At 70.8% G+C, this 56,590-nt stretch carries 51 protein-coding genes (1 of these 51 cut by a window edge); 23 read left to right on the top strand and 28 right to left on the bottom strand.

Annotated features, from left to right (window positions below):
- On the bottom strand, nucleotides 1-229 hold the beginning of the coding sequence (locus tag AB0J66_RS29335; RefSeq protein ID WP_364667229.1) for an ABC transporter permease. It extends 779 nt beyond the left edge of the window; 229 of the gene's 1,008 nt are visible here — the first part of the coding sequence; the start codon lies at nucleotides 227-229; its stop codon lies off the left edge, out of view.
- 60 nt (nucleotides 230-289) lie between these two features.
- Nucleotides 290-1,945: an ABC transporter substrate-binding protein gene (locus tag AB0J66_RS29330; protein ID WP_364667227.1), complete on the bottom strand. Its 1,656-nt coding sequence runs from the start codon at nucleotides 1,943-1,945 to the stop codon at nucleotides 290-292.
- Nucleotides 1,946-2,144: 199 nt separating this feature from the next.
- Between AB0J66_RS29330 and AB0J66_RS29325 the strand changes: the two genes are divergently transcribed.
- From AB0J66_RS29325 to AB0J66_RS29315, 3 genes are all read left to right on the top strand, one after another.
- Entirely contained in the window at nucleotides 2,145-2,609 is a 465-nt protein-coding gene (locus tag AB0J66_RS29325; protein WP_364667225.1) for an anthrone oxygenase family protein, read from the top strand.
- Nucleotides 2,610-2,731: 122 nt separating this feature from the next.
- Nucleotides 2,732-3,427, top strand: a complete 696-nt coding sequence (locus AB0J66_RS29320) for a type 1 glutamine amidotransferase domain-containing protein (protein WP_364667222.1) — start codon at nucleotides 2,732-2,734, stop codon at nucleotides 3,425-3,427.
- A 55-nt stretch (nucleotides 3,428-3,482) separates the two neighbouring features.
- Entirely contained in the window at nucleotides 3,483-4,685 is a 1,203-nt protein-coding gene (locus AB0J66_RS29315; RefSeq protein ID WP_364667221.1) for a hypothetical protein, read from the top strand.
- A gap of 88 nt (nucleotides 4,686-4,773) precedes the next feature.
- On the opposite strand, the gene AB0J66_RS29310 is transcribed toward AB0J66_RS29315, so the two are convergent.
- Nucleotides 4,774-5,274: an SUKH-4 family immunity protein gene (locus tag AB0J66_RS29310; protein ID WP_364667218.1), complete on the bottom strand. Its 501-nt coding sequence runs from the start codon at nucleotides 5,272-5,274 to the stop codon at nucleotides 4,774-4,776.
- A 24-nt stretch (nucleotides 5,275-5,298) separates the two neighbouring features.
- The gene (locus tag AB0J66_RS29305) at nucleotides 5,299-14,700 is read right to left on the bottom strand and encodes a LamG-like jellyroll fold domain-containing protein (protein ID WP_364667216.1); all 9,402 of its coding nucleotides are present in this window, start codon (nucleotides 14,698-14,700) and stop codon (nucleotides 5,299-5,301) included.
- A gap of 163 nt (nucleotides 14,701-14,863) precedes the next feature.
- On the opposite strand from AB0J66_RS29305, the gene AB0J66_RS29300 reads away from it, so the two are divergent.
- Nucleotides 14,864-15,817, top strand: a complete 954-nt coding sequence (locus AB0J66_RS29300) for a hypothetical protein (RefSeq protein ID WP_364667213.1) — start codon at nucleotides 14,864-14,866, stop codon at nucleotides 15,815-15,817.
- Here AB0J66_RS29300 and AB0J66_RS29295 read toward each other — a convergent pair whose 3' ends face one another.
- Entirely contained in the window at nucleotides 15,818-16,327 is a 510-nt protein-coding gene (locus AB0J66_RS29295) for a GNAT family N-acetyltransferase (RefSeq protein ID WP_364667211.1), read from the bottom strand.
- A 125-nt stretch (nucleotides 16,328-16,452) separates the two neighbouring features.
- On the opposite strand from AB0J66_RS29295, the gene AB0J66_RS29290 reads away from it, so the two are divergent.
- Nucleotides 16,453-17,775 (top strand): ricin-type beta-trefoil lectin domain protein, encoded by a 1,323-nt coding sequence (locus AB0J66_RS29290; protein WP_364667208.1) that lies wholly within the window; start codon nucleotides 16,453-16,455, stop codon nucleotides 17,773-17,775.
- Nucleotides 17,776-17,796: 21 nt separating this feature from the next.
- Here the strand turns inward: AB0J66_RS29290 and AB0J66_RS29285 are convergent, their stop codons facing one another.
- From AB0J66_RS29285 to AB0J66_RS29260, 6 genes are all read right to left on the bottom strand, one after another.
- Complete coding sequence (locus tag AB0J66_RS29285) at nucleotides 17,797-17,964, bottom strand: hypothetical protein (protein WP_364667205.1); 168 nt, start codon at nucleotides 17,962-17,964, stop codon at nucleotides 17,797-17,799.
- A gap of 90 nt (nucleotides 17,965-18,054) precedes the next feature.
- On the bottom strand, nucleotides 18,055-19,050 hold the full coding sequence (dhaK, locus tag AB0J66_RS29280) for a dihydroxyacetone kinase subunit DhaK (RefSeq protein WP_364667203.1): 996 nt from the start codon (nucleotides 19,048-19,050) through the stop codon (nucleotides 18,055-18,057).
- Nucleotides 19,047-19,658: a dihydroxyacetone kinase subunit DhaL gene (dhaL, locus tag AB0J66_RS29275; protein ID WP_364667201.1), complete on the bottom strand. Its 612-nt coding sequence runs from the start codon at nucleotides 19,656-19,658 to the stop codon at nucleotides 19,047-19,049. Before dhaL ends, dhaK begins: the two co-directional genes overlap by 4 nt.
- Nucleotides 19,655-20,431: an HAD-IA family hydrolase gene (locus tag AB0J66_RS29270; protein WP_364667198.1), complete on the bottom strand. Its 777-nt coding sequence runs from the start codon at nucleotides 20,429-20,431 to the stop codon at nucleotides 19,655-19,657. The genes dhaL and AB0J66_RS29270 overlap by 4 nt, the downstream gene beginning before the upstream one ends.
- On the bottom strand, nucleotides 20,428-21,288 hold the full coding sequence (locus tag AB0J66_RS29265) for a class II fructose-bisphosphate aldolase (RefSeq protein WP_364667196.1): 861 nt from the start codon (nucleotides 21,286-21,288) through the stop codon (nucleotides 20,428-20,430). The genes AB0J66_RS29270 and AB0J66_RS29265 overlap by 4 nt, the downstream gene beginning before the upstream one ends.
- Nucleotides 21,289-21,308: 20 nt before the next feature.
- Nucleotides 21,309-22,031 carry a LuxR C-terminal-related transcriptional regulator gene (locus tag AB0J66_RS29260; RefSeq protein ID WP_364667193.1) on the bottom strand — a complete coding sequence of 241 codons (723 nt, stop codon included), beginning with the start codon at nucleotides 22,029-22,031 and terminating at the stop codon, nucleotides 21,309-21,311.
- 157 nt (nucleotides 22,032-22,188) lie between these two features.
- Between AB0J66_RS29260 and AB0J66_RS29255 the strand changes: the two genes are divergently transcribed.
- Nucleotides 22,189-22,344, top strand: coding sequence for a hypothetical protein (locus tag AB0J66_RS29255; protein WP_364667190.1), 156 nt, complete (start codon nucleotides 22,189-22,191; stop codon nucleotides 22,342-22,344).
- A 15-nt stretch (nucleotides 22,345-22,359) separates the two neighbouring features.
- Here AB0J66_RS29255 and AB0J66_RS29250 read toward each other — a convergent pair whose 3' ends face one another.
- Together AB0J66_RS29250 and AB0J66_RS29245 are read right to left on the bottom strand one after the other, a co-directional pair.
- Nucleotides 22,360-23,607 (bottom strand): glycoside hydrolase family 6 protein, encoded by a 1,248-nt coding sequence (locus AB0J66_RS29250; protein WP_364667187.1) that lies wholly within the window; start codon nucleotides 23,605-23,607, stop codon nucleotides 22,360-22,362.
- A 110-nt stretch (nucleotides 23,608-23,717) separates the two neighbouring features.
- Nucleotides 23,718-25,955 carry an EAL domain-containing protein gene (locus AB0J66_RS29245; RefSeq protein ID WP_364667185.1) on the bottom strand — a complete coding sequence of 746 codons (2,238 nt, stop codon included), beginning with the start codon at nucleotides 25,953-25,955 and terminating at the stop codon, nucleotides 23,718-23,720.
- Between the two features lie 72 nt (nucleotides 25,956-26,027).
- Here AB0J66_RS29245 and AB0J66_RS29240 point away from each other — a divergent pair, with 72 nt between their 5' ends.
- Entirely contained in the window at nucleotides 26,028-27,230 is a 1,203-nt protein-coding gene (locus AB0J66_RS29240) for an NAD(P)/FAD-dependent oxidoreductase (RefSeq protein WP_364667182.1), read from the top strand.
- Here the strand turns inward: AB0J66_RS29240 and AB0J66_RS29235 are convergent.
- Nucleotides 27,217-27,648 carry a DoxX family protein gene (locus tag AB0J66_RS29235; protein ID WP_364667179.1) on the bottom strand — a complete coding sequence of 144 codons (432 nt, stop codon included), beginning with the start codon at nucleotides 27,646-27,648 and terminating at the stop codon, nucleotides 27,217-27,219. The genes AB0J66_RS29240 and AB0J66_RS29235 overlap by 14 nt on opposite strands.
- 190 nt (nucleotides 27,649-27,838) lie before the next feature.
- On the opposite strand from AB0J66_RS29235, the gene AB0J66_RS29230 reads away from it, so the two are divergent.
- The 5 genes from AB0J66_RS29230 (at nucleotide 27,839) to AB0J66_RS29210 (ending at nucleotide 31,802) form a co-directional block, all read left to right on the top strand.
- Nucleotides 27,839-28,243, top strand: coding sequence for a peptidase inhibitor family I36 protein (locus AB0J66_RS29230; RefSeq protein WP_364667177.1), 405 nt, complete (start codon nucleotides 27,839-27,841; stop codon nucleotides 28,241-28,243).
- A gap of 101 nt (nucleotides 28,244-28,344) precedes the next feature.
- The gene (locus AB0J66_RS29225) at nucleotides 28,345-29,487 is read left to right on the top strand and encodes an acyl-CoA dehydrogenase family protein (protein WP_364667174.1); all 1,143 of its coding nucleotides are present in this window, start codon (nucleotides 28,345-28,347) and stop codon (nucleotides 29,485-29,487) included.
- Between the two features lie 166 nt (nucleotides 29,488-29,653).
- A complete protein-coding gene (locus AB0J66_RS29220) occupies nucleotides 29,654-30,217 on the top strand; it encodes a nuclease (RefSeq protein ID WP_364667172.1) in 564 nt (187 codons plus the stop codon).
- 2 nt (nucleotides 30,218-30,219) lie between these two features.
- Nucleotides 30,220-30,768 (top strand): TetR/AcrR family transcriptional regulator, encoded by a 549-nt coding sequence (locus AB0J66_RS29215; RefSeq protein ID WP_364667170.1) that lies wholly within the window; start codon nucleotides 30,220-30,222, stop codon nucleotides 30,766-30,768.
- A 32-nt stretch (nucleotides 30,769-30,800) separates the two neighbouring features.
- The gene (locus AB0J66_RS29210) at nucleotides 30,801-31,802 is read left to right on the top strand and encodes an aldehyde reductase (RefSeq protein WP_364667167.1); all 1,002 of its coding nucleotides are present in this window, start codon (nucleotides 30,801-30,803) and stop codon (nucleotides 31,800-31,802) included.
- Nucleotides 31,803-32,141: 339 nt separating this feature from the next.
- On the opposite strand, the gene AB0J66_RS29205 is transcribed toward AB0J66_RS29210, so the two are convergent.
- Both AB0J66_RS29205 and AB0J66_RS29200 read right to left on the bottom strand, forming a co-directional pair.
- Entirely contained in the window at nucleotides 32,142-32,630 is a 489-nt protein-coding gene (locus tag AB0J66_RS29205; RefSeq protein WP_364667164.1) for a hypothetical protein, read from the bottom strand.
- 255 nt (nucleotides 32,631-32,885) lie between these two features.
- Nucleotides 32,886-34,055 carry a UDP-N-acetylglucosamine--N-acetylmuramyl-(pentapeptide) pyrophosphoryl-undecaprenol N-acetylglucosamine transferase gene (locus tag AB0J66_RS29200; protein WP_364667162.1) on the bottom strand — a complete coding sequence of 390 codons (1,170 nt, stop codon included), beginning with the start codon at nucleotides 34,053-34,055 and terminating at the stop codon, nucleotides 32,886-32,888.
- A 116-nt stretch (nucleotides 34,056-34,171) separates the two neighbouring features.
- Here AB0J66_RS29200 and argG point away from each other — a divergent pair, with 116 nt between their 5' ends.
- Complete coding sequence (gene argG / locus AB0J66_RS29195) at nucleotides 34,172-35,587, top strand: argininosuccinate synthase (protein ID WP_364667160.1); 1,416 nt, start codon at nucleotides 34,172-34,174, stop codon at nucleotides 35,585-35,587.
- A gap of 50 nt (nucleotides 35,588-35,637) precedes the next feature.
- Here the strand turns inward: argG and AB0J66_RS29190 are convergent, their stop codons facing one another.
- A complete protein-coding gene (locus AB0J66_RS29190) occupies nucleotides 35,638-36,066 on the bottom strand; it encodes an SMI1/KNR4 family protein (protein ID WP_364667158.1) in 429 nt (142 codons plus the stop codon).
- Nucleotides 36,067-36,180: 114 nt separating this feature from the next.
- On the opposite strand from AB0J66_RS29190, the gene AB0J66_RS29185 reads away from it, so the two are divergent.
- The gene (locus AB0J66_RS29185; protein WP_364667155.1) at nucleotides 36,181-36,759 is read left to right on the top strand and encodes a dihydrofolate reductase family protein; all 579 of its coding nucleotides are present in this window, start codon (nucleotides 36,181-36,183) and stop codon (nucleotides 36,757-36,759) included.
- Between the two features lie 47 nt (nucleotides 36,760-36,806).
- Nucleotides 36,807-37,718 carry an alpha/beta fold hydrolase gene (locus AB0J66_RS29180; RefSeq protein ID WP_364667152.1) on the top strand — a complete coding sequence of 304 codons (912 nt, stop codon included), beginning with the start codon at nucleotides 36,807-36,809 and terminating at the stop codon, nucleotides 37,716-37,718.
- Between the two features lie 81 nt (nucleotides 37,719-37,799).
- Here the strand turns inward: AB0J66_RS29180 and AB0J66_RS29175 are convergent, their stop codons facing one another.
- On the bottom strand, nucleotides 37,800-38,999 hold the full coding sequence (locus AB0J66_RS29175) for an MsnO8 family LLM class oxidoreductase (RefSeq protein WP_364667151.1): 1,200 nt from the start codon (nucleotides 38,997-38,999) through the stop codon (nucleotides 37,800-37,802).
- 81 nt (nucleotides 39,000-39,080) lie between these two features.
- Between AB0J66_RS29175 and AB0J66_RS29170 the strand changes: the two genes are divergently transcribed.
- Complete coding sequence (locus AB0J66_RS29170; protein WP_364667148.1) at nucleotides 39,081-39,995, top strand: SDR family oxidoreductase; 915 nt, start codon at nucleotides 39,081-39,083, stop codon at nucleotides 39,993-39,995.
- On the opposite strand, the gene AB0J66_RS29165 is transcribed toward AB0J66_RS29170, so the two are convergent.
- Entirely contained in the window at nucleotides 39,986-40,948 is a 963-nt protein-coding gene (locus AB0J66_RS29165) for a YafY family protein (protein ID WP_364667145.1), read from the bottom strand. The genes AB0J66_RS29170 and AB0J66_RS29165 overlap by 10 nt on opposite strands.
- Before the next feature lie 27 nt (nucleotides 40,949-40,975).
- On the opposite strand from AB0J66_RS29165, the gene AB0J66_RS29160 reads away from it, so the two are divergent.
- On the top strand, nucleotides 40,976-42,799 hold the full coding sequence (locus AB0J66_RS29160) for a hypothetical protein (RefSeq protein WP_364667142.1): 1,824 nt from the start codon (nucleotides 40,976-40,978) through the stop codon (nucleotides 42,797-42,799).
- 28 nt (nucleotides 42,800-42,827) lie between these two features.
- On the opposite strand, the gene AB0J66_RS29155 is transcribed toward AB0J66_RS29160, so the two are convergent.
- Entirely contained in the window at nucleotides 42,828-43,115 is a 288-nt protein-coding gene (locus AB0J66_RS29155) for a hypothetical protein (protein WP_364667140.1), read from the bottom strand.
- Complete coding sequence (locus tag AB0J66_RS29150; protein ID WP_364667137.1) at nucleotides 43,112-43,504, bottom strand: hypothetical protein; 393 nt, start codon at nucleotides 43,502-43,504, stop codon at nucleotides 43,112-43,114. The genes AB0J66_RS29155 and AB0J66_RS29150 overlap by 4 nt, the downstream gene beginning before the upstream one ends.
- 290 nt (nucleotides 43,505-43,794) lie before the next feature.
- Between AB0J66_RS29150 and AB0J66_RS29145 the strand changes: the two genes are divergently transcribed.
- Nucleotides 43,795-45,033: a hypothetical protein gene (locus AB0J66_RS29145; RefSeq protein WP_364667134.1), complete on the top strand. Its 1,239-nt coding sequence runs from the start codon at nucleotides 43,795-43,797 to the stop codon at nucleotides 45,031-45,033.
- A 16-nt stretch (nucleotides 45,034-45,049) separates the two neighbouring features.
- Nucleotides 45,050-45,862 (top strand): DNA-formamidopyrimidine glycosylase family protein, encoded by an 813-nt coding sequence (locus AB0J66_RS29140; RefSeq protein ID WP_364667132.1) that lies wholly within the window; start codon nucleotides 45,050-45,052, stop codon nucleotides 45,860-45,862.
- 148 nt (nucleotides 45,863-46,010) lie between these two features.
- On the opposite strand, the gene AB0J66_RS29135 is transcribed toward AB0J66_RS29140, so the two are convergent.
- The 4 genes from AB0J66_RS29135 to AB0J66_RS29120 all read right to left on the bottom strand — a co-directional run bounded on the left by AB0J66_RS29135 (nucleotide 46,011) and on the right by AB0J66_RS29120 (nucleotide 47,971).
- Nucleotides 46,011-46,502, bottom strand: coding sequence for a DUF6596 domain-containing protein (locus tag AB0J66_RS29135; protein WP_364667129.1), 492 nt, complete (start codon nucleotides 46,500-46,502; stop codon nucleotides 46,011-46,013).
- A gap of 64 nt (nucleotides 46,503-46,566) precedes the next feature.
- Nucleotides 46,567-46,701 (bottom strand): hypothetical protein, encoded by a 135-nt coding sequence (locus AB0J66_RS29130; RefSeq protein ID WP_364667126.1) that lies wholly within the window; start codon nucleotides 46,699-46,701, stop codon nucleotides 46,567-46,569.
- A 153-nt stretch (nucleotides 46,702-46,854) separates the two neighbouring features.
- Nucleotides 46,855-47,310, bottom strand: a complete 456-nt coding sequence (locus tag AB0J66_RS29125) for a hypothetical protein (RefSeq protein WP_364667124.1) — start codon at nucleotides 47,308-47,310, stop codon at nucleotides 46,855-46,857.
- A gap of 85 nt (nucleotides 47,311-47,395) precedes the next feature.
- Nucleotides 47,396-47,971 carry a TetR family transcriptional regulator gene (locus AB0J66_RS29120; RefSeq protein ID WP_364667121.1) on the bottom strand — a complete coding sequence of 192 codons (576 nt, stop codon included), beginning with the start codon at nucleotides 47,969-47,971 and terminating at the stop codon, nucleotides 47,396-47,398.
- A gap of 63 nt (nucleotides 47,972-48,034) precedes the next feature.
- On the opposite strand from AB0J66_RS29120, the gene AB0J66_RS29115 reads away from it, so the two are divergent.
- Entirely contained in the window at nucleotides 48,035-48,604 is a 570-nt protein-coding gene (locus AB0J66_RS29115; protein ID WP_364667118.1) for a dihydrofolate reductase family protein, read from the top strand.
- 30 nt (nucleotides 48,605-48,634) lie between these two features.
- Nucleotides 48,635-51,424 carry a CARDB domain-containing protein gene (locus AB0J66_RS29110; protein ID WP_364667117.1) on the top strand — a complete coding sequence of 930 codons (2,790 nt, stop codon included), beginning with the start codon at nucleotides 48,635-48,637 and terminating at the stop codon, nucleotides 51,422-51,424.
- Nucleotides 51,425-51,455: 31 nt separating this feature from the next.
- On the opposite strand, the gene AB0J66_RS29105 is transcribed toward AB0J66_RS29110, so the two are convergent.
- Nucleotides 51,456-52,157 (bottom strand): class I SAM-dependent methyltransferase, encoded by a 702-nt coding sequence (locus AB0J66_RS29105; protein WP_364667114.1) that lies wholly within the window; start codon nucleotides 52,155-52,157, stop codon nucleotides 51,456-51,458.
- 154 nt (nucleotides 52,158-52,311) lie between these two features.
- Nucleotides 52,312-53,841 (bottom strand): M4 family metallopeptidase, encoded by a 1,530-nt coding sequence (locus AB0J66_RS29100; protein WP_364667112.1) that lies wholly within the window; start codon nucleotides 53,839-53,841, stop codon nucleotides 52,312-52,314.
- Nucleotides 53,842-54,016: 175 nt separating this feature from the next.
- Between AB0J66_RS29100 and AB0J66_RS29095 the strand changes: the two genes are divergently transcribed.
- The gene (locus AB0J66_RS29095) at nucleotides 54,017-54,847 is read left to right on the top strand and encodes an alpha/beta hydrolase (protein ID WP_364667109.1); all 831 of its coding nucleotides are present in this window, start codon (nucleotides 54,017-54,019) and stop codon (nucleotides 54,845-54,847) included.
- Entirely contained in the window at nucleotides 54,840-55,466 is a 627-nt protein-coding gene (locus AB0J66_RS29090) for a WHG domain-containing protein (RefSeq protein ID WP_364667107.1), read from the top strand. The genes AB0J66_RS29095 and AB0J66_RS29090 overlap by 8 nt, the downstream gene beginning before the upstream one ends.
- On the opposite strand, the gene AB0J66_RS29085 is transcribed toward AB0J66_RS29090, so the two are convergent.
- A complete protein-coding gene (locus AB0J66_RS29085; RefSeq protein WP_364667104.1) occupies nucleotides 55,463-56,452 on the bottom strand; it encodes a LacI family DNA-binding transcriptional regulator in 990 nt (329 codons plus the stop codon). The two genes, AB0J66_RS29090 and AB0J66_RS29085, sit on opposite strands and share 4 nt — an antisense overlap.
- Nucleotides 56,453-56,590: the final 138 nt, after the last annotated feature.

Below are 56,590 nucleotides of genomic sequence, written 5' to 3'. Positions count from 1 at the left end.
AGTTGCCGGTCACCACGTTCTTGAGGAAGTGGCCGTACTGGACCCAGATCGGCTGGTCGTAGCCGAGGGCCTTGATCAGCAGCTCCCGGGTCTGCGGGGTCGCGCGCTCGCCGAGCAACGCGTCGACCGGGCCGCCGGGCAGGCTGCGCAACCAGAAGAAGACCAGGGTGGTCAGGGCGATCAGGGTGATGACGAGCTGGATCAGGCGGCGCGAGACGACTCTCACCATGAAAGCAGCGTCCCTCTCAGATCGGGCGGCCCGGACCGTGACCGGTCCGGGCCACGCGGCCTACTTGGTGAGCGAGACGGTGTTGAACTGCTCGGCGGTGAGCGGGCTCGGCACCAGGCCCTGGACGTTCTTGGTGGTGACCAGGGCCGGCGGGCCGTGCCAGATCGGGACGGCCGGCAGCCACTTGGTGGCCAGGTCGCGGTTGACCTGCTCCCAGGCCGCCTTCTTGGCCGTCTGGTCGACGGTGGCGTCGGCCTTGCCGATGGCGGTGAACATCTCGGTCATCGCCCCGTCGCCGAACTCGGGCTTCTCCCGGCCGAAGAACGTGCCGACGAAGTTGCCCGGGTCGTTGTAGTCACCGGTCCAGCCGAGAATGTGCAGATCCTGCTTGCCGAACTGCTGCACGTCGTCCTTGAAGCCGCCGTTCCACGGCCGCGGCACGCCATTGATCTTGATGCCGGCCGCCTGCAGGTCGTTGGCGAGCACGGTGAAGATCTCCTGCGGGTTCGGCATGTACGGCCGCGACACCTCGGTCGGGTAGTAGAAGTTGAGGGTCAGGCCGGTCGCGCCCGCCTCGGACAGCAGCTGCTTGGCCTTGTCCAGGTTGTAGTCGTACTTCTGCACGTCGGGGGCGTAGCCGAGCACCGTGTTCGGCATGAACTCGTCGGCCACCGTCGAGCCGCCCGGGCCCTTGGTCTGCACCAGCTGAGCCCGGTTGAGCGCGTAGGCGATCGCCTGGCGGACCCGCAGGTCCTTCAGCTTGGGGTTCTTCTGGTTGATGCCCAGGTAGAGGATGTTGAAGGCGGGCCGGTTGAGCACCTGGTAGCCCTCGTCGGCCAGCGCCTTGCGGTCGGCCGGGGCCGGGAAGTCGATCGCCTGGACCGTGCCCGCGCGCAGCTCCTGCTTACGGGTGTTCTCGTCCTTGATGATCTTGATGATCACCTTGTCGACCTTGGGCTTGTCGCCCCAGTAGTCCGGGTTCTTGTTCAGCGTGATCTCGCCGGTCGCCTTGTTCCAGCCGCCGTAGGTGAAGGCGCCCGTGCCGGTCGGGTGCTCGGTCGCGAAGGCGCTGTACGCGAACGAGTCGCCGTTCTGGGTGACCTTGTCGGCGTCGTACTGCTTGAGCGCGGTCGGGCTGGCGATCGAGAACGCGGTGAGCGCGAACGCGCCCGGGAAGGCGCCCTTGTACTTCTTCATCGTCACGACCGCGGTCGACGGATCCTGCGCCTTGCAGTTGTCGTAGACGGCGTCCGGGTTGCCGGCGAACCCGCCGAAAACGTCGGCGTAGTAGATCATCTGAGACTGGGCGGCCTCGCCCTTCATGTTGTACCAGCGGTCGAAGTTCGCGCAGACGGCCGTGGCGTCCAGCGCCGAGCCGTCGTGGAACTTGACGCCCTGCCGCAGCTTGAACGTCCACACCTTGCCGGTCGGGTCGTTCTCCCAGCTCTCGGCCAGGCCCCCGGTGAGCTCGGCGGTGCCCGGCTTGTGGGTCACGAGGGTGTCGTACATCTGCCGGATCGGCCGGAACGACTCCCCGTCGTCGTTGAAGATCGGATCGAAGTTCTTCGGATCGCCGGCCCCCGCGAAGATGAAGGTGCCACCGGTCGCGGCCTTGCCCTCGTCGCCACCGTTGTCACGGTCGCTGTCGGCGCAGCCGGCCACGCCGATCGCCAGCGCCGCGGTGGCGGCCGCGGCGATGAACCTATTCGCACGCATCGTATTCACCTCGTCCTATGTGGTACGAGCAAACGCGGTGACGAGTGGCCACCGTTGGCGAGACCTTAACCACTCATCATGATCAATGTCGGCACTTGGTATCGGATCGTGTCCTTCGTTGTCAGCGACAAGACTCCGGCTTATGCCCTCGAGCGGCTGCGGCATGGCTCACCAGGCCGGGCTGCGGTGACATGGACTCATGACTCGCACCTGGGAAGTTGTCACCGCCGCCACCGTGATCGGCGCCGGCCTGATGGCCGGCGTGTTCTTCGCCTTCTCCGCGTTCGTCATGAGCGGCCTGCGCCGCCTGCCCGACCCGGCCGGCGCGGCCGCCATGCGCTCGCTCAACGTGACCGCCCAACGGCCGCCGCTGCTGATCGCCCTCTTCGGGACTGTGGCGCTGTGCGTCGCGGTGATCGCGCGGGCGCTGACCACCTGGTCGCAGGCGGGATCGGGCTGGCTGCTGACCGGCGCGATCGTGACCTTCGTGGGCGCGCTCGGCGTCACCGTCGCGATCAACGTGCCCCTCAACAACCGCCTGGACGCCGAGACGATCAGCTGGCCGGACTACCTGGCCGGGTGGAACCCGGCCAACCACGCCCGCACCGTCCTCTGCCTGATCGGCGCCGCCCTCCTGCTGATCGGCCTGCTCCGCCGGCCCTGACCCGGCACCCTGGCCGGGGTGCGGGCGCGCCGATCCCCGGGAGTTTCACCGGTCCGGCCCGGCCCCCCGGCGCTCGACGATGGGGGCGAGGCGGATCGGCCTCCCGAGCGAAGGAGTACGTGATGGCGAAGGTGCTTTTCGTGGTCTCAGGAGCGACGTACCTGGTGTTGAAGGACGGAAGCAGGTACGCGACGGGTTACTGGGCCGAGGAGTTCGCGATGCCCTACCGGGCGCTGACCGAAGCGGGCCACGACGTGGTGGTCGCAACGCCCGGCGGCACGACCCCGAACGTCGACATGATGAGCCTGCGCCCGTCGATGGCGGGCGGCGAGCAGGGAGCTCTCGAGCTCGAGGCCATCATCCGCTCGGCCGAGGTGATGCGCCGCCCGCTGCGGCTGCCGGACGTCCGGCTCGAGGACTACGACGCGGTCTACCTGCCCGGCGGCCACGGCCCCATGCAGGACCTGGCCGTGGACGCCGACGCGGGCCGCCTGCTGACGGCGGCGCTCGCCTCGGGCAAGCCCCTCGCGATCGTGTGCCACGCCCCGGCGGCGATGCTGTCCACCCGGATCCACGGTGAGTCCCCGTTCAAGGGCTACCACGTCACCTGCTTCACCAACGAGGAGGAAGAGGCGGTGGGCCTGGCCTCCCGCTGCCAGTGGCTCCTCGAGGACGAGCTGAAGGACAAGGTCGGCGTCCAGTTCAGCCGCGGCCCGGTCTGGGAGCCCTACATCGTCGAGGACCGCAACCTGCTCACCGGCCAGAACCCCCACTCGGCGGCGGCCCTGGCCGAACGGCTCCTGAAAATCCTCGGGTGACGGTCTGGCACATTCCAGGGATTCGGGGCGGCCGCCGCTTCCTTAGCGTCAGGGCATGATCAGTAGAAGAGGGGTTCTGCTCGGGGCGGCGGGTGCGGCGGCGCTGGCCGGCTGCGGCCCGACCCGGGCCGTCTCCCGGCCGCCCGCCCCGCCCTCTCCCACGGCCGCACCCTCCTCTTCGTCGCCCCGGCCCCGACTCATCGGGGACGGCAGCACCAGCGACACCGGCCCGCAGCCGCACCAACCGGTCGCCCGGCCGCTCGGTCCGGGCGAGGAGCCGCCCCAGTTCGTCGTCTTCTCCTGGGACGGCTCGGGGCGGGCCGACCTGTTCACCCGCTTCCGGACGCTCGCCGACGAGCTGCACGGCAACATGACGTTCTTCCTGACCGGCCTCTACACCCTGCCGAAGTCGAAGCGCATGCTCTACCACCCGCCACGGCACCCGGTCGGCGCCTCCGCCATCGGCTGGTTCTCCGACAAATCCGTGCACGGCACGATCGGCCAGCTCGGCCCGGCCTGGCGGGCCGGCAACGAGATCGGCACCCACTTCAACGGCCACTTCTGCGGCCCCGGCGGCGTCTCACAATGGTCCCCGTCCGACTGGGACAGCGAGATCAGCCAGGCGGTGTCGTTCGTCCGGAACTGGCGCACCAACACCGGCTTCACCGACCTGTCCACCTTGCCGTTCGACTACGCGCGCGAGCTGATCGGCGGCCGCACCCCCTGCCTGGAGGGCCAGAAGAACCTGCTGAAGGCGTCCCGAATCCAGAAGTGGAAGTACGACAGCTCCGGCACCGGCACCCAGGTCTGGCCCCGCCAGTGGAAGAACGGCCTCTGGCAGATCCCCATGCAGAGCATCCCGTTCCCCGGCCACACCTTCGAGGTCATCTCGATGGACTACAACATCATGTTCAACCAGTCGGGCACCCCCCACGGCGACCCTTCACGCCACCAGGCCTGGAAGACCCAGGCCCGAGACGCCTACCTGGCCGGCTTCCGCCGCGCCTACCACGGCAACCGCGCCCCGCTGATCATCGGCAACCACTTCGAGTCCTGGAACCGAGGCATCTACATGGACGCCGTCACCGACGCCGCCCGAGCGATGGCCCAGCACCCCAACGTCCGCTTCGTCTCCTTCCGCCAGCTCATCACCTGGCTCGAAGCCCAGAACGCCGCTCTCCTCCGGCGCCTGCACACCCTCCCCGTCGGCCAAGCTCCACGGGGCGGCTGGGCCGATTATCTGACCAGCGCTGTCTGAGCCGACCGGTGACCTTGGACGGGCGTAGATCGATCCGCCGGTGAGGTAGACGGTGACGAGGGCGAAGATCCGAAGACGCCGGCTTCGATCACTCCGGGGCCAGAACGCCGTTCTCCACCTCCTCGAACACGATCGACCACCAAGACTCCTCGTCCTCGAAGGCTTCTTGGTCTGCGCGTCGAGCCCGGTCGATCGCGTCGGCGACCAGACCGTCGTATGTGGGGTCGTCCTCATAGACGCCGGATCCGATGAATTCATCCCAGGCGGCCAATACTCCCTGCAGGCCCGCGACGGACGAATTGATCCGGTCGACTCTCTGGCCACCGCCGTCGTAGCCACGAAGAATCCACACCGAACCGTCCGCGACTGATACCCAGTACGTGTTCAGGCCATCCTCATGCTGTCCAAGGAATGCTGCCACTCCGCAGGCCGGAAGTTCTCTGGTTCCCAGTTCGCGTCTGGGAACCCGGGAGAACATCTGATATGTGTCAGTTGGTAGACCACGGCCGCCCAGTGCCCTTACCGCGTTTGCCTCGACTCCGATCCGCCGTAGGAGGGGGACGCTGTACGGAAGCCATTCAGCGCTCATCTGTCTGTCCTCCCTTGGGCGGTTTTACTCGAACAGGCCGTTCCGGATTCCGTTGACTGCTCTTCGGAGACCATTAATGCCTTCTTTTCTACCTGCTCTGTCGGGCCCGTAACCGAAGCTGTATGTGACTGGCACGCCGGGAGCGTTGGCACCAAGCCAAGCGTTGCAGTTGTGGTAATCGGGTCCACAAGGCTCCAGTTCGGTGTAGATCTGCTTGACCGAGCTCATGCTCAGCCCTTGCGCCTCCAACGCATCCTTGGCCCGTCGCTCCGCATGGCGTCCCGCGCTCTGTACCGCCAGGTGCTGGAGCGTTCCGTCGGCATCCTCATACTGGTACACAGAGACATTGCGACCGTTATACCAGTTGTTGTCCGTGCGAGCTTGGATGGCGATCCGGCTCAAGTTGTCGTCGCCGTACCCGACCTGGGTGGCCCCACAGTTGTGCACCAGGACCGGTGTGTCGTCGGCGAGCACGTAGTACGTGTGGAGCTCGTCGACCGTGAGGTCGTGCATGTCCCGAACGGCGGTGAAGTTGCGCTTGTCGAGCACGGTCGAGCGGTTGTCGAAAGCGTGCAGTTCGGTTCCGGCGCGCAGCGAGCCGGCGTCGTCCCACGTCCCGGTGGTGGAGTTCCAGATCTCGTGGTGCTGAGTGGTGTGGATCAGCGCCGAGCGGTTGTTCTTCGTGCGGACCTTGAGGTCGGTCAGGGCGCGATCGTGGTTGACGTGGACCGCGGTGACCTTGCGGGTGCCGGTCAGGCCGCTGGCTGGGTCGGTGGTCCGGACCTGATCGCCGACCTTGATGTCCTTGATCGGCTTAGTGGCGCCGTTGGCCATCAGTACCCGAGTCTCGGGGGAGAAGCTGTTGCCCCGCCCGGCCGGGCAAGAACCGCTGGAACTTGACGTGTTCCGAGCGCTCCCGGGTGGCGGCGTACCGTCACCAGCGGAGGAGGCAGGCCGGGTGGAGCTCGCCCGTGCCGCGTCCAGGTCGCGGGGCGAGCCGCCCGGCCGGCTGCCTGACGTGATGCTCGGGGTGGTGCCGTCGCCCTTGGAGCCTCGGCGGAAGCTGCCGGGCATCAGGCCGTCGATGGCGGCGTTGACGAAGACGTCGCGGACGTTGACGGTGCCGGTGTTCAGGAACTGGGAGGCGGCGTCGCCGATGCCGGAGGAGACGGCGTCGCCGCCTCGCTCCGTGACCATGCGGCCGAAGACGTTGGAGGTGACGCGCGTCATCAGCGGGCCGCCGAAGCGGGAGAGGAACTGACCGCCGAAGCGGTTCGTCACGCCGGTGATGGCTCCGGTGCCCAGGGATTGGAACGCGTCGCCGTAGTTCTTGATGTCGCCCTGGGCGGCGTCCTTGGCCAGGTTGATGATCGCGGCGGTGCCGACGACGCACAGGGCGATGGCCGTTCCGCCGGAGAGCAGCGTGCAGGCCGAGCCGGCGACGATGGCGGTGGCGAACGCGGCTACCTCGAGGATGGTGTCGGCGTTCTTCTCGACCCATTTCTTGCCGTCGCGGACTGCTCCGACCGGGTCGGTGACCACCTTCGTCGTCGTGGTGACGATGGCCTTGCCCGCTTGCTTGGCCTTCTTCTCGATCTCTTTCTTGACGTTCTTGGCTTTGTCGTAGGTTTGCGCGAGGAATGTGGTGGCGGTCGACAGGGGCTGCGTGGCCTTCGACTGGTACGGTCCCACCCGTCCGGAGCCCTTGACCTGGTTGCGGAACGACGCGACCCAGTTCAGGGCTTTCGTAGCTGCCTTCTCGGCCTGCAGCTTGAGGATCTTGAGTGTGCCGATCGGGTCCGCGATGAAGCACCCCAGGCAGTGCCCCGTGGGATCGGTGGAAAGTAGCGGCGAGTTGTTCGCGTAGGCGAACCGGTTGGCCGACACAGGGCTACCCACCGGGCTGTTCGCCACCGAGTCGCGGGAGTCGAACTGGCCGGTGTCCGGGTTGTACCAGCGGGCCAGCATGTTGACGCGGCCGGTGCTGGTGTCGGTCCACTCCTGCTGGTAGCCGAGCGATCCGGTCATGCCGGTGCGGTTGAGGACCTTGCCGAGCGGGTCGTACGTGACCGAGCCGGTCAGCGTGGCGCCCGTGCTGGTGAACTGGGCGACCTGGTCGCTGTGCTGGTCGGTCCAGGAGTAGCGGGCGGCGCCGCCGCTGACCGTCCCGAACAGGTCGCCGGACGGGTCGCGGATGTAGGTGGAGACGCCGTCGGAGGCCAGGTCGTTGCCGAGTCCGGAGTAGCTGAAGCCGGCGCGTATCGCCCGGCCGAGCGCGTCGTAGCCGTACGTCTGGGTCTGGCCGTTGGGGGCCTGCTGACTGACGATCTGGCCGAAGGCGTCGGCGCTGGTGGCCACGGTGGAGCCGGCGCTGATCGTCCGGGCCAGTGTGCCGCGCGCGGTGTACTCGTACTGAGTCCCGTCGCTGGACGCCATCAGCTCGTCGCGCGCGTCATAGGTCAGCGTGCGATTGCCGATCTTGGTGCGGTTGCCGGCCAGGTCGTACTCGTAGGTCGTCTTGGTGACGCCGTTGTCCCACGAGGTGAGCTGGCCGGCCAGGTCGTACCGGTAGGCGTTGCGGGTGGTGCCGCCGAAACCGGTGCTGATCTTGTCGGTGAGGTCGCCGGCGACGTCGTACAGGTAGTCAATGGCGGCAATCTCGGCCCCGGCCGGGGTGTGCATCTGGTCGCGGGACAGGCGCCGGAAGGTGTCGTACTCGAAGGTCCGGGTGTTGCCGCCGGCGTAGCGGATGGCGGTGGGCTGCGACAGGTTGTTGTAACTGACGGAGGCGGACAGGGCCGCCGCTGGGTTGGTCACGGTGCCGAGGCGCCCGGCGCTGTCGTACGTGTAGTTGGTGGTGCCGGCGGCGTCGGCCCGCGAGACCGGTTTGCCGTCGGGGCTGTAGGTGAAGGTGGCGGCGCCGGACGGCCCGTTGGTGGAGCGCAGCCGACTTCGGTCGTCGTAGGTGAAGGTGTTGGTCCCGCCGGGGGCGGAGGCGGAGGTGAGCCGGCCGTCGGGGTCGTAGCCGAGGACCCGGTCGGCGGTGGCGGCCTCGGCGCCGGTGCCGGCCTGCCGGGTGAGGTGGCCCCGGTCGTCGTATTCGTAGCTGGTGGTGACGCTGCCGGGGGAGCGGTCGGCGACCACCTGGCCGGCTGCGTCGTAGATCCGGGTGAAGGTGCGGTCGGCCGGGTTGGGATAGCGGGTGGTCGACGGCTCGATCACCGATTCGGGCAGGTTCAGGCTGTTGTACGTGGTGAGGAACGCGTTACCCCGCCCATTGGTGAAGCGGGTCCGGTTCCCCAGCAGGTCGTAGCCGAAGCTGGTCTGGATGGCCTGGCTCGCCGACACCGGCTGCCGTTGGGAGGTGAGCCGGCCGGCCGCGTCGTAGGTGTAGGTCGTGCGGGTCTCGCGCTCGTCGATCGTCGCCGTGGTGCGGCCCGCGAGGTCGTACTCGGCGAACGTGCCGGCCAGGTAGTCGCCCTGAGGGTCGAGCTCCCAGGTCTCGACCGGCCGGCTCGCCTTGTCGAAGGCGGTGCCCAGCTCGGTGCCGTTGGGCAGGATGGTGACGTCCTGGCGGCCCAGGGCGTCGTAGTAGAGCTTCGTGACGCTGTTCGCGCCGTCGGTGGTGGAGACCACCTGACCGGTGGCGTTGAAGGTCCTCGAGGCGGTCACCCCGGCCGGGGAGCGCGTCGAAGCGGGCCACCCGCCCGGTGCGTACCCGTAGTTGGTCGTGTAGTTGGTGTTGTCCTGCCGGACCACCTCGGTGCTGGTGAGCATCCGGCCCAGGTAGTCGTAGGTGGCGGTGCTGACCGCGCCGCTCGCGGCGGTGCTGGAGATCGGGTCGCCGATCAGGTTGTAGGCGTGCCGGGTGACGGCGCCGCCGGGTTCGGTCTTCGCCGTCATCCGGCCGAGCTGGTCGTAGGCGTAGCTGATGGTGCGCTGCAGGGCGTCGGTGACGGTGCGCAGACGGCCCAGCTCGTCGTAGGTACGCGTCGTGCGGGGCACGACCGCGGTGCTGGCGCCGGGCGGTAGGTAGCTGTCGAGCCGGCTCTCGGTCAGCCGGTCGGCGGCGTCGTAGACGTGGGTGGTGCGATGCCCGGCCGGGTCGAGTTGCTCGACGGTGTTGCCGAAGGTGTTGTAGCCGGTGGTGGTGGTGGCTCGGCCGCGGGCCGGGGTGCTGCCGCCCGTCTCGTACGAGGTGGCCGGGGCGACGGCGACGGTGCGCCGGTCGGCTTCGTCGTACGTGTAGTCGGTGGTGTCGCCGTTGGGGTCGGTGGCGGCGCGGACGAAGCCGCCCTCGTCGACCCGGTAGGAGGTGCGCACGACCCGGGCGTCGCCGCCGGGACCGTTGCCGTCGCGGGTCGCGGTGACCTCGGAGGCGGTCAAGGCCTTCTGGTAGAGCTGGACGTCGTCGACTTGGCCCGGCCAGAAGTCGGTGACGGCGCCGTTCCACCGGCCCGCGCCGACGGTCATGCCGCCGGAGGAGGCGAACGGGTGGGCGGCGGAGTCGGTGTCCTGCAGGGTTCCGTTGACGTAGAACCGCATCGTCTGTGCGCCCGCGTCGTACACGCCGGCCAGATGGGTCCAGGCGCCGGTGGCCGGCGTCGAGGTGGAGGTGGAGGAGACAGAGCCGGGTGCGGCGCTGTCGTACTGGCTGGTGATGAACTGCCACCGGTTGGTGGGGGCGTCGTAGCGGAGCTGGAACGGGCTCTGCTTGACGCCGTCGGCGCTGACCGCCTGGGCGGTCTTGCCGGTCGCGCTCAGCTTGACCCAGGCCGCGACGGTGAAGCTGCGGCTGCTGTCGACCGGGGACGCCGAGCTGGTCAGCCGGCCATCGGTGCCGTTGAGCACGGCGGCGCCGCCGCGCTCGGTGGAGAAGGTGACGCCGGGGGAAGGGGTGAGAGCGCCGTTGCCGACGTCGTCGGCGGCCCGGCCGTCGGTGAGCTCGTCGAGCCGCCACCGGGCGGCCCGGTCGGCGCCGGCCAGCCACAGCGACTCGGAGATCTGGTTGCCGGCGGCGTCGTAGGCGTAGGCCAGCCGCTCCTCGACGGCGCCGGTGCCGACCCGCCGGTTGGTGGCCAGCAGGGTGTCGTCGTCGCTGTACTCGTTCTGCGTGACACGGTTGACCCCGCCCGGGTCCAGCGTGGACGAGGTGTTGCGCCCGGCGGCGTCGACGGCGTAATTGGTGAGCGTGACGCCGTTGTTGGTCTTCCGGGAGACCAGGTTCCCGGCCGCGTCGTACTCGTTGTCCTCCTGGACGAACGACGCCCCGGTGGCCGGGTCGCGGCGGGTAATCGTGGCGGTCAGCCCGTTGTCGGTGTACGTGTACGCCGTCACCCAGTTCATCGCGTCGATGTCCGACGCGAGCCGGCCGGCCGGGTCATAGGTCTTCGTGTTGACCGTCAGGTCCCGGGCCGGCGACGGGTTGTTCGGGTCGCCGGTCCAGACGGCCATGGTGGTGCTGGTCAGGTGCCCGTTGAGGTCGTAGCCGTTGCGGGTCACACCACCGTCCGGTGCGGTCTCGGTGGCGATGTTGCCGAGAAGGTCGTACGTGTAGTGGCTCTCCTGGCCGGACGCGTCGGTCACGGTGGATTGCTGGCCGTGCTCGTTGTAGGCGTAGAAGACCGTGCGAGGCGCGTCGCCACCGGTGGTGTCCTGGACGTGCTGCTCGACCAGGAAGCCGTCGGAGTCGTAGGCCATCGAGGTCGACGCCGTGTGCTTCACCCCGGTGACCTTGTTGGTGACCGGCGGATCGACCTGCCAGATCATGCGGCTCAGCTCGTCGTAGCCGAAGCTGGTGACCAGCCCGTTCGGGAAGCTCGACGTCTTCTCCGTCTGGTCGGTGACGCGCCCGGCCAGGTCATAGACGTAAGAGGTCACCTTGCCGGTGGGCTCGGTCACCGAGGCCACGTCGCCGTTGCGGTAGTACGCGACGCTGCGCCGCGCGCCGCCCGGGGTGGTGACCGCGGTCGGCAGCCCGGCCGGGACCAGGCCACCGCCGACGGCGGTCCCGGTGCCGTCGGAGTATGTGGTCCTGGTGACCCGGCCGAGCGGGTCGGTGACCGCCGTCCGGTTGCCCTTGGCGTCGTACGTCATCGTGGTCAGGTAGCGGTTGTCGGTGGCCGAGGAGGACCGGCCGTCGCGCAGGGTCAGCATGACGTCGTTGCGCGGGTCCGGGGTGAGCGTGGTCGACGTGGCGTCCGGGTAGTAGGTGAAGTAGACCGTGGAGCATTTCCCGGCGGCCTTGTTCTGGCAGGTGGAGGACGACACCACGTTGCCCCGGACGTCGTGTTCCTCGGTGGTGACGTGGCCGTTGGGGTCGGTCGTGGTGCGCAGGAAACCGCCGGTGTCGTAGCCGAACCTGGTGGTCTTGTTGAGCGCGTCGGTCGAGGAGACCTTGCGGTTCTCGGGCAGCTCGTAGACGTCGGTCAGCCACTTGCCGTTGGGGTCGACCGTGATGACCTTCTTGACCGGCTCGCCGGCCGAGTTGGCGCGGGCGGCGAACTGGGCGGCGGCCTGCCCGGCCGACAGCTCCGACTTGTAGTAGGCGAACTCGGCCAGGTAGCCCGGGAAGAAGCCGTTGGTGCTGTCCGTGGCCGCCGACGGCCAGTTCAGGGTGGTGCCGGCGCCGACGTACGGGTTCCAGGCGTCGCTCGTCTCGACGGTCCGGTTCACCGTGCCGGCCGGGTTGCCGTCGAGGTACATCGTGGTGCTGCCGGTCCCGGCGGCCAGCGCGACGTGGTGCCACTGGCCGTCGTTGACGGTGCCGCCGGTGGTGATCGGGGTGGCGCCGTCGCAGTAGCAGAACTGGCCGCGCAGCTTGCCGTCACGCCCGACGTAGAGGGCGGGCACCCACTCGTCGGTGTCCTCGTCGGGGTCGTTCCAGATCTCGTGCGACTGGAACGAGTAGAGGACGCCACCGGTGTTCGCGCCCGCGTTCATCTTGAACCACAGGCTGATCGAGACGGGGCCGGACTGCGGCACGTTGCCGTCGCCGAGCGCGACGTACGAGGCCTCGCCGTCGAACTGGGCGACCGGGTCGCCCACCGGCCCGCCGCTGTTGCCCAGGCCGACGTCGCTGTAGTGGGCGCCGTCGCCGCCGATGACCTGGTTGACCGGCCGCCAGGTGCCCGACTCGGCGAACCGCCAGTAGTCGGTGGGCCGGGCGTTGAGCACGCTGGCCTGATAGACCTGGCTGGAGCCGGAGACGGTGGGCTTGCCCATCTTCCACACGCCGCCGTTGGTGTCGGTCACGGTGTCGACCGTGCCGTCGACCCGGTCGTACGAGATGCGTGTGGTGGCGTGGCCCGACGGGCGCAGGATGCTGATGACCGGGTGCGAGTTGGTGGTGCCGGCGCGGTGCATGGTGGCGATCTCGTCGGCGGTCAGCGGCCGGTCGAACCGGGCCGCCTCGGCCAGCCAGCCCTTGAAGAAACTCGGTGTGGCCGTCGTCGCCGCCTGGTCCGGCCACCCGCCGCCGCCGAAGCCGGCCCCCAGGTAGCGCCGGCTGCTGCCGGTCAGCCCGGCGATGCTCACGGCCGCGGTCTTGGTGCCGGCCTCGGCCCCGTCGAGGTAGAGCCACTGCTTGCTCGCCCCGGCGACCAGCACGGCGTGGTGCCAGTTGCCGTCGTTGACCGCGCCGGTGGTGGCGATGGTCGTCTTCGTGCCGGTCCACAAGCTGCCGTGCAGCTTCCCGCTGTCGCCGATGTAGAGGGCCGGCGTGTAGTGGCTGCTCGTGGTGGCCTTGGTGATCGGATCGGCCGAGTAGCCGAACAAGACGCCACGGTCACCCGGGTTCGCTTTGAACCACAGGGCGATTGACTGTACGCCCGTAGCGGCGTCCAGCTTCGCCGGCAACTCCACGCGCGACGACGTCCCGTTGAAGCCGGCCGAGGTGGCGGTGGCGCCGGCCAGCGGCCCCGGCTGCCCGAGCGTGACGTCGGTGTAGCCGGCGTTGTCGACGCCCTGGTTGGCCACGACCGCGCTGGCCGCCGTGGGGCCGGACGTCTCGGTCAGCCGCCAGTACGACTGCGGGCCCGCGTTGGCCACGATGGACGGATGCTGCGAGGCCGAGGTGTGCTCGTAGACCGTGCACTTGCCGTCGTTGCCGGGCGGGCAGACCTTGCTCAGCTCGTCGTCCGGCCCGTAGTGGTATTCGTGGGTGAAGCTGGTCTCCGGGTCGTCCGGGTCGAGCCGCTCGGTGCTGACGTAGAGCACGTGCCAGCGGCCGGAGCCGGTCTGCCGCCAGTCGATCCACAGCCGGCGGCCGGAAGCCGCGGTCACCGACTCGGCCCGCCCGTTGGCGTACTGGAAGGTCAGGGCCCGGTTCTGGACGTCCGTGATGGCGGTGACCCGGTACTGCCCGGCGCCGGCGGACAGGGTGAACGTGTACGCCGTGCCGTCCTTGTCGACCAGCTTGTAGCCGCCGCTGATCGCGGTGAACGTGGCGAACCGGCCGGCCGGCGCGACGTACGCCCCGTCCGGGTTGCGGCCGAAGCCGACCTCCTGCCCGTTCGGGTAGGTCACCACCACGCCCTGCAGGGTTCCGGCCCGGTCGCGGGCCTCGGTGGCCTTCGCGTCGAGCAAGCTGGACCATCCCGCGCCGAAGGCGGTGTCACGGCGTACGTCCAGGGTGGTGTAGAAGCGCTCCAGCGCGAGAGCCGGACCGACCGTGGGCACCGTCCGGTCGGTGACCGTGGTCGTGTAGTTGCGGGTGTCGGGGTCGAAGCCGCGGCCGCCGTTCTGCGACAGGCCGGTGGTGATCAGCGACTGCGGGAAGCGCGGCAGCAGGCTGTTGAGCTGCTGGGAGGTGCTGGTGGCGGCGCCGTCGGTGGCGGTCACCGTCCAGGCGTACGTCTTGCCCCAGCGCAGCACGCCGGCCGGCACCGTCCAGCCACGGGCGGTGATGGACCCCGACTGGGCGACGACGGCCGCGTTGGCGTCGTAGACGGTGAACGAGTATCGGAGGGCGGACGGGCTGCCGTCCGGGTCGCTGCCGGCGGCCAGCAACTCCGGCGTCAGCGTCGGCACGGGGGCGCCGCTCGCCGGAGACTGCGCGTCGATCTGCGGGGCGACGTTGGCCGCGGCGAGGCTGCGCGCTCCGGCCACGGTCTTCTTGACCGTGCGTTTCTCGGGCAGGTCGGGCGGCAGCGCCCCGATGCCCTGGCCCGGCGCCCGCCCGGCGCCGCCGCCGGCCCGGGTCGCGTCGGACGAGGCCGGATCGGCCCGCAGCGGACCGCCGTCCCGTTGCTGGGGAACAGGTTTGCTCGCCACCGGTTGCGGGGATCTCAGGTGGGCGCCCAGCGACGACAGCATCGCGAGCAGAGACGGTCCGCGTTCGAGCTCGGCCGCCAGCTGCAGCGGCACGGCCCCGCCGACGGCGAGCGACATCGAGAACAGCAAGCTCAGTGTTCGGCGTCCGCGCACGGTCCGTCCCATCGGTCGAAGGCGTCACCGCACGGCTGGTACGGATCGTGCACAGTGGACCAATGTGGGTTGCCGTCCGGCTACTGCCGAAGGTCGTCCGTACTGTTCCGGACAGTGCGGGACGGGCCGGACGTCACCTTATGGATCGATTAAGGTGCATGTCGTGATCAGCTCCGCCGAAGACTTCGTGGCCGAACTGCGCCACCTGCGCACGCAAGCCGGCGACCCGTCGTTCCGGCAGCTGAGCCGGATCGCCCGCAACGAGGGCCGGGCCGACCCGCTGCCGCCCAGCACGACCTCCGACGTGCTCGCCGGCAAGCGGCTTCCCCGCCTGCCCAGGCTCGAGTTCGTTGAGTCGTACGTGGCGGCGTGCCTCAGCTTCCACGGCCGGGACGAGCCGTCGATCGCCGCCGAGGTGGCCCGCTGGCGCGAGAGGTGGCGGGCGTTGGCGACGCCGGAGAAGGACGGGGCGCCACTGCCCGAACCGGCGGACCGGCCGGCGCCTCGCCGCCCGCTGATCCTCGTCGCCGGGGTCTTCCTGGCCGGTCTCGGCGTCGGCATCGCCGGCACGGTGGGGTGGACGGGCCGGCACACCTCGCCGGCCGGCGCGGCGGAGGGGCAACCCGGCGCCGAGGTCCCCGACGTGTGCGTGTCCCCGGGGACGGCGGTGCCGGACGGGCAGGACGTCCTCCGCCTGCCCGCCGCAGGGAAGAAGTCCGGCTCCTGGTGGGTCAACGACAACACGGCGGCCACGCTCAGCACCGACGGCCGCCGCTTCCGGGCCGACGTCGCCGCGGGCACCGCCCGCCCGGGCGATGTCCTGATCGTGAAGAGCGACGTCGCCCTGGTCCAGGGCCGCTCCTACGTCCTGGCCTTCGCCGCCGCGGCCGACCACGCCACCACGATCCGGGTCCGGGTCCAGGACAGCCGGCCGCCGTCCTACCACCCCTCCTACGACCGCGAGGTCTCCGTCGACCGGGAGACCTGCCTGCACCACTACCGCTTCGTCGCCACCAAGACCAGCGACCACTCCGAGCTGACGTTCCAGGTCGGCGGGCGGTCCGAGGGCTTCCAGCTGCAGGTCGCCGACGCCGCCCTGGTCGCGGCGCCGGCCTGATCAGGGGGCCACTTCCCGGGAGAGGCCATACCGGACCTCTCGGTCGGACTCCGCGATCAGGTGCATGCCGAGGCGCCGCATCAGGGCCCGGGACGGCAAGTTGGCCACGTCGGCGGTCGCCGTCACCTCGCGCAGGTGGAACGTCACGAAGGCGTACGGCAGGAAGAGCTCCATCGCCTCGCGCGCGTAGCCCTGGCCGTGGAAGCCGGGGTGGAACTGGAACCCGACGTCGGCGATCTCCTCCGGCCGTGACGGCAGCCAGACCCCGACGTCGCCGATCATCCGCCCCTCGGCGCGGTGCTCCACGGCATATCCGTGCCAGTCGTCCAGCACGCCGTCATCCAGCGTGGCCTGCACGGTCAGGTAGGCGGCGGCCCGCGCCGGGTCCATCGGCTCACCCGGCAGGAACCGCCGGACCACCGGATCACCCTGGTAGGCCATGAAGTCCGCCAGGTCGTCCCCACTCATTCGGCGAACGATCAGCCTTGGCCCCGAAAGAATCGTCGTCACACGGCACACCGTACGGGCCGGTAATAATTTTCTTGCCCGGACGGGCAAAGCTAAAAAAATTCATTGACGGGTGTCGACCTGACCGTGATGCTGGGAACCTCCTCGCCCCCAAGGAGTCCTGATCGATGAAACGTGCCCTGCTCGGCGTGACCGCTCTCCTCGCGGCCGCCGCCCTCTCCGCCGCCGGTGTCGCCGCGGCTCAGCCCTCGATGGCCGCCGTGAATTGCGGCGTGCTCTTCGACGACTTCTCGTACAGCTCGTCCTCCGATCCCGCCCTGAACCAGCGCGGCTGGAGCGTGCGCACCAACGCGGGCGGCCCGGGCGTGCCCGGCGCCACCTGGTCAGCCGGCAACGTCTCCTTCCCGGTGGTCGACGGCCAGAAGGTGGCCCGGTTGCAGGCCACCACGAACGGCACCGCCGCCGGCACCACGCACGCCGAGATGTCGCTGCCGGACCGGCGCTTCCTCGAGGGCACCTACTACGCCCGGATCAAGTTCGCCGACACGCCGGCCTCCGGGCCCGACGGCGACATCGTGAACCAGACCTTCTACACGATCTCGCCGCTGCGGTACGCGTTCGACCCCATCTACAGCGAGCTCGACTTCTCCGAGTACCTGCCGAACGGCGGCTGGGGCGAGAGCGGGCCGACGAACTTCCAGACCAGCTGGTACACCTACCAGGCCGACCCGTGGGTGGCCGACCGGCAGTACAGCAAGCAGAACCGCAGCATCGCCGGCTGGCGCGACGTGATGGCCACCGTCGGTGGCGGGCAGATCCGCTACTACATCGACGGGCAGCTCGTCGGCACCCACGGCGACAAGTTCTACCCCCGGCAGAACATGTCCATCGACTTCAACCAGTGGTTCATCGATCTCACCGGGCACACCGCCGGCGGCACCAGCGTCTGGCAGGAGAACGTCGACTACGTGTTCCACGCCAAGAAGCAGGTGCTGACCCCGGCCGAGGCCACGGCCCGGGTCAACGCCTTCCGGGCGGCCGGCACCACCCACACCGACACCGTGACCGCCGACAACACCTGCACCCCCGGCGGTACGCCCGAGGCGACCACCAGCCGCATCGTCAGCAACTGGAACAACAAGTGCGTCGACGTGCCGAACTGGAACTTCGCCGACCGCCAGCGCGTGCACGTGTGGGACTGCACCGACGGCACCAACCAGAAATGGCAGTTCGTCGACGGCACCCTGCGCACCGAGAACGGCAAGTGCCTGGACGTCGACGGCGGCGCCACCACCGACGGCGCCGCCCTCCAGATCTACACCTGCAACGGCACCGCGGCCCAGCAGTTCGTCCTGACCGCCGCCGGCGACCTGGTCAACCCCCAGGCCAACAAGTGCGTCGACATCGCCGAGTGGAAACCCGACAACGGCGCCCTCCTGCACCTGTGGACCTGCGTCGGCGGCGCCAACCAGAAGTGGCGCCGCGCCTGACGCCAGGCCGCGCGGGGAGGCTCAGTCCGCGTCCCTGTCGGTTTGCGGGCGAGCCTGCGGGTCACGGGGCTCGATCGGCGGCTTGCGGCTCGCCTCGATGTCGGTCGGTGTGACCGGCACGCCGGAGGCGTCCTCGGCCGCACCCCGCTCGATCGGCTGGTCCTGCGTCTGGTCCGGTTGCTGGCTCATCGGATCCTCCCGGGTTGTCGTCGTCGACGGCGACTTCCCCCGCCCCGGGCCGGTAAACGGATCATCTCGAGCCGCGACCGCGGGCCGGACTCAGAACACCCGTGCCGCGGCATCGGCGGGGGCGGCGAGGAGGCCCTCCACTTCGTCGTCCAGGCGGACGAGGGTCAGGGAGGCGCCGGCCATGTCCAGGGACGTGCAGTATTCGCCGACGTAGTTGCGGGCGACGGTGATGCCTCGCTCGGTCAGGCGCTGGTGGGCCCGGCGGTAGACGATGTAGAGCTCGCTGATCGGAGTGCCGCCCAGACCGTTGACCATCAGCGCCACGCGGTCGCCGGAGTTGTAGGGGAGGTCGGAGACCACGGCGTCGAGCATGTCGTCGACGATCTGGTCGGCCGGGGCCAGCCGGCGGCGTTCGCGGCCGGGCTCGCCGTGGATGCCGACACCGAACTCGATCTCCTCCGGGCCCAGGTCGAACAGGGGTGAGCCCTTGGCCGGTGGGGTGCAGGCGGTCAGCGCGACCCCGATCGTGCGGGCGGCGCCGTTGACCTTGCGGCCGATCCGGAGCAGCTCGTCCAGGTCGGCGCCCCGCTCGGCGGCGGCGCCGACGGCCTTGATGACGAAGAAGTTGCCGGCCACGCCGCGGCGGCCGACGGTGTAGAGGGAGTCCTGCACGGCGACGTCGTCGTTGATGGTGAGGATCTCGCAGCGTACGCCGTCGGCCTCGGCCATCTCCTTGCCCATGTCGAAGGCCATCCGGTCGCCGGTGTAGTTGTTCACCAGCAGCAGCACGCCCTTGGGGGAGGCCAGCAGCTTGGCCGTCTCGTAGACGTAGTCCATCGGCGGGGCTGCGAAGACGTCACCGGGGCAGGCCGCGTCGAGCATGCCCTTGCCCACGGCCATGACGTGGGCCGGTTCGTGCCCCGAGCCGGAGCCCTGGACGATCGACACCTTGTTCTCGAAGGGCGCGTCGGCCCGCATGATCAGGTTGTAGGCGGGGACGTACTTGAGGGTGTCCGGGTTGGCCAGGGCCACCCCCTCGAGCATCTCGGGAACGTAGTTCTTGGGGTCGTTGACGAACTTCTTCACGGCGCCGCTCCTTGCTTCCAGGTCTCGCTGATCCGTTCGGCGATGACCGCCACCGCCATGGCGCCGGCGTCGACCGAGCCCCTGCTGCGCTCGCCGGTGTACGCAGCCCGTCCGCGTTTGGCCACCATCCCGCTGGTGGCGTCGGCCGCCTCCCGGGCGGCGGTCGCGGCCGCCCGTACCGCCTCCTCGGCCGGCGCGCCGCGGGACAGCGCGCCCGCCAGCGCGTCGGTGTACGGCACCAGCGCGTCGAGCAGGGTCTTGTCGCCCACATCGGACTGACCGCGCGCCTTGATCCCCTCGATGGCGGCCCGCAGCATGTCCACGGGAGCGGCTTGACCCCCGGCCCGCATGAACGCCGTGCCCCAGAGCGGACCGGACGTGCCGCCGATCCGGGAGGCGATCACCATCCCGGTCCGCTTGAGGAAGGCGCCGGGCGACGACCGGTCGAGGTCGTCCCAGCTCTCCAGGAGTTTCTCGAAGCCGCGGGCCAGCGAATAACCGAAGTCGCCGTCGCCGACCACCGAGTCGAGGTCGCCGAAGTACTTCTCGTTCTCGATCGCGGTCTCGGCGATCGTCCGCACCACACGCTCGGTGTCTTCGATGGTCATCGGTCAGCTCCGGGGACGGGGGAGAGGCAACCGCGCAGGTCGCCGAGGGTGAGATAGGGGCCGGGGCGGGCCGCGCTGCGGTTGGCCAGCACCTCGACCGGCGGCCGGCCCGGATCGCCCAGCTCGGAGACCACGAGCGCGGCCTCGGTGAAGTCCTCGTCGCGGGTGTAGCCGTTCACCGTCACCAGGCAGCGCAGGCCGGCCCCGACCGCGGCCAGCAGCCCGTTGCGCGAGTCCTCGATCACCAGCGTGTCCGTCTTGTCCAAGCCGAGCCGGGCCACCGTCAGCTCGTAGATGGCCGGATCGGGCTTCTTGGCCGGCACGATGTCACCGGCGAAAACCGGCACCTGGCCGATGAGAGAGCCGATCGCGGTGGCCAGCACGGCCCGTACCGACTCCTCGGCCGAGGTCGACGCGACCGCCACCGTCCATCCCTGCCCGAGGGCCGCCGTGATGATCCGGGCAATGCCCGGACGGGTCGGGACGCGGCCTTGCGCCACCAACTGCTTGAAGGCCGCGGTCTTGGCTTGGTGCCATTTCGCAAGGCTGGCGGTACGGTCGGAAGCGCCGGCCGCCGCGGCGAAGGCGGGATCGGTGAACAGGCTGGCCATGCGCTCCTTGCCGCCGCCGATCTTCAATTTCTCGCCGTATTCCTCCTCGCTCCAATGCGCGGGCAGGCCGAATTGCTCGAAGGTGGCGTTGAACGCGGGCAGATGCCCGTAGCGCTCGGTGTCGGCGAGCACCCCGTCGCAGTCGAAGATGAGCGCGGTCACCAGGCCCGCCCGGCCGATCCGAAGAGCCGGATGTGCGCGCGGGCCATGTCCATCACCGCTGCCCGCTGATGCCGGAACAGCGAGGGTGGATCCCATTTACCTTCTTTCTCGGCCTCTCGGAGAAAGGCGAGACCGGATTTCATGAGGCTTTCCTTGAGCGCCGTCGAGATGTTCACCTTGGCGCACCCGCGGGCGATGAGGTCGGTGAACTGCTCGTCGGAGAGTCCGGTGCCGCCGTGCAGGGCCATCGGCACGCCGGTCGCCGCGACCAGGTCGCTGACCCGTTGCGCGTTCAACGTGGGGGCCTTCTTGTACTGCCCGTGCGCGTTGCCGATGGCCGGGGCGAAGCAGTCGACGCCGGTGTGCTTGATGAAGTCGACGGCCACCTCGAGCGACTGGATCCGGGACGCCTCATCCGAGCCGAGGTCGTCCTCGACGCCCTGGATGCCCTCGATCTCGCCCTCGACGTGGGCGCCGGTGCGCCGGGCCTCGGCCACCACCTCGGTCGTCTGCCGGCGGTTCTCGGCCACGTCGAGCTCGTGCGCGTCGAACAGCACCGAGTTCCAGCCGCCGGCCAGGCAGTCCGAGATCACCGTACGGTCGGGGCAGTGGTCGAGATGCAGGGTGACCGGCACGTCGACGTCGCGGGCGAGCGCCTGGAAGATCTCGAACAGCAGCTTCCGTCCGTACATCTTGACGGTCTTGACCGAGGTCTGCAGGATGACCGGCGCGCGCTCCTCGACGGCGGCCGCCAGGACCGCCTCGATGCTCAGATCGTCGACGATGTTGAAGGCGCCGACGCCGTAACGGCCGGCGAGCGCGCGGTCCAGGATGTCCTTCATCGGCACGACGGGCATGAGCCCAGTCAAGCCACTGATCACCCGGTCGCGGTATGGGGTGAACTCCCCAGAAGCCAGCCGTTGTCGAGGGCGGTGACCACCGCCGCCGTCCGGTTGCGGGTGCCGGTCTTGCGGATGACCGCGCCGACGTGTTTCTCCACGGTCTTGGGGGAGAGCTCGAGCCGGGAGGCGATCTCGTGGTAGGTCAGGCCCTGCCGCATCAGCTCGAGAACATCCAGCTCGCGAGTGGTGAACGGGACGGGCGCGGGCAGCGGCGGATCGGGCCGGGCGAGGCGGGCGGTACGGACGATGGCGGCCGCCGAGGCCTGGGTCAGCGTCTCCAGATCGTCCACGGTCCGGCTGGGGAAAGCGGGCCCGAAGGTCACGCTCACCGCGACCACCTCGCCCCGCCACCAGATCGGCACGGCCGCCGCCGGCCCGCGCCGCACGCGGTCGGCCGCGACGAGATGCCCGGAGCGCAGCTGCCCGTACTCGGGGATCACCACGGGCCGGCGGCGGCCGAACGCGCGGCCGGTGGCCCCCTCGTCCAGCGGGAACGAATCGCCGAGGTGGCAGAACGCGCCGTACTCGGCCGCCTTCGTGTAGCGCCCCGCGCCCGCGTCGATCAGCGACACGCTGCCCGCGGCCGACCCGGTGAGCCGGGCCGTGTGCCGCAGCAGCCGCCGCAGCACGGCCTCGAGCCGGAGGTCGCCGTAGACGTCGGCCACCGCCTCGGCGAGCCGGAACCCGTCGACTCCCACCCGCCCAACATATGTTTCCCGCCGGTCGACCGGTAGACCGGACAGCGACGATGTCGGCCGTTCGACTGCGGAGGGGGCGGCCGGCTTGCTGCGCTGGGTACGGCGGCGGAAGGCGTCCGCCGGGAGCCGTCGAGGAGGAGTCAGGAGCCGATCGCAGATGGCGGCGGGCCGCGCTACGACTGGCCGGACGTACGCCTTCTCGTTCGTGTGGACCACCGCGGGCACTTACACGTACCGCGCGGTGGTCCCGGGCACGAGCCTCAACGCGACGGCCGCGACCGGCGCCGTCAAGGTCAAGGTCAGGGTCTCCTGAGACGTACGCCGCCGATCAGCGCAGCGGCGGGTTGGCGAGCTGGACGAGCTCCACCGCCTGCTGCGGGAACCAGGCGCCGGCGGCCGGGTCGGCGATGCCGCCGCGGGCCGGGTCGACCCCGGTGCCGGTGCCGCGGTCGCACTGGCCGTCGGACTGGCCGGGCGTCTTGACCCACAGGAAGGCGTCGGCCAGCGGGTCGCCGGTCCGGGTGGTCGGGCGCAGGCCCAGGCCCCGGTCCGGCGGGTTGCACCAGGTCTGCGGGTCGGGCCAGGTGACACCGGCCGGCGCGGTCCACGGGCCCTGACCGTTGCGGCTGGTGTCCACGACGAAGTGGGGCAGCTTGCGCGGCGAGACGGCGCCGACGTTCGCCGCGTACCAGGCGTCGCTCAGCGCCCACGTGCTGAAGTCGTTCGGGCTGGCCGGGTAGTACTGGCTGGCGCACTGCTCGAAGTGGCCGCGGGCCTCGGCCGGCCCCTGCGTGCCGTAGTAGACGCACTTCGAGATCCAGTTGCCGAACTTGAGCTGGCGCTCGGTCGTCTCGTAGTTCGACACGTTCAGGAAGAAGCCGTCGGCCTTGCGCACACCGGCCTTGACCAGCCGGTCGGCGATGTCACCGACGCCGAGCCAGGCGCTGTGCGTGCCGTCGAGGTAGACGCTCGTGCGGGGCAGCCGGGCCAGGCGGTCCACGGCGTAGTTGAGCATGGCGAACCGTTCCGTGGCGGCGGTGGCCGGGTCGGCCTCGGCCGGCTGGCACCACTCCTGGTTGCCGTTGATCGTGGTGTACCACGGGATGATGCCCAGGCCGTCGGGCTCGAGCATGACCGCCGCGGGCCGGCCGCCGATGCCGGCGGCGAAGGCGTCGATCCACGCCTTGTACTCGGCGACGGAGGTGGCGCCGCCGGCCGAGTACTGGGAGCAGTCCCGGAACGGGATGTTGTAGGCGACGAAGACCGGCAGCGTCTTGCGCGCGGCGGCCCGCTGCGCCTCCGTCTGGACCGACTTGGTCAGGGAGCGGCCGGAACCGCCGGTCACCCAGACGGCCTGCGGGGTCTCGATCATCGTACGGATCTGGTGGGCCAGACCGCGCTGACCGGCCGCCTTGAGCTGGGCGATCTGCTGGACGGCGCCGGGGTCGGGCTTCGGCGTGTAGAACCGCGTGCCGTCCGGGATGACGGCGTGCGCGGGCGACGGGCTGACGGCCAGGGTGACCGCGCAGGCGGTCAACGCGGCGCCGGCCCATCGTAAGGGGAGTGACAAGGACACGTTGGACTCCGATCTCACCGGGGTGGGAGCGTTCCCATTCACCCTGAGCCTCGGCTGCGCATCTGTCCAAGTCAATGGGCCGGATCGCCATCGGCCGATCTTTCGCCCCTTTACGCGGCGGCTGGGCTGACCAGGCGGGCCCGGAATTCGCCGGCCGGCATCGGGCGGGCGAAGTGGAAGCCCTGGGCGCGCTCGTAGCCCAGCCGGCTCAGGCGGTCCGCCTGCTCCGGGGTCTCGACGCCCTCGGCGACCGCCTCCAGGCCGAAGGCGCGGGCCATCTGGGCCACCGCGTCGGCGATGGCGTCGGGGCCGCCGGTCGGCACGAAGGAGCGGTCCAGCTTGATCTGGTCGACCGGGCAACTGGCCAGCAGGGTCAGCGTGGACGCCCCGGTGCCGAAGTCGTCCAGCGCCAGGCGTACGCCCATCTCCCGCAGCCGGCGCAGGTTGCCGGTGGTGGCGCCGCCACCGACGGCGACCGACTCGGTGATCTCCACCGTGAGCCGGTGCGGCGGCAGGCCGCTGTCGCGCAGGGCCGCCTCGACCACGGCCGGGAAGGCGGCCTCGCGCAGCTGCCGGGCCGAGACGTTGACCGACACCGTCAGCGGCTCGGGCCAGGTCGCGGCCTCGCGGGTCGCGGCGCGTAGCACCCACGTGCCGAGCGGGACGATCAGGCCGGTCTGTTCGGCGATGTCGATGAAGGCGCCCGGGCCGAGCAGGCCCTCGGCCGGGTGCTGCCAGCGGACCAGCGCCTCGGCCCCGTTGATCCGGCCGCCGGGCAGGGTCACCACCGGCTGGAAGTACGTCACCAGCTGATCGGAGAGGATCGCGGTGTGCAGGGCGGACGCCTGCCGGCTGCGCTCGGCGCCGCGGGCCTCCATGCCCGGGCGGTAGCGTTCGTAGCCGCCCTCGCCGCGAGCCTTGGCCTCGTACATCGCGATGTCGGCCTGGCGGAGCAGGTCGCCCGCGTCGTCGCCGCCCCGGCCGTCGACCACGCCGAAGCTGGCCCGCGCGGTCAGCGGCTCGCCGTCGATGACGGCCGGCTCCAGCAGGGCGGCCGCGATGCGGGTGAGCACCTGGTCCACGTCGTCGCCGTCGCAGTCGTCGAAGAGGATGGCGAACTCGTCACCGCCGAGCCGGGCCACCGTGTCGGCCGGCCGCACGCCGGCCCGCATCCGCTCGGCCACGTGTACCAGCAGGGCGTCGCCGGTGGCGTGCCCGAGGGTGTCGTTGACCGTCTTGAAGTCGTCCAGGTCGATCAGCACGATGCTGACCGGCGTGCCCGGGCCGGCGCCGGTCACGGCCTCGGCCACCCGCTTGTTGAACAGCGCCCGGTTGGCCAGGCCGGTCAGCGAGTCGTGGCTCGCCTCGTAGCTCAGCCGGTGCTGCAGCATGTCGTTGAGCCGGAACGCGATCAGCTGGCGGACCACCACCAGCCCGGTCAGCGTGACCGCGACGGCGTCGATCAGCGTGCCGTTCTCGCCGCCCCGCAGGTTGTGGTAGACCACCATGGCGTCGACGGCCGCGATGGCCACGTACGGCATCAGGCTGTAACTGCGCTTCGACCGCCGCGGCCGGCTGCCGGCCGCGGTGTCCACCACCTGCACCCGGGCGCCGACCGCGGCCGCGTAGGCGGCCAGCGGGAGCACCAGCACGAGCAGGTTGCCGCCGAGCCCGTGGGGGTGCAGGAAGCTGATGGCCGAGCCGAGGCCGCCGATCAGCGCCGACGTGCCGATCCAGTAGAGCCCGCGCCGGGCGAACGAGTCGACCCCGGCCAGCACCACCTTCGCCGCCAGGTAGACGCCGTTGAGGCCGGCGCCCATGATGGCGATCGCAGCGAGCACCCGGGGCAGGGTGACCCGGCCGTCGGTGAACTGGGCCGACGCGGCGAAGTGCCAGATGAGCAGGCCGGCCGCGGCCGACAGGGTGCCCAGGTCGAGCCAGACCCCGAGCATGCGGGAGCGGCCCTGGGCGCTGAAGGGCAGGCCGACCAGCGGCCACGTGAGGACGAGGCCGCCGATCACGTGCAGCACCACCGAGGCCGGCAGCGCCCAGCCACCGGCGCCGAGCTCGAACAGGACCCGCAGACCGGCCACGCCGACGAACAGCGAGATACCGGCCTGGACGGTGCGCCAGTAACGGCGTACCGCCGGCGCGGACGCCGGGTCGGTCCGGACCCGGTGGCAGAGCAGCAGAGTGGGGACGATGACCGCGATCATCAGCAGCCAGTTCACCGGCGCGGGCCACAACCGCCCGGCCCACTCCTGCAGCAGAAATGCGCCGACATCGACAACGGTCAGGGCGGTGACGGCCTGGAACGCCCGGTCGGCGAAGATCGGCGGAACAGGCACACCATCACCATCGACGCCTCCGCCGCTCAGTTGAGTGTTGATTCGACCGGCCTTGTTCACCAGGATGGCGGGATGACGGAATCGACGTACGACGTCATCGTGGTCGGGGCGCGCTGCGCCGGTTCGCCCCTCGCGATGCTGCTGGCCCGCCGCGGCTACCGCACGCTGCTGGTCGACCGGGCCACCTTCCCCAGCGACACGGTGTCGACCCACGTCATCCACCCGCCGGGCGCGGCCGCCCTGTCCCGCTGGGGGCTGCTCGACCGGGTCGCGGCGACCGGGTGCCCGCCGGTCGGCCGGTACTCGTTCGACTTCGGGCCGCTCACCCTGGCCGGAGCGCCGGGCAGCGCCGACTCACCGTACGCCTACGCCCCCCGCCGTACGCTCCTCGACAAGATCCTCCTCGACGCCGCGGCCGAGGCCGGGGCCGAGGTCCGCGAGGGTTTCACGGTCGACGAGGTGACCGTCGACGACGGCCGGGTGACCGGCATCCGCGGGCACGACGCCAACGGGGCCGCCGTGACGGAACGGGCCCGTGTGGTGGCCGGGGCGGACGGGCGCAACTCGGTGGTCGCCAAGACCGTGCAACCCCAGGTGTACGAGGACCAGCCGCCGCTCACGGTCGGCTACTACTCCTACTGGAGCAACCTGCCGACCGACACCTTCGAGGCGTACAGCCGGCCCGGCCGCGGCTGGGCGGTGTGCCCCACCAACGACGATCTGACCCTGGTCATCGGCGGCTGGCCGCACGCCGAGATGGCCGAGCACCGCGACGACGTCGAGGCGGCGCTGATGGCGACGTTCGCCCTGTCGCCGGCGTTCGCCGAGCGGATCCGCGACGCCAAGCGTGAGGAGCGCATCGTCGGCATGTCGGTGCCCAACTACTTCCGTACGCCCTGGGGTCCGGGCTGGGCGCTGGTCGGCGACGCCGGTTACAACCGTGACTTCATCACCGCCCAGGGCATCACCGACGCCTTCCTCGACGCCGAGGGCCTCGCCGGCGCCCTGGACGAGACGCTCGGCGGGGCCACGGCGTGGGACCAGGCCCTGGCCGGTTACCAGACCCGGCGCGACACCCGGGCCATGCCGGCCTACCAGATGACGCTGGGCATCGCCTCGCTGCAGCCACCGGACGAGCAGACCGTCCAGCTGATGTCGGCCCTGGCCGGCAGCCGCGAGGGGCAGGACGCGTTCGCCCGCCTCAACTCGGGCGTCACCTCCCCGGCCGAGTTCTTCGCCCCGGAGAACGTGGGCCGGCTGCTCAGCGGGGCGTGACGGTTGCGGCTTCGGCGCCGGCCGGGCGCTTGACCAGCGCTTCGACCGACCACGGCCCGGCGCCGAGGACCGCGATGGCGAGGAACGACCAGGCGTAGAGCGCGGGCGAGACCCCGCCGTTCTCGATCGGCAGCAGCCCCTGCGGCTGGTGCACGGTGAAATAGGCGTACGCCATGGAGCCGGAGGCCAGGATCGCGGCCGGCCGGGTGAGGACGCCGGCCAGCACGAGCAGGCCGCAGACCAGCTGGATCAGCCCGGCCCACCAGCCCGGCCACTGGCCGAGCGGCAGCGCGTCGCCCGAGCCCTTGTTGCCGCCGAAGAGCCCGAGCACCGTGCTGGCGCCGTGCAACGCGAACAACAACCCCACCACGATGCGGAACAGCGACCAGACCGGCCCGGCCAATTTCTGCGTCTCCATGCGCCCTCCTCCGTCGGCTATCGACACACATTAATGGATATCTGCGCGGCCGAAAGGGGTGCGAATATTGCCCGCTCATGACATTCGCTGATCGCGCGGCGTGTCTCAGAAGAAATTCAGAGGGTGTGGCATCGGTCACCTCCACGAGTCATTCAGTGGCCGTAAAGTGGGCCGCATTAGCGTCGATGGCATGAAGATCAGAGCTGCAGTCGTAAGTGCGCTGGCGGTGCTGGGCTCCACGGTGGCCCTGGCCTCACCGGCGCAGGCGGCCTACACGTGTGGGGCCAACGAGGTCTGCCTTTATCAGGACTGGGGCCTGCACGGATCGGTCAAGGTCTTCCGCGACCTCACCCCGGGCAACGGCATCACCGACTTCCGTTTCTACTACTACACCAACAGCGCCAATCTCAACGATTCGATTTCCTCCATCTACAACCGTTCCGCGCACCCCGTGTGGGTCTTCGAGGACGGCAATTACAACTCGCAGCACCCGGAGCGGGTGGCCATGAAGATCAACGCCGGTCAGGCCCTGGACTTCAACATCCACACCAAGATGCCGAACGACACCGTCAGCTCCATCGGCATGGACAAGTAAACCGGCCGGGGGCCTGGCCCTGCGCCGGACGTCTGCCGCAGCATGGAGGCGGCGGCTTGTGTCCATTGTCGCCGGTGCGGCGACGTGGGGAGGGCCCGGCGATGTATGACGATCCGTTCGAGACGAGTGAGCGGCTGGCGTTGCGCGAGGCGACCGGGCGGTTCGTGCGCCGGGAGGTCGTCCCACACCTCGGCGAGTGGGAGCGGGACGGTGAGGTGCCGCGGGATCTGCATCGCCGGGCCGGGTTGTACGGCATCGGCTTCGCTGAGGAGCACGGCGGCGACGGTGGGGACATCGTCGACGTCGTGGTCGCCACCGAGGCGTTCCTCGAAGCGGGTGGCTCGTCGGGCTGTCACGCCGCGCTGTTCACGCACGGCATCGCCCTGCCGCACATCGTGGCGACCGGGGACGCCGCGCTGATCGAGCGGTTCGTGCGGCCCGCGCTGGCCGGTGAGGTGGTGTGCGCGCTGGGCATCACCGAGCCCGGCGGCGGGTCGGATGTTGCCGCGATGCGCACCACCGCCGTCCGCGACGGCGACGACTACGTGGTCGACGGGGCCAAGATGTTCATCACCTCGGGGGCGCGGGCCGATTTCGTCACCACCGCGGTCCGTACGGCCGGGCCTGGGGCCTCCGGTCTCAGCCTGTTGGCCGTCGAGAAGGGCACGCCCGGGTTCACGGTGTCACGGCGTCTCGACAAGATGGGCTGGCTCTGCTCGGACACCGCGGAGCTGTCGTTCGCCGGCTGCCGGGTGCCGGCCCGCAACCTGATCGGCGGCGAGAACGAGGGGTTCGCGCTGATCGCCCAGGTGTTCGGGCCGGAGCGGATCATCATGGCGGTGCACGCCTATTCGGTGGCGCAGCGCTGTCTGGATCTCACCGTGGCGTACGCCCGGGACCGCGAGACGTTCGGCCGGCCGCTGATCGCCCGGCAGGTGGTGCGGCACAAGCTGGTCCAGATGCGGCAGCGCATCGAGCTGGCCCGCACCTACACGCGGCGGGTGGCCGCCCGGCACGCCGCGGGCGAGATGGTCGCCGGTGAGGCGTGCCTGGCCAAGAACGCCGCCGTGGACGCCGGTAAGTACGTGGTCGACGAGGCGGTCCAGCTGCACGGCGGCGCCGGCTACATGCGCGAGTCGGAGGTCGAGCGGCACTACCGCGACATGCGGATCCTCGGCATCGGCGGCGGGGCCACCGAGGTGATGGCCGATCTCGCCGCGAAGATCCTGGGGTACGCCGCGTAGCGCGCCAGCCTGCAAGGGCGGTCAGCACGGCCGGCCTCGGACACGCGGCGCGGGCTTCTCGGCCGGGCGCGAGCCCAAACGGCGCCCGGCCCCGCTCCGCCCGGGATCACCTCGAAGTACGCTGACACGGCAGAACTGGTCGGTACGGAAACGGAAAGGCACGCTCATGCCCGGCACACCGGAGTCCGTCACCTACCTGATCGTCGACGGGGAGAACATCGACGCCACCCTCGGCAACAGCGTGCTGGACCGCCGGCCGGCCCCGGCCGAGCGGCCGCGCTGGGAACGCCTGCGGGAGTTCGCCCAGGACACGTGGGAGCAGCCGGTCAAGGGCCTGTTCTTCCTCAACGCCTCGGGCGGCGCCCTGCCCATGCCGTTCATCCGGGCCCTGCTGAGCATGGGCTACCGGCCGATCGCGCTGGCCGGCGCGCCGGATCAGAAGGTCGTCGACATCGGCATCCAGCGCACCCTGGAGGCGATCGCCCGCCGGGACGGCAACGTGCTGCTGGCCAGTCACGACGGCGACTTCCTGCCGCAGATCGAGCCTCTGCTCGGCGGCGAGCGCCAGGTCGGGGTCGTCGGGTTCAAGGAGTTCCTCAACGCGGGCTTCTCCGACCTGCCCGGCCTGCAGATCTTCGACATCGAGGAGGACGCGGGCTGCTTCACCAGTGTCCTGCCCCGGGTCCGCATCATCGAGCTCGACCAGTTCGACCCGGAACGGTTCCTGTAGGCATGGTCCGCTCGGACGCCCGGGAGAACCGGGCCCGCATCCTGGCGGCCGCCCGCGTGGCCTTCGCCGAGGACGGCGACACGTCGATGAACCAGATCGCGCAGCGGGCGGGTGTCGGCCCGGGGACGCTGTACCGGAACTATCCGTCGCGTGAGGCGCTCATCCTGGACATCTACCAGGAGGAGGTCGGCCGGCTCATCGGCTCGGTGCCGGAGCTGCTCGCCGCCTCGGCCCCGGTGGAGGCGTTGCGGCGGTGGACGACCGACCTGGTCGACGCGATGCGCAAGAAGCACGCGCTCGGGGCCGCGCTCAGCCCGGACACGCACAAGTCGATCACCGAGCAGACGTACGGCCCGGTGCTCGCCGCGATCACCGATCTGCTCGACGCCGGCCGGCGCGACGGCAGCATCCGCGCCGACGCCGACCCGGCCGACTTCCTGCAGCTCACGGGTGCCCTGTGGCGGTCCGCGCCGGAGCGCACGCAGCCCATGCTGGGGCTGATCCTCGACGGCCTGACCGCTCAAGTGGAGAATTCTCCGCTTGACCGTTGACTAAGCGGAGAGCTCTCCACTACCTTTGATTCATGACAAAGGTAGTGGTGACCGGCGGTTCGGGTTACATCGCCAGCTGGTGTACGTTGGCCCTGCTCAGTGCGGGGTACTCGGTGCGGGCGACCGTGCGCGACCTGGCTCGCGAGCCGCAGGTGCGAGAGCAGGCCGGCCTCGGCGCCGACCTGGAAGTGGTGCGGGCCGATCTGGGCCGCGACGAGGGCTGGCCGGAGGCGGTCGCCGGGTGCGACTTCGTCCTGCACGTGGCGTCGCCGACGCTGACCCAGGTGCCGCGCACGGCCGACGAGATGGTCCGGCCGGCCATCGACGGCACCCTGCGGGTGCTGCGCTCGGCCCGGGCCGCGGGTGTGCGGCGGGTGGTGATGACCTCGGCCATCGGCGCGATCGCGTACGGGCACGAGCCGCGCGAGACCCCGTTCACCGAGCAGGACTGGACCAACCTCGACGCCGACCTCGCGCCGTACCAGCGGTCCAAGACCCTGGCCGAGCGGGCGGCCTGGGAGTTCGTGGCCGGCGAGGGTGACGGGCTGGAACTGGCCACCGTCAACCCGACGGCCGTGCTCGGCCCGGTCCTCGGCCCCGACTACTCGCCGTCGCTCAGCGGCCTGGCCCGCCTGCTCGACGGCTCCCAGCCGGCACTGCTCAAATTCGCCACCGGCTACGTCGACGTCCGCGACGTGGCGTCGCTGCACCTGCTCGCGATGACCGAGCCGGCCGCGGCGGGCGAGCGCTTCATCGCCACCGCCGGCCACAGCCTGTGGCAGCGCGACCTCGCGGCGATCCTGCGCGCCCGCCTGGGCGACCGGGCGGCCAAGGTGCCGACCCGGGAGATGCCCCTGGCCGTGTCGCGCGGCCTCGCCCGGGTCAACCCGCAGATGGCCGCCCTGCGCCTGATCCTGGGCCGCAACCTCGACGCCACCTCGGCCAAGGCGGAACGCCTGCTCGGCTGGAAGGCCCGCCCCATCGAGGACACCATCGCCGAGACGGCCGAGAGCCTGCTCGCCCTCACGAAGTGACGCGGCGCAGGCTGTTCCACAAGTCGGCGCCATAACTCGAGGGCTCGGGGGCGGCCCCGTGCAGGCGGAAGGACCGGTCGCGCTCGGCCCGCAGGAAGACCGCCGCCGACGCGAATGCCTACTTCCGGCGGGCGAGGCGGCGCTGGATGTGGACGTAGCCGGATGGCAGGAGCAGGACCGTCGCGAAACCGACCAGGTCCGGGTTGGCGACGCGGGTCAGCTGCGCGATCAGGGCTGTGGCGAGCAGCAGGACGGGAGCGCCCAGGGCCAGCTGGCGCGATCAGGGCCGTGGCGAGCAGCAGGACGGGAGCGCCGAGGGCCAGCTGGCGCGCCGAGACCTCACCCGGGCCGCCGGAAATCCTGATGCGGCTCAGGAAAGACGGCGACCGCGATCGACGGCACGGCCAGAGCGGCGCCGACGGCCAGGACGCGCATGCCGCTGGACGGGATCAGGGGCAGCTCGTAGCGGTTGGCCGAGCTGATGGTGAGCAGGGACAGGACCAGCCATCCGGCCACCCATGGCACCCCGGTGACCAGGGCGATCGTAGCGACGAGGGAGTCGGTGCGGTCGTCGCGGTCCTCGGGGCGGTTGTCGCGCAGACCCGGCCGCCACGGTGGCTCCGGGCGGTGGAACAGCCCACCCACGGCGGCGAGCAGGGCCGGCCCGATCAGGACGGTGCCGAGGAAGAATCCATACAGGCCGCCCGGGTCGTGGCGGATGTGGACGGGCGCCTCCTGCGGGGCGAAGCCGGCCAGTGGGACGGCGAACAGGCCGATCACCACGGTGTGCGCGAGCAGCACGGCCGTGGCCAGCCAGCCGGCGCGCATCCGGGCGCCCCGGCGCCACCTGCGGCGGCGTCCAGGGCGGCAGCGCACCCGCAACGGCGAGCCCCGAGGCGGCCCCGTTCGCGGCCGGCTCGGTTGCGGTCGGTTGGGGAGGGGTGGGTCGAAGGGTGGCCGGCGGGGGAGCGGCGGCCGGGCTGGAGGCGCCCGGGGCCGCTCTCCGCAGCGGGATGTGCACCCGGCGATCGTAAATGCCTGATGCACGCTTGCCGGGTCAGAGTCACGCCGCCGCGGCGGGTCTCAACGCTCGGCGGAGACCGACAGGATCTCGGTGACGATGCGGGAGGCGGCGTCGGCTCGGCCCTGGGCGGCGGCCGCCCGGGCCATTTCCGTGCGGCGGTACGGGTCGGAAAGCAGGCCGTTGATGGTGGCGTACAGCTCCGCCGGGCCGGCCTGATCGCCGTCGAGCATGACCGCGGCGCCCCGCTCGGCGAGATGGCGGGCGGTGACCCGCTGCTCGTCGCCGGCCGCGAACGGGTAGGGAACCAGCACGCTGGGTTTGCCGAGCGCGGTGAGCTCGGCGACGGTGCCGGCCCCGCTGCGGGCGACCACGACCGCGGCCCCGGCCAGCAGATCGGGCAGCTCGTCGTGGATGAACTCGACCACACGGTAGCGGTGCGCGACCGGGGCCGGCAGCTCGGCGGCCACCTGCTGCATCTCGGCCAAACCGTGGCTGCCGCACTGGTGGACGATCTGGCAGTGCTGGAGCAGGTGGGGCAGGGCTCCGGTCAGCATCCGGTTGATCTGCCGGGCCCCGGTCGCGCCACCGGTGACCAGCACGAGCGGGACGGACGGGTCCAGGCCGTACGCGGCGAAGCCCTTGCCCGGGTCGCCGCCCAGCACCGCGGGCCGGATCGGGTTGCCGGTGACCACCGCGCGGCTGCGGGCCCGCTCCGGCAGGTGCTCCAGCGACGCCTCGTGGCTGAGCAGGACCCGGGTGGCGAAGCGGGCGAGCAGCCGGTTGGCCAGGCCCAGGCTCAGGGTCTGCTCGTGCATCAGGTAGGGCACCCGGAACAGGGCCGCGGCCAGGCCGATCGGCACGGACACGAAGCCGCCGGTGCTGAGCACGACCGACGGCCGGGTCCGGGCCACCGTGAGGGCGGCCTGCACGATGCCGAGCGGGATGCGGAACGCGTCGGCGACGTTACGGGCCAGATCCTTGGGGCTCAGGGAACGCCGGACCTTACCGGTGGTGACGGCCCGGAACGGGATGTTGTTGCGTACGGCGATGGTGGCCTCCAGCCCGTCGGCCACCCCGACCCACAACAGCTCGGGCGTGGTGCCGGTCTCGGCGAGCCGGGCCTGGAGGGCATTGACCGTGGTCAGGGCCGGGTACGTGTGCCCGCCGGTGCCGCCACCGGTGACGATCATGCGAAACGTGTGCAGGCGCTGGCTGCTGTAGAGAGACATGCCGATCCATTCCGAAGGGCCGCGAACGAGGAAGTCTAACGATGCGGTCACCGCGTCCCTCGAACGGCGGGGTGGCGAGTTGGCATGAAAATGCAGAGTGTTGCATAATCTAGCGCGTGACTAAGGTTCTCTCCTCCCTCCCCGTCGGCGAGCGGGTCGGCATCGCCTTCTCCGGTGGCCTCGACACGTCGGTCGCGGTCGCGTGGATGCGTGAGAAGGGCGCTGTGCCCTGCGCGTACACCGCCGAGATCGGCCAGTACGACGAGCCCGACGTGACCTCCGTGCCCGACCGCGCCATCGCCTACGGCGCCGAGCTGGCCCGCCTCGTCGACTGCCGGTCCGCCCTCGTCGAGGAGGGCCTCACCGCCCTGGCCTGCGGGGCGTTCCACATCCGGTCCGGCGGCCGCACCTACTTCAACACCACGCCGCTGGGCCGCGCCGTCACCGGCACCCTGCTCGTCCGGGCCATGCTCGAGGACCAGGTGCAGATCTGGGGCGACGGTTCGACCTTCAAGGGCAACGACATCGAGCGGTTCTACCGGTACGGGTTGCTGGCGAACCCGTCGCTGCGGATCTACAAGCCGTGGCTCGACCGGGAGTTCGTGGCCGAGCTCGGCGGGCGCACCGAGATGAGCGAGTGGCTGCTCGCCCACGACCTGCCGTACCGCGACTCCACCGAGAAGGCGTACTCGACCGACGCCAACATCTGGGGCGCCACCCACGAGGCCAAGTCGCTGGAGCACCTCGACGCCGGCATCGAGCTCGTCGACCCGATCATGGGCGTCAAGTTCTGGGACACGGATGTGGCGATCGCGACCGAGGACGTGACGATCGGCTTCGCCGAGGGCCGCCCCGTCTCGATCAACGGCAAGGAGTTCGGCTCCGCGGTCGACCTGGTCCTCGAGGCCAACGCCGTCGGCGGCCGGCACGGCCTGGGCATGTCCGACCAGATCGAGAACCGGATCATCGAGGCCAAGAGCCGCGGCATCTACGAGGCGCCCGGCATGGCGCTGCTCCACATCGCGTACGAGCGCCTGGTCAACGCCATCCACAACGAGGACACGGTGGCCAGCTACCACAACGAGGGCCGCAAGCTGGGCCGCCTCATGTACGAGGGCCGCTGGCTCGACCCGCAGGCCCTGATGCTGCGCGAGTCCCTGCAGCGCTGGGTCGGCAACGCGGTCACCGGCGAGGTCACCCTCCGCCTGCGCCGCGGCGACGACTACTCGGTCCTCGACACCACGGGCCCCGCCTTCAGCTACCACCCCGACAAGCTGTCGATGGAGCGCACCGAGACCCCCGCCTTCGCCCCCGCCGACCGCATCGGCCAGCTCACCATGCGCAACCTGGACATCGCCGACAGCCGCGCCAAGCTCGAGCAGTACGCCCGCCTGGGCATGGTCGGCAGCCCGTCGGGCCTGGTCGGCGCCCTCCCCGCCGGCGGCGCCGAGGAGATCGCCTCCCGCGGCGCCACCCCCACCCAGAACGACGACCTGCTGGACCAGGCCGCCATGGAGTCCGGCACCGACTGACGCTTCCTCAGCCCGCAGCCACCGCCCTGAGACCGGGCGGTGGCTGCTCGTTATCGACGCAGCAGGCCGAGGAAGTCGGTGAAGGTCGGGGCCAGCGGCACAACGCCCCAGTCCACGCTCCAGAAGACGACCGACGGGTGATTGTCGTCGGCGCGGTAGTCGAAGCAGAAGAAGTCGCCGCCGGCGTCGGCGGCGAAGGGGATGATGCCCTCATCCAGCACGTCCAGCAGGGGAAAGACGGCGGCGACGATGTTGCTGGTGAACGGGGAATCCTCGAAATGGAGCAGGTGGTCGACCGCGGTGCCGAAGCCGTTGGGCAGGTCGATCGAGGCGGGAACCGGGGCGGCGCCCTGATGAGTCTGGGCGACGGCCAGGAACTCCGGAGGCAGGGCGACCTCCAGTTCGTCCTGCGCCTGCCGCACCGCCGTGTCCGACGCCGGCCGTGGATTGTCGATCGCCCCGTCCACCCAGTTCACCATGGGTGACACGATGGCGGTCCCGGTCGAAGTGCGCCAGTCCGGTGGAAGCTGTCGGATCGAGTGGGGGCTGTTCGTGGAGTAGGTGAGACCCGCCCCACTACGAAGGGAACTGACATGAGCGCGCTCTACACCTGGGACGTCTTCGCCACCCTCGACGGCTACGGGTCGTACGCCGAGGGGGCCGACTGGGGTGGCTACTGGAGCAAGCAGGGGCCTGAGCTGCTCGCGCACCGGGCCGGGCTGTTCGGCACCGAGCAGCGGATGGTTTTCGGGGCGACCACGTTCCGGGAGAACGCGGAGATCATGTCGGCCGGGCTCGACCCCAATGCGCTGGACGAGTGGAATCGCCGGACGATGCGCATGCCGGCCACGGTGATCTCGTCGACGCTGACGGACACGCTCGGCTGGCCGGACGCGACGATTGTGCGCGGCGACGCGGTGGAGATCGTGCGCCGCCTCAAGGAGGAGTCCGATGTGCCGTTGCGGTCGCAGGCCAGCCTGTCCCTGAACTGGGCCCTGATGGCGGCCGGCCTGGTCGACCGGCTCCAGGTGACGATCTTCCCGGTGATCTCGGGCCGGACCGGGACCAGCCCCGTCCTCGGCGGCGCCGGCGACTTCGACCTGGAGCTGCTCGAATCCCGCACCTTCGACGGCCGCACCCAGGAGTTGGTCTATCGCCCGATCCCGCGGTGAGCCTGGGCCCGGTACGCTCGGCGGCGCACCCGTCCGGGGGAGGCGTGATGGCTCGGCACAGGTGGTGGGTGGCCGCGGTGGCCGTCATGGTGACGATGGGGTGCGGCTCGACACCGGACGAGCCGGAGCCGATCCGGTGGCCGAAGAGTCACGGGACCGGCGCGGTGGAGTTCGGGGGCCGGCGGGTGAACGTGCACGTGCCGGAGTCGTACGACCCGGTCCGGCCCCCGCCGCTGGTGATCGGGCTGCACGGGTACTCGTCGAACGCGAACGAGCTGGAGGCGTATTTCAAGCTCGGCCAGGAGGCGGAGCGGCTGGGGTTCGTCTACGCCCGGCCGGAGGGAACAGTCGACGACCGGGGTGACCAGTTCTGGAACGCCACCGACGCGTGTTGCGCCTTCTACGGCCCGGAACCCGACGACTCGCGGTATCTCAGCGAGCTCATCGCCGCGATGCAGCAGGAGTACCGGATCGATCGGTCCCGCGTCTATCTGATCGGCCATTCGAACGGCGGTTTCATGGCGTTTCGGATGGCCTGCGATCACGCCGATCAGGTCACCGCGATCGTCTCGCTCAACGGCGCCACCTGGAACGACGCCGACAAGTGCCGGCCGTCCGAGCCGGTGGGCGTGCTCGCCGTGCACAGCAGCGCCGACGAGACCATCGCGTTCGAGGGCGGCTCGAACGGGACCGGCGACTACCCGTCGGCGGCGACCACGGTCAGCCGGTGGCGGGGCTACGACCGGTGCGCCGGGGACGTCCGCGACGCCCCCGCCCTCGACCTGGTCACCGATCTGCCGGGGCCGGAGACGACGGTACGCACGTCCGGCGACGACTGCGCCGGCGGCGCCACGGTCGAGTCGTGGACGATCAACGGCGGCAGCCACGTGCCCCAGCTGGCGTACGAGTTCACGCCGGCCGTGACCCGCTTCCTGATGTCACAGGCCAATCCGAGCTGACGGCTCAGCCGCCTTGGTCATCGGCCGCCCTGGTCATCGAGCGCCCTGGTCATCGGGCGGCCCGGTCATCGGGCGCCCTGGTCATCGGGCGGGCTGGAATAGGGCGGCCAGCGCCGCGTCGGAGGCGGCCAGCGCGGCCCGGTCGAAGGTGCTGCCGGCGGCGACCAGCTCGGCCGCGCCGGTTCGCTCGATCAGCTCGCCGAGCCGGCTCTCCACCTGGGCCGAGGTGCCGGCGACGGCCGCGGCGGCCGTCCGTTCGAGATATTGCTGCTGGCGCGGGGTCCGGGCGGCGGCTCTGGCGGCGGCCACCGGTTCCAAGGGCGGGAAGACCCCGGTGGTACGGCTTTGCGCCATCGCCCAAGCCTCGGGCAGCAGCAGATCGGCGGCCTCGGCGGCGGTGTCGGCCACCAGCACGTCAAGGCTGACCGCGACCCAGGGCTGCGCCTGCTGCTCCGACGGCCGGAAAGCGCGGCGGTAACGGGCCAGCGCCTCCAGGCCCGGCGCGGGGTCGCCACCGACGCCCAGCAACGGTCCGCCGACGATCACCGGAAGCCCCAACTCGGCCGCGACCTGCAGCCCGCTGCCGGTGGCCAGCACGTAGAGCGGGATCGGGCCCTCCGGCTGCGGGTGCAGGCCGATCTCCGCGGTCCCAGTGAGAAAGCCACGCAGTTCAGCCAGGTCGGCGGCAAAGCCCGAGCCGGCGGCCGGGCTGGCGGTGGTGGCCGGGCTGGCGGTGGTGGCCGGGCTGGCGGTGGTGGCCGGGCTGGCGGTGGTGGCCGGGCTGGCGGTGGTGGCCGGGCTGGCAGCGGAGGCCGGGCTGGCAGCGGAGGCCGGGCTGGCAGCGGAGGCTGGGCTGGCGGCGGAGGTTGGGCCAGTAGTGGTGGTCGAGCTGGGCGCGCGGTCGCGGTCGGGCTGGCGCAGGGCGCGGCGGACCGGGGCGGTGAAGCCGGGCGACCGGCCCAGCCCCAGGTCGACCCGGCCCGGTGCGAAGGCGGACAGCGTGGCGAACTGCTCGGCCACGACCAACGGCTGGTGGTGCGGCAGCATCACCCCGGCCGAGCCGATCCGGATGGTCGTCGTCGCACCGGCCACCGCGGCCAGCAGCACGGACGGGGCCGAACCGGCGATGCCGGGGACGCCGTGGTGCTCGGCCACCCAGAGCCGGCCGTAGCCGAGCCGTTCCGCCTGGACCGCCCGCGCCACCGTGCCGCGCAGGGCTGCCGGCTCGGGTTCGCCGGCCCGGGTGCGGGAGCGGTCCAGCAGCGAAAGGTTGATCACCACAGGTTCAGCATGGCCCGGCCGGCGGATGTTCCCGGGAAAGTCGGACACCCGCTGTCAGGTTTTCGGCGCAGGATCGGGCTCATGACGAAACCACTCAGCGGAAAGGTCGCCCTCGTCGCGGGGGCCACGCGCGGGGCCGGCCGGCAGATCGCGGTGCAGCTCGGCGCGGCCGGGGCGACGGTCTACGCGACCGGGCGCAGCACGCGGGAGCGGCCCTCGGCCATGGGCCGGCCGGAGACGATCGAGGAGACGGCCGAGCTGGTGACGGCGGCCGGCGGCACCGGCGTCGGGATCGCCGTCGACCACCTGGAGGCCGGGCCGGTCGAGCGGCTCGTCCGGCGGATCGACGAGGAGCAGGGGCGGCTCGATGTCCTGGTCAACGACGTGTGGGGCGGTGACCCGCTGACCACCTGGAACAAGCCGGTCTGGGAACAGTCGCTCGAGGCCGGGCAGAAGCTGCTCCGCCAGGCCGTCGACACGCACATCATCACCAGCCACTACGCGCTGCCCCTGCTGATCCGGCGGCCGGGCGGGCTGGTCCTGGAGATCGGCGACGGGACGACCGAGTACAACTCCACCAACTACCGGCTGTCGGTCTTCTACGACCTGGCCAAGTGGTCGGTGAACCGGCTCGCCTTCGTCTGGTCCAAGGAGCTGGCCGACCACGGCGGTACGGCCGTCGCGCTCACCCCAGGCTGGCTGCGCTCGGAGATGATGCTGGACCACTACGGCGTCCGCGAGGAGAACTGGCGTGATGCCACCGCGAAGGAGCCGCACTTCGCGATCTCGGAGACGCCCGCCTACGTCGGCCGGGCGGTGGCGGCGCTGGCGGCGGACCCGGACCGGGCCCGCTGGAACGGCCGGTCCGTGTCGAGCGGTGAGCTCGCGCAGGCGTACGGCTTCACCGATCTTGACGGTAGCCGGCCCGACGCCTGGCGCTACCTGGTCGAGGTGCAGGACCCCGGCAAGCCCGCGGACGTCACCGGCTACCGGTAGAGCTCGGCGGTCCGGCGCGCGGCCGCAGCGAGGCGGGCCCGCAGCGGCGGCGGTTCGAGGACCTCGGCCTCCGGGCCCAGACGCAGGACGTACGAGTACGCGACGTCCAGCGACTCGACCGGCAGGCGGGTGCGGACCCACCCGTCCGGGCCCGGCTCGCTTGCCGCGTCCAGCGCCTCCCGCACGGCCACCGGCTCGGCCACGAACCGCAGCTGCCGCAGGCCGTCCGGGCTGAGCCGGATCGTGATCGTCTCGCCGAGCATCTGCCGGACGAACTCGGCCGCGCGCTCGGCCCAGAACCCGGGCAGGTCGAAGGCCGGGTCGCGCTCGAAGGTGTCCTCGCCGGCCTCGACCGACTCGATGCGGTCGACCCGATAGGTCCGGAAGGCGCCCGACACCTTGCCGACCAGGTACCAGGTGCCGTTCTTGAGCACGAGACCGTACGGCTCGACGGTGCGGGTGACAACTTCACGGCGGCGGTACGCCACCGTGAGCACCCGATCCTGCCAGACCGCCGGTGTCAGCTCGGTCAACGCCGGCGGCGGCTCGTTCTCCCGGAACCACCCCGGCGCGTCCAGGTGGAAGCGTTGCCCCGCCGCCTCCGACGCCGTCCGGAGCTCGGGTGGCAGCGCGGCCAGCACTTTCCTCCGTACGGCCTTGACCGGCTCGCCGAGCCCCATGTCACCCGCCGGACCCGGCAGCCCGGCCAGGAACAGCGCCTCCGCCTCGCTCCGGCTCAGCCCGGTCAGGCGCGTGCGATAGCCGCCGACCAGCCGGTACCCACCGGCCCGGCCCTGCTCGGCGTAGACCGGCACCCCGGCCGCGGACAACGCGAGCACATCGCGGTAGACGGTCCGCTCGGACACCTCCAGCTCGGCGGCCAGCTCGGCCGCGGTCAGGGTGCCGCGGGACTGCAGCAGCAGGACGAGGTTGATGAGGCGGGCAGCGCGCACGCCCCACTCTATTTAGGATGGGCCGCCATGAGACAACGCGCGCTCGTGGTGTCGAGTCTGATCGCCCTGCTCGTGTCGATGCTGGTGGCGCCCCGGGCCGCGCAGGCCGCCCCACCCGCGCTGCCCGGCGGCAAGGCCAACTGGGTCGTCTCGGTCGGCGGCCTGACCAACAACAACGATCCGCGCAACTGGGTGCGGCTCGGCTACTACGTCTTCCACGACGACGGCACGGCCGAGACCAACTATTGGACCTGGAACGAGGCCGACAGCCCGGAGCGGGTCAACACCGTCAAGGCCGACTGTACGGGGACTGTCCCGCACTGCTACGTCCGTACGGTCGAAGGCTTTCAAGGTGATCCGACCGGCGGCTTCCGCGGGAGCTTCGACTACGACGCGACCGGCCGGCTGGTGGTGACCTGGAAGACCGACCGGGACGGCAAGGACATCGCCGACCTGCGCGAGACCTGGACCGTCGAGGCGGGGCTGGTCGACGGCAAGCTGGCCCGGATCACCAGCCCGACCTACTACGCCAACACGGGGAGCACGAACAACCCGGACGTGCCCGACCCGGTGGCCGGTGAGTTCAGCAGCTACAGCGCCACGTTCGGGGTCGGCTACGGCAGCAACACCGCTCTCGACTCGGCGACCCGCGTGAGCATGAGCGAGCTCGTGAACGACAGCAAGTACAACTCGAAGCGCTACCGCGGCACCTTCCTGCTGACCAACGGCGGTCTGCTCGACCGGCAGTGGGCCGGTGGCAACTTCACCTTCAGCGGCGCGCAGGGCGACAACACCGCGAACCCGTGGCAGAAGTGCTCCGGCACCGAGTGTCTGGGCTTCGTCCAGCACGGCACGTCGTGCAGCTCCGAGACCAACCCGGACAAGGACCGGGCCCGCTACATCGCCGAGGTCGGCGGCGGGCGGCGCAACACCGAGGAGTACTGGTGCATGCTGCTGGCCGGCGGCGCCGACTGCTACCTCTACAACTCCCACCCGCGGCCGATGCTGCAGATCATCGACGACGCCGGGGATTTCCAGGGCTGGGTCGGGGCCGAGGCGTTCAGCCACGTGAGCACGGCCACCGGCAAGCCGGATCAAGCCTGGGGCCAGTACTACTGGGGGATCTTCGACACCGTCTCGCCCGCGCTTCAGAATCGCATCCCCGACACCGGCTGGGCCGGCGGCCAGGCCATCCCGCGGTTCACCCTGCCCAACGGGTCCAACGTGGCCACCGGCGACCTGGCCTGGAACGCCGACGCCCTGGTGTTCTCCGGCCGCAACCACGTCCAGAGCGGCTGCCGCTACGTCGAATTCCTCGCCACCGGCAACGACGGCTCGCGGCAGCGAGGCACCTCGAGCCCGTTGTGCGCGGGCGTGGAAGCCGACGGCACCCGCGTCTTCCAGGGCTCGCTGAGCTTCCCGCAGGGCGCGGCCAGTGTCGTCGTCACCTACTGGTCGACCACGGACGGCGTGATCACCGCGGTCAACTGCACCCCGGCCGATGGCTGCTCGCCGGTCGACCGTAGGCCGTTCCGCCTGGTCTACGGCAACAGCGTGGCCTCCGGGACGCTGACCTGGATCGGCCCCTCCATCCTCTTCGAGGGCAACAACCACGTGGCCAGCGGCTGCCGCCTGGTCGAGATCACCGCCACCGGCCCGGACGGCTCCACCCGCTCCGGCTCCTCCAGCAAGTTCTGCTCCGCCGGCGACCGCCCCTTCGGCCCCCAACTGATCGACATGACCCCCGCCGGCGGCACCACGAGCGTCAAAATCACCTACAAGATCGCCCCCGACGCCCAAACCACCCCGGCGCCGGGCCCCACCACAACCTGCACCCGCCTCGGCTGCTGACCGAAGGGCCGGCACCCGCACCCCGGGGTTAGGCACTCCGGCCGCGAACTCGGCCGCGGCGGCGAGGAAGGCCGCCGGCACTCGCGTCAAGGTCGTGCCACCAGATGGCCGACTCGGTCTGGTCACGGGTGCGTACCGTGCCGGCGGTCGAGCCGAGGGCCTCGACCTCGTTGAGGTCGCGGGCGTAGGCGGCGCTGCCGAGGGCGGGCGGTCCGGCCGTACGGAAGTCGGTGGCGCGGCGGATGACGAACGGTTTGACGACGGCGAGGTGGGCGCCGAACAGCTCACCGACCGAAACCGCGTCGATGAACGTCACGGCTCCTGGGCGAAGCCCGGGGGAGTGGGCCGCCACTGACCCGGCGCGGTGCCGATGGGCCAGGTGGCGACGCGGTCCGAGCCGTCACCGCGACGGAACTCGATCATCGCGGCCGCGGCCTCCTCCCCGAGCGCGATGCCGACGATGTTGTCATTCGTGGCCCTGCGCCCGGCGGCGACCGGTGACCCGGCGATCGCCCGCGTCGCCGCGGTGGCCGACCCCGCGGTGGCCGTTGGCCCGGCGATCGCCCGCGTCGCCGCGGTGGCCGACCGCGCGGTGGCCGTTAGCCGGCGATAGCCCGCGGTCCTGCGGTGGCCGGTGACCCCGCGGCGACCGGTGACCCCGCGGTGGCCGGTGGCGCGGCGACGGCCGGCGATCGCGGTGCGCAACCTGCGGTCGGTGGGCCGACCGGCCCGGCCATGGTCAGGGTGAGCGCGGCGGCCACGGCCACGCGGCGAAGCGAACCGGGCATGATCGAATACCCCCGTAGCTGATCATTTCGGTCGAAGAGTGCGAACCTCAGCGCGCCGACCCGCCTCGCGTCCGGCAGGCCATCGACAAAAGCCTATGTCTCCGGTTTCGGCTTCTACCGGCTTATGGGCCTTTGCCAGATTGCCGCCATCGCCCGCTGCTGATCTTGGTCGATATGGCAACGGTGCAGGTCAGGTAGGGTGGCCCGATGCCCAGCCGACGTGTCCGCCTTTCGCTGGCCCTGACCACCGCGGCGGTGTCGCTGGGCGGCGCGCTGGTTTTTGTCGGCTTTGCCCCGGCCGGGACGACTCCCGTGAGCGCGCCCGTGCGCTCCGTGAGCCAGTCCGCCTCGCCGTCGTCTGTCGCCGCCAAGCTGGGGCCGGCGACCTACATCACGTCGCCGGCGCCGACACCGACCCCGACATCGAAACCGGCGCCCTCGCCCACGCCCGACAACGGCATCCACGTCGACTGTGAGAAGGGCGACGACAGCAACAAGGGCACGCTCGCCCAGCCCCTGCGCAGCATCGGGGCCGCCACCTCGCGGGAGGGCGCCGTGATCGAGCTGGCCCGCGGGTGCACCTGGCCGGCCACGACCATTCAGCTTCAGGGCAAAGGCACAGTTCTCACGGCGTACGGCTCCGGGGCCCTCCCGGTCATCGACGGCGGGATGGCCGACGCCGACAGCGTCGTGGTGCTGACCGGCGCCAACCAGGTTCTGGAGAACGTCCGGGTCACGAACGCGAAGGGCAACGCCGTCGAGATCCAGGGCGAGCGCGGCGCGGTCCGGTCCAGCACGATCGACCACGCGGGGGTCGGGGTGCTGCTCAAGGCGACCGGCGCCTCGGTCGACGGGGTGACCGTCCGTGACCTGCACATGGTGCTGGACACGCCCGGTGGCGACGACGACTACGGCGCGTTCGGCTTCGCCGTGCAGGCCAACGGCGTCGACATCGGCCGGAGCAGCTGTACCAACTGCCGGGCCCCGAGCAACGACTACGGTTACGACGGCGGCTTCGTCGAGGTGTGGAACTACGCCGACGACCTCGACGTGCACGACAACACCGGCTCCAACACGCAGGGCATCCTCGAGATCGGCGCGGACAGGCCCGACTCCTCGGCTCGGGGGATCCGGCTGCGCGACAACACGTTCCGCGAATCGCACGGCGGGCTCGTGCTGCACACCGACGGCACCTTCGCCATCGCCGACGCGGAGATCGCCGTCACGGGCAACACCATCAGCAGTACGGGTTCGCAGGACCCGCCGATTCTGGACGGCGACCTGACCAACGTAACCTTCGACGGCAACACGGTGAGCACGGCCAGCTTCGTCAGTCATTCCGCGCCGGCCAGTCACCGCTGCAACAGCATCACGTTGCGTGGCGGCGCCGAGGTGGGGTACCAGCGCGACAGCACCGAGAAACTGGGCGGCCGGTCCGCCTGCTGACCTCGCGGAGGGATCAATGCCGGAGCTGCCGGAAGTCGAGTCGGCGCGCGCGGTCATCGAACGGTCCGGCCTCGGCCGCAAGATCGTCGAGGTCGACGACTCCGATTCGTACGTCTGCCGCCCTCATCTTCCCGGTCAGATCCGGGACGCGCTGCTCGGGCGGGAGCTGACCGCGGCCCATCGCCGGGGCAAGAGCATGTGGTGCGACACCAGCGACGACGGGCCCGAGCTGGGCATCCATCTCGGCATGTCGGGCAAGATCGTGATCGCCGACCCGGACGGCAGCGAGATCGACGGCGGCGACTACTGGGAGGGGCGCCGGGTTCCGGGTGACTATCGGTGGTCGCGGTTCGCGCTGACGTTCGCCGACGGCGGCCGGCTTCTGCTGGTCGACCCGCGGCGGCTGGGCCGCGTCCGCCTGGACCCGCCGGTCGAGGGTCTCGGCCCGGACGCGGCGACGGTCACGCCGGGCCAGTTCCGGGCGGCGCTGGGCTTCGGCACCGCCCCGGTCAAGGCGCGGCTGCTCGACCAGGACGCCATCGCCGGCATCGGGAACCTGCTGGCCGATCAGATTCTGTGGGCGGCCCGGATCAACCCGGGCCGCCGCGTCGACCGCCTCACCCCCGATGACGTCGTCCACCTGCTGCGGGCCACCCGCAGCGCCGTCCGGGCGGCGATCCGGGACGGCGGCGTGCACACCCTCAGGGTGATCCCGTTCCGCCGGCCGGGCGGCCACTGCCCCCGCGACGGCGCCCCGATGGCCATGAGCAAGGTCGGCGGCCGGACGAGTTGGTGGTGCACCGTCGAGCAGCCCCTGACCGGTTCCTAGCCGGCGCCGCGGGCGGGGCCGGAGTCCTGCGCGGGGCCGGCGTCCTGCGCGGGGCGGGCGTCCTGCGCGGGGCGGGCGTCCTGCGCGGGGCCGGCATTGCAGGCGGCGGCGCGGGCTCGGAGCAGGGTGCGTTCGCGCTGGTTGCGGGTCAGCTCGGCCGCCCGCTCGAACTCGGCGCGAGCCTCGACGGGTCGGCCCAGCCGGGTGAGGAGGCCGCCGCGGACGCTGGGCAGCAGGTGATTGTCGCGCAGGACCGGGAAGGCCGGGCCAGCACCCGGCCCAGCCGCAGCGCCTCCGCGCACAGCTCCGGCCGCATCCAGTCGTCGCCGGCCGTGGCCGAGTAACCCTCGTTGAAGATCAGGTACACGACCTCCAGGACCGGGGACAGGCGGGCCGGCAGCGCCGGGCCGCTCGGGACCTCGTACGGCACCTGGGCCTTGGCCAGGGTCTTCTTGGCCCGGACGATGCGCTGAGCCACCGTGGCCTCCGGCACCAGGAAGGCCCGGGCGATCTCGTCGGTGGTCAGCCCGCCGAGCATCCGCAGGGTCAGCGCGACCCGGGCCTCGGTGGAGAGCGCGGGGTGACACGCCACGAAGACCAGCCGCAGCAGGTCGTCGCCGAAGCTGTCGGCCTCGGCCACGACCTGCTCGCCGATGTCCGGAGTGGACTCCTCGAGCTAGACCGTCTCGATCGTGCGGTGGGTGTCAGCTGGCATAACCGGCGGCGGCCTTCTCCTCCCGCTTGGCCACGGCCTTCCGCTGCTCGGCGGTGAACTCGTGGCCGAAGTCCTCGGCCGTGTACAGCTTGAACCACTCGACGCACTCCTCGCGCGACTTCATCTCGACCAGGTAGAAGCCGGCGATCAGCTCCTTGGTCTCGGGCGAACGGCCCGTCCACCCCGGTCTTGCCTCGCCGTCGAAGTAGATCCGGGTGCCTTGTCAGCAACGCGTCGATCGGCGCCCGCTCCATTCGGCACCCGGCCGGAAGATTTCTCAGCGGCGGCGGGCCCGTACGGCGAGCACCAGGCCCGCGATGGAGAGCAGGGCCGCGATCGTCTCGGCCACGGCCGAGCCCACCTTGCCGGGCGCGTTCCACGTGTTCTCGTACAGGTTGGGCAGGAAGCCCAGCTGACCGACATTGACGTACGTGTAGAGGGTCACCGCCACTGCGGCGCTTCCGGCTACGAGCAGGGACAGGATCCAGGTCGGTACGCTCGGCGCGATCAGCACCGCGAGGGCGACCACGATCGCCACGACGCCCTGGATGCGGAAGAGTGTTCCCTCGCTCATCACGGATGAATGGAACTGGTCGTACTGCCCGGCGTCATGCAGGTGGACAAAGGCGTCGACGGCGAGCAGGGCCGCGGTCAGCACGGCGAGCGTCCGCTGGGCCACGGACACGTGGCGCCACGCCACGTGCGAGCCGGTGTGCATTACATGGTCGGTCATCGGTCTGGCTCCCTCCGGGGTTCTCTTACCGCCCACGGTCGTCTCCGCGGGCGGCCCCGCCATCGGCGCCACCTGCAAACCGCCGCTACCGGCCAGCCGGTATCAGGCGGCGGGTCAGCGCCTCCACGATCTCCTCCGGGGAGCGGCCGGCGTTGATCGACGGGGTGAGGAGGTCCAGGAGCAGGCCGTCCATGGCGTAGTGCATCAGGGCGATGTCGAAGGGCCCGGTGGGGAAGCCCGCCTTCCGGCTGAAATCCACGTCGGCCCGGTAGCCGCGCTGGAGGATGTCGCCGAGCAGCTCGGCCAGGCCGGGCCGGCGGGTGGCTTCCAGGCGCAGCTCCATCAGCGCCAGCATGACCTCGGGTTCGGCCGTGGCGCGTTCGACGATGTAGCGCATGTAGTCGGTGAACAGCTTCAGGTCGGGCTCGCGACCGGCGAACGCGGCCAAGCGCGCGGGGTCGGGCGTGAGGCGTTCGAAGACGCGGTGGCCCAGCGCCACCAGCAGCGCATCGCGCGACCCGAAGTAGTTCGACGCGGTGCCCGGCGGCACCTCGGCCGCCCGGTCGACCGATCGGTGGGTGAGGCCGCGGGCCCCCTCGGCGGCGAGGACACGCAGGCCGGCGTCGGCGAGCTGAGCACGGCGTTCGGGGTTCCGGGGCACCGGAGCAGGATAGCTCCGTGCTACGTTGACCACGACAGATGTAGTGGTTACCGAGGGAGAGTCGTGCGCGAACTGACTTACTACGTGGCGGTCACCGTCGATGGCTTCATCGCGGCGCCGGACGGGGATTTCGGTTTCTTCCCGGTCGAGGGGGACCACTTCGCGGGCCTGATCGAGGAGTTCCCCGAGACGTTCCCGGTGCACGCGCGGGCGGCGCTGGGGATCGCCGACGTGCCCAACAAGCGGTTCGACAGTGTGGTGATGGGCCGGCACACCTACGAGCCGGCGGCGGCGGCCGGGCTCACCAGCGCCTACCCGCACCTCGACCAGCATGTCTTCTCGCGGACGATGCGCTCGGCCCCCGACCCCACGGTCACCGTCGTCGACGAGGACCCGGTGAGCTACGTACGGCGACTCAAGGAACGCGACGGCCGGGGCATCTGGCTGTGCGGCGGGGGAGAGCTCGCCGGGGCGCTGCTGCCGGAGATCGACGAGCTGATCCTCAAGGTGAACCCGGTGGTGATCGGATCCGGGCGGCCGCTCTTCACGCGAGACTTTCAGGTGCGGGCCTTCACCTTCATGAGTGCCCGGGCGTACGACAGCGGAGTGGTCGTGCAGCGTTACCGGCGGTAGCTTTTGTCCGTTTTTGGGTATATTCCGCGCATGCAAAATACCGATGTGACCGCGCCGGGACGCTCCCGGCGGAGAGTGCCGTTCGTCGCGGTGGCGGGCTTGCTCGCCGGCATGGTCGTGGCCGTGCTGCCGGCCAGTCCGGCCGCCGCGGTCACCAAGACGCTGGCCTACTTCACCGGCATGAAGAACGGCCAAGGCGCGGTGAACGTCGTCGACACCGCCGACGGCACCGTGGTGGGCACGTTCGCCGGGGGCGCCGGGCCGCTCAACATCGCGGTCGCTCCCAACGGGAAGACCGCCTACGTCTCCCAGTTCTCGACGAACCTGCTGTCCAAAATTGACCTGACCACCAACACCGTCGTCAAGACGATCACGGTCGGCCTCGGCCCCCGTCACGCCGAGTTCTACAACGACGGGCAGAAGCTCTACGTCGCCAACTCGAGCGCCTCGACCGTGTCGGTGATCGACACCGCAACCGACGCGGTCATCAAAACGATCCCCGTGGGGAACGACCCGATGGGTGTGTGGATCGCGCCGACCGGGTTCGCGTATGTCCCCAACTTCGGGTCCGACACCGTTTCGGTGATCGACACCTCGACCGATGCCGTGATCAAGGCCATTCCGGTTGTCGACCCCTATGCCGCGGCGATCAAGCCCGACAGCTCCCGTGTCTACGTCACCAGCTACAGCGGCGGTCAGGTGACGATGATCAAGACCTCGACCCTGGCGGTCGAGGGTCAGTTCGCCGATCCCACGCCCGGCTACACGGCGGCGATCAGCCCGGACGGCGCGCATCTTTACATCGGCCACGCCGGCGGCGCCTTGTCGGTCATCGACACCGCCGACAATTCCAAGAACACCGTAGCCAGCCCCACCTTCCTGGGGGCGGCTCCCACGGCGGACGGCTCGCGGGTCTACTTCAGCGGGCTCGGCAACAACTCGCGTGTGCTCGACACGTCGAACAACACGCTCAGTCCCGTGGCCACCGGGCTCGACACCACGTACGGCGTGGCGGTCGCGAGCGTGACCGCGCCCTGGGCCGACCTGAGCGTCAGCATCACCGGTACTGCCAATCCGGCCGAGGCCGGCACCGCCTTCCGCTACAACGCCCCGGTGACCAACCTGGGCCCGGACTCGGTCACCGGCGCCGAAGCCACCATTGCCCTGACCGGCGCCGCCCGCACCATCGAGTTCGCGTCGACCGGCCTGGGCGGCTCCTGCACCGTCAACGCGGCCACGGTGGCCTGCACCTGGCCCACCCTCGCGGCGAACGCCAAACCCACCGTCACGATGTCGGTCAAGCCGCAGGCGGCCGGAACCATCGAGGCGACGGCCACCGTGAAGTCCGGCCAGATCGACATCGACCGAACCAACAACACCGCCAAGGCGATCACGACCGTCGCCCCGGCCAAGTCGGTCGACCTGGCCGTGACCACGACCGGCCCCACCGACCCGGTCGAGGTCGGCGCCGACTACGCCTACAAGGCGGTGGTCAAGAACAACGGCCCCGACGCGGCCACCGGCGCCGAGGCCACCGTCACCCTGACCGGCGCCGCCCGCACCATCCAGTCCGCGGTCAACGACCACGGCAGCCTGTGCGACATCAACGGCGAGAACGTCGTCGTGTGCCCCATGGCCAACCTGGCCAAGGACGCCACCGCGACGGTCACCGTGATCGTCAGGCCGACGGCCGCCGGCGCCATCACCGCGAAGGCCGACGTCAAGGCCGACCAGACCGACCCGGCCGTGGCCAACAACACCAGCAGCGCGAGCACCGTCATCAAGCTGCCACCGGCGGCCGACCTGGGCGTGATCACCTCGGGCCCGGCGGATCCGGTCGAGGTCGGTACGAATTACACGTACAAGGCGGTGATCAAGAACAGCGGCCCGGATGCCGCCACCGGTGTGAAGGGGACCATCGGGCTGGACGGGGCGGCCCGGGCCGTCGTTAGTGTGACTAGCGACAAGGGGACGTGTGCGGCCAGCGTGTGCACGATCGGCGGTCTGGCCGACGGGGCCGAGGCCACGATCACGGTGACGGTCAAGCCGTCGGCGGCGGGAACGATCACCGCGAAGGCTGACGTCGAGGCCGAGCAGGCCGATCCCGTACAGGCCAACAACACCGGCAGCGCGACCACGACGATCAAGGCGGCGCCTTCGGCCGATCTGGGCGTCACGACGACCGACTCGGCCGACCCGGTCGCGCTGGCCGGCACCTTCGTCTCGACCAGCAAGGTGACCAACAGCGGGCCGGATGCGGCCACCGGTGTCACCACCACGGTGACGCTGAGCGGGGCGGCGAGCGTCATTCTCGACGCCGCCAGCACGCAGGGCACCTGCTCGATCGCCGGGACGACCGCCACCTGCACCATCGGCAACCTGGCCAAGGGCGCGTCGGCGGCGATCACGCTCACGGTCGAGCCGCAGGCCACCGGCACGGTTGTCGCCACGGCCAAGGTCGCGGGGACGCTCGCCGATCCGGTCGCGGGCAACAACACCGCCGTGCAGAACACCGTGGTCGACAACGCCAAGGGTTGCACGATCATCGGCACGGCCGGGAACAACTTCCTGGCCGGTGGGGCCGGCAACGACGTGATCTGTCTGCTGGCCGGGAACGACACCGTGAACTCGTTCGGCGGCAACGACGTCGTCTACGGCGGTTCCGGCAGTGACACTGTTCAGGGTGACACCGGCAACGACACGATCTACGGGGGGCCCGGCAACGACACGCTCGCCGGCGGTCCCGGCGTCGACAAGCTCGACGGCGGTCCCGGCACCGACATCTGCACGGCCGGGGAGACCCTGGTCAGCTGCCCGTGAGGTCTGACGCCGGGGCCACCAGGCCCCGGCGTCAGTGGCTGCGGAAGGCGCGGGTCATCAGCGAGACGCCGGGCAGCGACTGTACGGGCAGGAAGCGCTCACTGACGATGACGGTGGTGAGCGCCGCGTTGACCAGCGGGTTCATCTTGCGCAGGTCGCTGCTGGTGGACCGTTTGCGGGTGTAGGCGGCGGCCGGGCGCAGGAGCACGTTCCAGCTCCACATCCGCTCGATCTCCAGGCCGCCGCTCTCGACGGCCGTGCGCAGGGTGCCGCGGGTGTACCGGCGGAGGTGGCCGACCGCCTCGTCGTGGGCCGACCACAGTTTCATGTCGCACGGGACGGTGATCAGGGCGCTGCCGCCGGGGCGGAGGACCCGGCGCATTTCGGCGACCACCCGCTCGTCGTCGTCAATGTGTTCCAGAACGTCGAAGGCCACCACCAGATCGACCGATTCCGAGGCGAAGGGAAGATGTCGGCCATCTCCGCGCACGGTGGGTAATGCGCGGTCGTGGGCGGCTTGGGCGCCATCGTGGCCGTATTCGACGGCAATCGGTGACCAGCCGTGGCGCTGCAGAACCCGGGTGTTGCCGCCGCCCGCGGCGCCGATGTCGAGCGCTCGACCAGGAACTCCGGGCAGTCGGCGGAGGTTTCGGGCGAGCAGGGCCCGGCGCTCCCGGTACCACCAGTGGCGATCTTCGAGCGCGACCAGCTTTTGGATCTCCGTACTGTCCACTAAGCCATTTTTAGTGGTTCGAAGTGGATCGAGCAAGGATTCCGGAGAATTGCCGAAAAGGCCGGTGGCGGAGCCCAATAATACGCGACGAAGGGCGGAAAATCATGAAAATGGGCCGGCGCCTCGGGGGAAGCGCCGGCCCGTGCAACAAGGATCAGCAGGTGGGCTCGCCGGACTGGGCCGGCAGGCTGACCGCGTTCCAGGCGGCCTTGACCGCGTTGAACTGGGTGCAGCTGCCCGGGTAGAGGTTCTTGGCGGCCTGCAGCGTCCACACGCGGTACTTCGCGTACGAGGAGCTGGAGGTCTTCAGCAGCATCGCGTTGTACATGATCTTCGTGGCGGTCTGGATGCCCAGCCCGGTCACCGTGGTGCCGTTGCAGGTGGAGCTGGCCGGCTGGCCGTTGCCGCTGCTGCCCTGGGCCAGCAGGTAGAACCAGTGGTTGCCGGGGCCGGCGGCCGCGTGCACCTCGGAGCCGGGGGTGCTGCTGGAGTAGCAGTTGCTGTCACCGGCGAGCGAGGGGTTGTACATGTACCGGATCGGGCCGCTGCCGACCAGGTTGACCTCCTCGCCGACCTGGTAGTCGAACGGGTCGTTGGGGTTGGCCGCGTACGCCTCGGTGGCCGCCCCGATCGTGTCGGCGACGAACTCCTGGGTGCCGCCCTTCGAGATGCCGCCCGGGGTCTTGTCGTCGATGCCGTGGCCCAGCTCGTGGCCGACCACGTCGAGCGACGAGATCCACTTGCCGGCGGTGTTCTTGCCGATCTGGACCTGGGTGCCGTCGTAGTACGCGTTCTGGTCGTTCAGGCCGACCCGGATCGGCCAGGCGCCGCCGGAGCCGTTCTGACCGTTACGGCCCAGCCACGCCGACAGCATGGCCTTCTGCTTCTGCGCCACGTAGAGCGCGTCCACGCAGCCGGTCTCCTTGTTGGTGCCGTTGCCGTTGCCCCACACGTTGTCGGAGCCGGAGAAGGTCACCCGGGTCGAGGCGTCCTGGCAGCTCAGGTTGGTGGTCGACGGGTCCTTGAGGGAGTACGTCGAGCCGGACTGGGTGGTGTTGAGCGACACCGACCCGTTGATCCAGCCGGTGCCGGTGCCGGTGGCCTCGGTGACGTGCTCCTCGGTGGAGAGCACCTTGCCGGTCGCCGCGTCCACGTCGACCGTGAGCCGGCTGACGCCCTCGGCGCTGGTGCCGTTGACCGTGGTCTCGTAGGCCAGCCGGGCCGCCTGGCCCTCGGGGGCCACCACCACGAGCCGGGTCGTCTCGACGCCGCTCACGGTCTTGAGCTGCTGCTTGGCTGTCGCGACGGCCGCGGCCTCGGAGATCGTGGGCACCGTCGACAGCTCGCCGATCGGGCTGCTCTGCGCGACCGAGGTGTACCGGGTCTGGCCGGCGTCGTCGGTGACCACTACGAAGTCGCCACCCTTGACCGGGAAGCCCTTGTAGTTGCGGTCGTACGCCGCGTACGTCAGGCCCTGCGACTTGATGACCTGGCTCCGATGGAACGTGTCGTTCCGGCCGGCCAGCAGGGCGGCCGGCCGGGCGGCGACCACCGCGTCGGCCTGTGCGACCGCGTCCACGGACGGCGTGGGCGCTTTCGCCGCGGCCGGACCGGACACCGCGACCAGCGCGCCGGCCGCGGCGGTTCCGGCCGCCAGCGCGATGGTCAGGGAGATTCGTGGCATGGTGCGTGCTCCTTCCCCGGCCCGTCGGGGGTGTGCGGGCCGGTGCCGGGTGAGACACGAGTGACGCTATCTATGACCGTCTATCGGCGAATCAGGGAAAACCCTCGCGGTTGACGGCGTTGGCTAATCGCGTTAGCCTCTAGCTAACGCAAATAGCCAAGCTGGGAGATGCACGATGACCGAGTTCCTGACCATCGACGGCGGCACCATCGCGTACGACGTGACCGGCGAGGGGCCGCTGGTCGTGCTCGCGCCGGGCATCGGCAACAGCCGCAGCGCGTACCGCTTCGTCGCGCCCCGGCTGATCGAGGCCGGCTACCGGGTGGCCACGGTCGACCTGCGCGGGGCCGGTGAATCCAGCGCTCAGTGGCCCTCCTACTCGCGTACCGACATCGCGGGTGACCTGATCGCGGTGATCCGCCACCTCGGTGGCCCGGCCGTGCTGGTCGGCCACTCGATCTCCGGTGGCGCCGCCACCATCGCCGCCGCCCAGGCCCCCGATCTGATCAGCGGCGTCGTCGAGCTGGCCCCGTTCACCCGGGCCCAGTCGTTCAAGCTGGGCGACCTGACCCACAGCGCCTACCGCAAGGGCACCCTCAAGATGGCCGGCACCATGATGGGGCGGCTGTCCTCCTGGACGGGCTACCTCGACCTGGCCTACCCGGGCCGCAAGCCGGCCGACTGGTCCGCCGACCTGGCCGCGACCGAGGCCATGCTGCGCGAGCCGGGCCGGATGAAGGCCCTGCAGAAGATGACCCAGACGTCCCCGGCCGACGCCGGCGCCCAGCTGGGCAACGTGCGCTGCCCGGTTCTGATCGTCGAGGGCACGCTGGACCCGGACTGGGCCGACCCGCGCGCCGAGGGCGAGGCGATCGTCACCGCGATGCCGGCCGGGCTGGCCCGCCTTGAGATGATCGAAGGCGCCGGGCACTACCCGCACGCGCAGTTCCCCGACGAAACGGTGTCCCTCATGCTCACCTTCCTGCAGGCCGACGCCCGTGCCTAGGGCGGGCCTGGCCCCGGCCGCGGTCATCGAGGCCGGGGCCGCGCTGGCCGACGAGGTCGGCTTCGACAAGCTCAGCATGGGGTTGCTGGCCGAGCGGCTCGGCGTGCGCACCCCTTCGCTCTACAAGCACGTCGACTCGCTGGAGGCGCTGCGCCGCGGCATCACGGTCCTGGCCATCCGCGAGTTCACCGACGCGGTGTTCCGGGCCGCCGTCGGCCGGTCCGGCCCGGACGCGGTCCGAGCGTTCGCCGAGGCCCACCGCCGCTGGGCGCTCGAGCACCCCGGCCGTTACGAGGCCACCGTGCGCGCCCCCGACCCGGGCGACGCCGAGGAGGAGGAGCACCGCCAGGTGAGCAACGACGTCATGCAGATCATGTACGACGTGCTGGCCGGCTTCGACCTGCACGGCACCGACGCGGTCGACGCGGCCCGGGTGCTGCGCTCCTCGCTGCACGGCTTCGCCAGCATCGAGGCGGCCGGCGGCTTCGGCCTGCCCCGCGACGTCAACCGCAGCTTCACCTTCCTCGTCGACACCCTGATCACCGGTCTCCAGCACGCCCCGGCCTCGGCCCCGGGCGAGCCGCCGGCCGGCCGCGAGTACCACCCGACCGGCGGTTAGCCCGCGACGCGGCCGGTCGACTGCCGCTCGATGAACTTCACCGGCAACACCAGCGGCGGCGCGCCCGGACGCGCGCCGTGCAGCACGGCCAGGCAGTTACGGACGCCGGTCTCACCCATGTGCCGCAAGGGCGCGGCCACGGTGGTCAAGGCAGGTTCGACCACTTCGCCGTACGGGATGTTGTCGAACCCGACCACGCTGACGTCACCCGGCACCCGCCGCCCGAGCGTGCGCAGGCCCTTGATCACGCCGATCGCGAGCTGATCGTTGTAGGCCAGCACCGCGCTCGCCCCGAGCTCGGCCACTCGCCGGGCCGCACGGAACCCGGCCGCCATGGTCGGCGGGTTCGGCCCGAGCCGGCGTACGGTCAGCTCCAGCTCACCCGCCGCCTCCCGCAGGGCCCGCCAGCGGACCCCCTCGGACCAGCTCTCCTCGGGCCCGGCCACGTACGTGACGCCCTCGTGCCCGAGCAGCGCCAGGTGCTCGGCCGCCTCGCGTACGCCCCGGGGGTTGTCCGGAATGAGGCAGGCGACCTCCGGAATGACCCGGTTGAGCAGCACCGTCGCCTTCTGCTTGGCGACCACCCGCAGCGCCGAGTCGCTCATCCGCGAACTGGCGATGACCAGCGCGTCCACCGCCCCCAGTTCGCCCTCGATCGTCTCCCGCTCCCGCTCCGCCGACTCACCGGTGTGCGACAGGATCAACATGTAGCCCTCGGCCCGCGCCGCCTCGTACGCACCCTTGATGATCTCGCCGTAGAACGGGTTGGTCACGTCCGCGACAACCAGCCCGATCGCCTTGGTCGTCGGGAAGGTCCGCGGCCCGCCCAACCGATCCGCCCGATAACCCAGCCGCTCCGCGGCTTCAAAGACGGCCCGGGCCGTACGAGCACTGACCCGCCCCGGCCGCGAATAGGCCCGCGACACCGTCGACGCCGCCACCCCAGCCTCCCGAGCCACGTCGTAGATCGTCGGCTCCTTCGGCACTCGCCCAGCCTACGCAGCCCACCCGGCGTCGCCCCGTCCCGTGCCCCGCGCCCGCGCCTCACTCCGCCCGTGCCCCTGCCGCGCCGTGCCCGCGCCATGCGCCGCGCCCGCGCCATGCGCCGCGCCCGCGCCATGCGC

Origin of the sequence: Actinoplanes sp. NPDC049598 (assembly GCF_040675435.1) — a bacterium.
Lineage (GTDB): Bacteria > Actinomycetota > Actinomycetes > Mycobacteriales > Micromonosporaceae > Actinoplanes.
Note: the sequence above shows the minus strand (reverse complement) of the source record. Positions and strands in the feature narration are given on the sequence as shown.

Coding starts and splice junctions, on each gene's coding strand:
- AB0J66_RS29330 (WP_364667227.1), bottom strand. CDS start 1,945: ATGCGTGCGAATAGGTTCATCGCCGCGGCCGCCACCGCGGCGCTGGCG.
- AB0J66_RS29325 (WP_364667225.1), top strand. CDS start 2,145: ATGACTCGCACCTGGGAAGTTGTCACCGCCGCCACCGTGATCGGCGCC.
- AB0J66_RS29320 (WP_364667222.1), top strand. CDS start 2,732: ATGGCGAAGGTGCTTTTCGTGGTCTCAGGAGCGACGTACCTGGTGTTG.
- AB0J66_RS29315 (WP_364667221.1), top strand. CDS start 3,483: ATGATCAGTAGAAGAGGGGTTCTGCTCGGGGCGGCGGGTGCGGCGGCG.
- AB0J66_RS29310 (WP_364667218.1), bottom strand. CDS start 5,274: ATGAGCGCTGAATGGCTTCCGTACAGCGTCCCCCTCCTACGGCGGATC.
- AB0J66_RS29290 (WP_364667208.1), top strand. CDS start 16,453: ATGAAACGTGCCCTGCTCGGCGTGACCGCTCTCCTCGCGGCCGCCGCC.
- AB0J66_RS29285 (WP_364667205.1), bottom strand. CDS start 17,964: ATGAGCCAGCAACCGGACCAGACGCAGGACCAGCCGATCGAGCGGGGT.
- dhaL (WP_364667201.1), bottom strand. CDS start 19,658: ATGACCATCGAAGACACCGAGCGTGTGGTGCGGACGATCGCCGAGACC.
- AB0J66_RS29265 (WP_364667196.1), bottom strand. CDS start 21,288: ATGCCCGTCGTGCCGATGAAGGACATCCTGGACCGCGCGCTCGCCGGC.
- AB0J66_RS29255 (WP_364667190.1), top strand. CDS start 22,189: ATGGCGGCGGGCCGCGCTACGACTGGCCGGACGTACGCCTTCTCGTTC.
- AB0J66_RS29240 (WP_364667182.1), top strand. CDS start 26,028: ATGACGGAATCGACGTACGACGTCATCGTGGTCGGGGCGCGCTGCGCC.
- AB0J66_RS29235 (WP_364667179.1), bottom strand. CDS start 27,648: ATGGAGACGCAGAAATTGGCCGGGCCGGTCTGGTCGCTGTTCCGCATC.
- AB0J66_RS29230 (WP_364667177.1), top strand. CDS start 27,839: ATGAAGATCAGAGCTGCAGTCGTAAGTGCGCTGGCGGTGCTGGGCTCC.
- AB0J66_RS29225 (WP_364667174.1), top strand. CDS start 28,345: ATGTATGACGATCCGTTCGAGACGAGTGAGCGGCTGGCGTTGCGCGAG.
- AB0J66_RS29220 (WP_364667172.1), top strand. CDS start 29,654: ATGCCCGGCACACCGGAGTCCGTCACCTACCTGATCGTCGACGGGGAG.
- AB0J66_RS29215 (WP_364667170.1), top strand. CDS start 30,220: ATGGTCCGCTCGGACGCCCGGGAGAACCGGGCCCGCATCCTGGCGGCC.
- AB0J66_RS29210 (WP_364667167.1), top strand. CDS start 30,801: ATGACAAAGGTAGTGGTGACCGGCGGTTCGGGTTACATCGCCAGCTGG.
- AB0J66_RS29205 (WP_364667164.1), bottom strand. CDS start 32,630: ATGCGCGCCGGCTGGCTGGCCACGGCCGTGCTGCTCGCGCACACCGTG.
- AB0J66_RS29200 (WP_364667162.1), bottom strand. CDS start 34,055: ATGTCTCTCTACAGCAGCCAGCGCCTGCACACGTTTCGCATGATCGTC.
- AB0J66_RS29190 (WP_364667158.1), bottom strand. CDS start 36,066: ATGGTGAACTGGGTGGACGGGGCGATCGACAATCCACGGCCGGCGTCG.
- AB0J66_RS29185 (WP_364667155.1), top strand. CDS start 36,181: ATGAGCGCGCTCTACACCTGGGACGTCTTCGCCACCCTCGACGGCTAC.
- AB0J66_RS29180 (WP_364667152.1), top strand. CDS start 36,807: ATGGCTCGGCACAGGTGGTGGGTGGCCGCGGTGGCCGTCATGGTGACG.
- AB0J66_RS29170 (WP_364667148.1), top strand. CDS start 39,081: ATGACGAAACCACTCAGCGGAAAGGTCGCCCTCGTCGCGGGGGCCACG.
- AB0J66_RS29160 (WP_364667142.1), top strand. CDS start 40,976: ATGAGACAACGCGCGCTCGTGGTGTCGAGTCTGATCGCCCTGCTCGTG.
- AB0J66_RS29145 (WP_364667134.1), top strand. CDS start 43,795: ATGCCCAGCCGACGTGTCCGCCTTTCGCTGGCCCTGACCACCGCGGCG.
- AB0J66_RS29140 (WP_364667132.1), top strand. CDS start 45,050: ATGCCGGAGCTGCCGGAAGTCGAGTCGGCGCGCGCGGTCATCGAACGG.
- AB0J66_RS29130 (WP_364667126.1), bottom strand. CDS start 46,701: ATGAAGTCGCGCGAGGAGTGCGTCGAGTGGTTCAAGCTGTACACGGCC.
- AB0J66_RS29125 (WP_364667124.1), bottom strand. CDS start 47,310: ATGACCGACCATGTAATGCACACCGGCTCGCACGTGGCGTGGCGCCAC.
- AB0J66_RS29110 (WP_364667117.1), top strand. CDS start 48,635: ATGCAAAATACCGATGTGACCGCGCCGGGACGCTCCCGGCGGAGAGTG.
- AB0J66_RS29100 (WP_364667112.1), bottom strand. CDS start 53,841: ATGCCACGAATCTCCCTGACCATCGCGCTGGCGGCCGGAACCGCCGCG.
- AB0J66_RS29095 (WP_364667109.1), top strand. CDS start 54,017: ATGACCGAGTTCCTGACCATCGACGGCGGCACCATCGCGTACGACGTG.